This is a genomic window from Vibrio sp. MED222 (assembly GCF_000153005.1).
Lineage (GTDB): Bacteria > Pseudomonadota > Gammaproteobacteria > Enterobacterales > Vibrionaceae > Vibrio > Vibrio tasmaniensis_A.
Map to the genome: position 1 here is coordinate 1 of NZ_CH902610.1, position 57,671 is coordinate 57,671.

General features: G+C 44.9%; 41 protein-coding genes, 1 pseudogene and 1 other annotated feature (1 of these 43 running past the window's edge). Of the genes and pseudogenes, 25 read left to right on the plus strand and 17 right to left on the minus strand.

All coding sequences use genetic code 11. The features are described from left to right. From MED222_RS04405 to MED222_RS04370, 8 genes and pseudogenes are all read left to right on the plus strand, one after another. Window positions 1-222 (plus strand): annotated as a pseudogene (locus MED222_RS04405) (cell division protein FtsZ); the annotation flags it as partial. A 96-nt stretch (window positions 223-318) separates the two neighbouring features. Beyond that, the gene (gene lpxC / locus MED222_RS04400) at window positions 319-1,236 is read left to right on the plus strand and encodes a UDP-3-O-acyl-N-acetylglucosamine deacetylase (protein WP_009848388.1); all 918 of its coding nucleotides are present in this window, start codon (window positions 319-321) and stop codon (window positions 1,234-1,236) included. A 387-nt stretch (window positions 1,237-1,623) separates the two neighbouring features. Then, a complete protein-coding gene (gene secA, locus MED222_RS04395; protein ID WP_009848389.1) occupies window positions 1,624-4,350 on the plus strand; it encodes a preprotein translocase subunit SecA in 2,727 nt (908 codons plus the stop codon). A 307-nt stretch (window positions 4,351-4,657) separates the two neighbouring features. Next, complete coding sequence (gene mutT, locus MED222_RS04390) at window positions 4,658-5,056, plus strand: 8-oxo-dGTP diphosphatase MutT (protein WP_009848390.1); 399 nt, start codon at window positions 4,658-4,660, stop codon at window positions 5,054-5,056. A gap of 92 nt (window positions 5,057-5,148) precedes the next feature. After that, window positions 5,149-5,973: a 4-hydroxy-tetrahydrodipicolinate reductase gene (gene dapB, locus MED222_RS04385; RefSeq protein ID WP_020477212.1), complete on the plus strand. Its 825-nt coding sequence runs from the start codon at window positions 5,149-5,151 to the stop codon at window positions 5,971-5,973. Window positions 5,974-6,476: 503 nt separating this feature from the next. Then, a complete protein-coding gene (carA, locus tag MED222_RS04380) occupies window positions 6,477-7,649 on the plus strand; it encodes a glutamine-hydrolyzing carbamoyl-phosphate synthase small subunit (RefSeq protein ID WP_009848392.1) in 1,173 nt (390 codons plus the stop codon). A 16-nt stretch (window positions 7,650-7,665) separates the two neighbouring features. After that, complete coding sequence (gene carB / locus MED222_RS04375) at window positions 7,666-10,896, plus strand: carbamoyl-phosphate synthase large subunit (protein WP_009848393.1); 3,231 nt, start codon at window positions 7,666-7,668, stop codon at window positions 10,894-10,896. Between the two features lie 206 nt (window positions 10,897-11,102). Next, a complete protein-coding gene (locus MED222_RS04370) occupies window positions 11,103-11,882 on the plus strand; it encodes a TSUP family transporter (protein ID WP_009848394.1) in 780 nt (259 codons plus the stop codon). Here MED222_RS04370 and MED222_RS04365 read toward each other — a convergent pair. The 10 genes from MED222_RS04365 to gltB (MED222_RS04320) form a co-directional block, all read right to left on the minus strand. Then, a complete protein-coding gene (locus MED222_RS04365; RefSeq protein ID WP_009848395.1) occupies window positions 11,833-12,678 on the minus strand; it encodes a LysR family transcriptional regulator in 846 nt (281 codons plus the stop codon). The two genes, MED222_RS04370 and MED222_RS04365, sit on opposite strands and share 50 nt — an antisense overlap. Window positions 12,679-12,883: 205 nt before the next feature. Then, on the minus strand, window positions 12,884-13,501 hold the full coding sequence (locus MED222_RS04360) for a TRIC cation channel family protein (RefSeq protein ID WP_009848396.1): 618 nt from the start codon (window positions 13,499-13,501) through the stop codon (window positions 12,884-12,886). 74 nt (window positions 13,502-13,575) lie between these two features. After that, a complete protein-coding gene (btuF, locus tag MED222_RS04355) occupies window positions 13,576-14,445 on the minus strand; it encodes a vitamin B12 ABC transporter substrate-binding protein BtuF (protein ID WP_009848397.1) in 870 nt (289 codons plus the stop codon). A gap of 1 nt (window position 14,446) precedes the next feature. Beyond that, complete coding sequence (locus MED222_RS04350) at window positions 14,447-15,400, minus strand: cobalamin biosynthesis family protein (protein ID WP_009848398.1); 954 nt, start codon at window positions 15,398-15,400, stop codon at window positions 14,447-14,449. A 10-nt stretch (window positions 15,401-15,410) separates the two neighbouring features. Next, entirely contained in the window at window positions 15,411-16,106 is a 696-nt protein-coding gene (gene mtnN / locus MED222_RS04345; protein ID WP_009848399.1) for a 5'-methylthioadenosine/S-adenosylhomocysteine nucleosidase, read from the minus strand. Between the two features lie 127 nt (window positions 16,107-16,233). After that, window positions 16,234-16,662, minus strand: a complete 429-nt coding sequence (locus MED222_RS04340) for a DUF1499 domain-containing protein (RefSeq protein WP_009848400.1) — start codon at window positions 16,660-16,662, stop codon at window positions 16,234-16,236. Window positions 16,663-16,833: 171 nt separating this feature from the next. After that, the gene (locus MED222_RS04335) at window positions 16,834-18,246 is read right to left on the minus strand and encodes an FAD-dependent oxidoreductase (protein WP_009848402.1); all 1,413 of its coding nucleotides are present in this window, start codon (window positions 18,244-18,246) and stop codon (window positions 16,834-16,836) included. Window positions 18,247-18,262: 16 nt separating this feature from the next. Next, window positions 18,263-22,726, minus strand: coding sequence for a glutamate synthase large subunit (gene gltB / locus MED222_RS04330; RefSeq protein WP_009848403.1), 4,464 nt, complete (start codon window positions 22,724-22,726; stop codon window positions 18,263-18,265). 446 nt (window positions 22,727-23,172) lie between these two features. After that, a complete protein-coding gene (locus tag MED222_RS04325; RefSeq protein WP_009848404.1) occupies window positions 23,173-24,642 on the minus strand; it encodes a glutamate synthase subunit beta in 1,470 nt (489 codons plus the stop codon). Further along, window positions 24,642-29,189, minus strand: coding sequence for a glutamate synthase large subunit (gene gltB, locus MED222_RS04320; RefSeq protein WP_009848405.1), 4,548 nt, complete (start codon window positions 29,187-29,189; stop codon window positions 24,642-24,644). Before gltB (MED222_RS04320) ends, MED222_RS04325 begins: the two co-directional genes overlap by 1 nt. Before the next feature lie 529 nt (window positions 29,190-29,718). On the opposite strand from gltB (MED222_RS04320), the gene MED222_RS04315 reads away from it, so the two are divergent. The 4 genes from MED222_RS04315 (at window position 29,719) to MED222_RS04300 (ending at window position 35,585) form a co-directional block, all read left to right on the plus strand. Further along, on the plus strand, window positions 29,719-30,672 hold the full coding sequence (locus MED222_RS04315; RefSeq protein ID WP_009848406.1) for a TIGR01212 family radical SAM protein: 954 nt from the start codon (window positions 29,719-29,721) through the stop codon (window positions 30,670-30,672). 92 nt (window positions 30,673-30,764) lie between these two features. Then, complete coding sequence (locus MED222_RS04310) at window positions 30,765-32,516, plus strand: diguanylate cyclase (protein ID WP_012603234.1); 1,752 nt, start codon at window positions 30,765-30,767, stop codon at window positions 32,514-32,516. A 230-nt stretch (window positions 32,517-32,746) separates the two neighbouring features. Beyond that, window positions 32,747-35,134, plus strand: coding sequence for an aerobic respiration two-component sensor histidine kinase ArcB (gene arcB / locus MED222_RS04305; protein ID WP_009848408.1), 2,388 nt, complete (start codon window positions 32,747-32,749; stop codon window positions 35,132-35,134). 7 nt (window positions 35,135-35,141) lie between these two features. Beyond that, window positions 35,142-35,585 carry a hypothetical protein gene (locus MED222_RS04300; RefSeq protein WP_009848409.1) on the plus strand — a complete coding sequence of 148 codons (444 nt, stop codon included), beginning with the start codon at window positions 35,142-35,144 and terminating at the stop codon, window positions 35,583-35,585. A gap of 200 nt (window positions 35,586-35,785) precedes the next feature. Here the strand turns inward: MED222_RS04300 and arcA are convergent, their stop codons facing one another. Next, complete coding sequence (arcA, locus tag MED222_RS04295) at window positions 35,786-36,502, minus strand: two-component system response regulator ArcA (protein ID WP_004741534.1); 717 nt, start codon at window positions 36,500-36,502, stop codon at window positions 35,786-35,788. Between the two features lie 576 nt (window positions 36,503-37,078). Here arcA and MED222_RS04290 point away from each other — a divergent pair. Then, window positions 37,079-37,564, plus strand: coding sequence for a putative 4-hydroxy-4-methyl-2-oxoglutarate aldolase (locus tag MED222_RS04290; protein ID WP_009848410.1), 486 nt, complete (start codon window positions 37,079-37,081; stop codon window positions 37,562-37,564). A 29-nt stretch (window positions 37,565-37,593) separates the two neighbouring features. Here the strand turns inward: MED222_RS04290 and MED222_RS04285 are convergent, their stop codons facing one another. Next, window positions 37,594-38,070 (minus strand): hypothetical protein, encoded by a 477-nt coding sequence (locus MED222_RS04285; RefSeq protein ID WP_009848411.1) that lies wholly within the window; start codon window positions 38,068-38,070, stop codon window positions 37,594-37,596. Between the two features lie 317 nt (window positions 38,071-38,387). Then, window positions 38,388-38,506 (plus strand) — a sequence feature (Thr leader region). A 29-nt stretch (window positions 38,507-38,535) separates the two neighbouring features. Between MED222_RS04285 and thrA the strand changes: the two genes are divergently transcribed. The 3 genes from thrA to thrC are packed head-to-tail and all read left to right on the plus strand — an operon-like array spanning window position 38,536 to window position 43,249. Then, window positions 38,536-40,995 carry a bifunctional aspartate kinase/homoserine dehydrogenase I gene (gene thrA, locus MED222_RS04280; protein WP_009848412.1) on the plus strand — a complete coding sequence of 820 codons (2,460 nt, stop codon included), beginning with the start codon at window positions 38,536-38,538 and terminating at the stop codon, window positions 40,993-40,995. Window positions 40,996-41,012: 17 nt separating this feature from the next. After that, a complete protein-coding gene (gene thrB, locus MED222_RS04275) occupies window positions 41,013-41,969 on the plus strand; it encodes a homoserine kinase (RefSeq protein ID WP_009848413.1) in 957 nt (318 codons plus the stop codon). Continuing rightward, window positions 41,966-43,249: a threonine synthase gene (thrC, locus tag MED222_RS04270; protein ID WP_009848414.1), complete on the plus strand. Its 1,284-nt coding sequence runs from the start codon at window positions 41,966-41,968 to the stop codon at window positions 43,247-43,249. The genes thrB and thrC overlap by 4 nt, the downstream gene beginning before the upstream one ends. Window positions 43,250-43,327: 78 nt before the next feature. On the opposite strand, the gene grcA is transcribed toward thrC, so the two are convergent. Next, the gene (gene grcA / locus MED222_RS04265) at window positions 43,328-43,705 is read right to left on the minus strand and encodes an autonomous glycyl radical cofactor GrcA (protein ID WP_009848415.1); all 378 of its coding nucleotides are present in this window, start codon (window positions 43,703-43,705) and stop codon (window positions 43,328-43,330) included. Window positions 43,706-44,031: 326 nt separating this feature from the next. Between grcA and nfo the strand changes: the two genes are divergently transcribed. The 3 genes from nfo to MED222_RS04250 all read left to right on the plus strand — a co-directional run bounded on the left by nfo (window position 44,032) and on the right by MED222_RS04250 (window position 46,656). After that, window positions 44,032-44,940 carry a deoxyribonuclease IV gene (gene nfo / locus MED222_RS04260; RefSeq protein WP_009848416.1) on the plus strand — a complete coding sequence of 303 codons (909 nt, stop codon included), beginning with the start codon at window positions 44,032-44,034 and terminating at the stop codon, window positions 44,938-44,940. 397 nt (window positions 44,941-45,337) lie between these two features. After that, on the plus strand, window positions 45,338-46,018 hold the full coding sequence (gene ung, locus MED222_RS04255; protein WP_009848417.1) for a uracil-DNA glycosylase: 681 nt from the start codon (window positions 45,338-45,340) through the stop codon (window positions 46,016-46,018). A gap of 86 nt (window positions 46,019-46,104) precedes the next feature. Beyond that, on the plus strand, window positions 46,105-46,656 hold the full coding sequence (locus MED222_RS04250; RefSeq protein WP_032555322.1) for a hemerythrin domain-containing protein: 552 nt from the start codon (window positions 46,105-46,107) through the stop codon (window positions 46,654-46,656). Window positions 46,657-46,807: 151 nt separating this feature from the next. Here the strand turns inward: MED222_RS04250 and MED222_RS04245 are convergent, their stop codons facing one another. Beyond that, window positions 46,808-46,996: a DUF3545 family protein gene (locus tag MED222_RS04245; protein WP_009848419.1), complete on the minus strand. Its 189-nt coding sequence runs from the start codon at window positions 46,994-46,996 to the stop codon at window positions 46,808-46,810. Between the two features lie 711 nt (window positions 46,997-47,707). Between MED222_RS04245 and MED222_RS04240 the strand changes: the two genes are divergently transcribed. Both MED222_RS04240 and yaaA read left to right on the plus strand, forming a co-directional pair. Beyond that, window positions 47,708-49,138 (plus strand): alanine/glycine:cation symporter family protein, encoded by a 1,431-nt coding sequence (locus MED222_RS04240; RefSeq protein WP_009848420.1) that lies wholly within the window; start codon window positions 47,708-47,710, stop codon window positions 49,136-49,138. 226 nt (window positions 49,139-49,364) lie between these two features. Next, a complete protein-coding gene (gene yaaA, locus MED222_RS04235; protein ID WP_009848421.1) occupies window positions 49,365-50,141 on the plus strand; it encodes a peroxide stress protein YaaA in 777 nt (258 codons plus the stop codon). Window positions 50,142-50,321: 180 nt separating this feature from the next. Here the strand turns inward: yaaA and srmB are convergent, their stop codons facing one another. Continuing rightward, window positions 50,322-51,587, minus strand: a complete 1,266-nt coding sequence (srmB, locus tag MED222_RS04230; RefSeq protein WP_009848422.1) for an ATP-dependent RNA helicase SrmB — start codon at window positions 51,585-51,587, stop codon at window positions 50,322-50,324. A gap of 107 nt (window positions 51,588-51,694) precedes the next feature. Further along, window positions 51,695-52,423, minus strand: a complete 729-nt coding sequence (locus MED222_RS04225; RefSeq protein ID WP_009848423.1) for a tRNA1(Val) (adenine(37)-N6)-methyltransferase — start codon at window positions 52,421-52,423, stop codon at window positions 51,695-51,697. A gap of 314 nt (window positions 52,424-52,737) precedes the next feature. On the opposite strand from MED222_RS04225, the gene brnQ reads away from it, so the two are divergent. Beyond that, window positions 52,738-54,051, plus strand: a complete 1,314-nt coding sequence (gene brnQ, locus MED222_RS04220; protein ID WP_032555323.1) for a branched-chain amino acid transport system II carrier protein — start codon at window positions 52,738-52,740, stop codon at window positions 54,049-54,051. A gap of 162 nt (window positions 54,052-54,213) precedes the next feature. Here the strand turns inward: brnQ and fldB are convergent, their stop codons facing one another. Beyond that, complete coding sequence (gene fldB, locus MED222_RS04215; RefSeq protein ID WP_009848425.1) at window positions 54,214-54,735, minus strand: flavodoxin FldB; 522 nt, start codon at window positions 54,733-54,735, stop codon at window positions 54,214-54,216. 150 nt (window positions 54,736-54,885) lie between these two features. On the opposite strand from fldB, the gene xerD reads away from it, so the two are divergent. The 3 genes from xerD to recJ all read left to right on the plus strand — a co-directional run. Next, complete coding sequence (gene xerD / locus MED222_RS04210) at window positions 54,886-55,800, plus strand: site-specific tyrosine recombinase XerD (RefSeq protein ID WP_009848426.1); 915 nt, start codon at window positions 54,886-54,888, stop codon at window positions 55,798-55,800. A gap of 26 nt (window positions 55,801-55,826) precedes the next feature. Next, the gene (locus MED222_RS04205; protein ID WP_009848427.1) at window positions 55,827-56,606 is read left to right on the plus strand and encodes a thioredoxin fold domain-containing protein; all 780 of its coding nucleotides are present in this window, start codon (window positions 55,827-55,829) and stop codon (window positions 56,604-56,606) included. A gap of 79 nt (window positions 56,607-56,685) precedes the next feature. After that, window positions 56,686-57,671, plus strand: partial view of a single-stranded-DNA-specific exonuclease RecJ gene (gene recJ, locus MED222_RS04200; protein WP_009848428.1) — the 5' portion only. It continues 751 nt past the right edge of the window; the window shows 986 of its 1,737 coding nt (coding positions 1-986); the start codon lies at window positions 56,686-56,688; its stop codon lies beyond the right edge, outside the window.

Below are 57,671 nucleotides of genomic sequence, written 5' to 3' on the forward strand. Positions count from 1 at the left end.
ACTCCTCAACCACAGGTCGCGGCTCAAACTGCACCAAAAGTGGAAGATAAAGTGGCACAACCATTGCAAGAAAAAACTGAGGTAAAACCTCAAGTTAAGCCGCAGCCAACAACGTCACCTGTTTCTTCAGGTACAGGCGCTAGCCAAAGTGCAGCACCTAAAGCTGAGAAAGAGAGTGGATACTTAGATATTCCGGCATTCTTACGACGTCAGGCTGATTAACAAATACCCAAAGTTTGACTATCGTCGAATTAATGGTAAAATTCGCGGTCGGTAAATACTGACCGTGATTTGTAGCACTGATAACGAGGCAAGCAGATGATCAGACAACGTACTCTGAAAGAAATTGTGAAAACAACTGGTGTGGGTCTCCACTCTGGTCGTAAAGTCACACTTACTCTTCGCCCGGCAGCTGCAAATACAGGTATTGTTTATCGTCGTACAGATGTAAATCCACCTGTAGATTTCCCAGCTGATCCAGCGTCAGTTCGTGACACTATGTTATGTACTGCTCTTGTTAATGACGAAGGCGTACGTATCTCTACAGTGGAACACCTTAATGCAGCTCTAGCGGGTATGGGTATCGACAACATTATTGTTGAAGTCGATGCACCAGAGATCCCAATTATGGATGGTAGCGCAAGCCCATTCGTATACTTGCTACAGCAAGCGGGTGTAGAAACACTGAATGCAGCGAAACGTTTTATTCGAATCAAAAAGCCAATCCGTTTTGAAGATGGCGATAAGTGGGCAGAGTTTGTGCCATTTAACGGCTTCCGTATGGACTTCGAAATCGAATTCAACCATCCAGCAATTGAATCTGATGAACAGCACCTGTTGTTTGATTTTTCTTCACAAGGCTTTGTGAAAGAAATTTCTCGTGCTCGTACCTTCGGCTTCATGCGTGATATTGAATACCTACAATCACAAAACTTGTGTTTGGGTGGTAGCTTTGATTGCGCAATCGTACTAGACGAATACCGAATTCTTAATGAAGAAGGTCTACGTTTCGAAAACGAGTTCGTAACGCATAAAGTGCTAGATGCGATTGGTGACCTTTACATGTGTGGACACGCTATTATCGGTGAGTTCCGAGCATACAAATCAGGTCACGGCCTAAATAATCAACTACTACGCGCAGTACTTGCTGATGCAGAAGCTTGGGAATGGGCAACATTCGAAGAAGAGGTTGGCTCTCCTGTTGCGTTTGCTGAACCAGGAATGGTTCTAGCGTAATTGTTGTTTACGACAATATAAGATTTTGAAAACCAGGTCATTGACCTGGTTTTTTTGTATCTATTTTCCAGATACAGTGTCGTCAGTATTTAAAAGTTGCCTAGTATTTGGCTACAGTCTGGCTAATCCATCAACAATTAGAAAGAAAAGTACCAAGCACATCAAACAAATGGGGTTATAAATGGTCGTTGGTGTGAAAATTACTTACACTAGAGGGCATTAATTTTAACTGAAGCCTTGAAAACTCTACTCTCAAGTACAATATCAAAGATACTAGATTTATCTCAGTATCCTTGGTTAGTAACTAAAGACTAGTTTATAGCTAGTAGAGACTGACGCATTTAAAATAGATCGCGGACGATCTGAGAACGAAGAGATTCCAAGCACATGATTACTAAGCTGCTGACAAAGGTAATTGGCAGTCGCAATGACAGAACACTGCGCCGCCTTAGAAAAATTGTAAAAGAAATTAATAACTTCGAACCAACGTTTGAAGCTCTTTCAGACGATGAACTAAAAGCAAAAACGGTTGAGTTTCGTGAGCGCTTAGATAAAGGTGAATCGTTAGATCAACTTCTACCTGAAGCATTCGCTACGGTACGTGAAGCGTCGAAGCGTGTTTACGGCATGCGTCACTTTGACGTGCAAATGATTGGTGGCATGGTTCTAAATGCTGGCCAAATTGCAGAGATGCGTACTGGTGAAGGTAAGACACTTACCGCAACCCTACCAGCTTATCTAAACGCGCTACCAAGCAAAGGTGTTCACGTAATAACGGTGAACGATTACCTAGCGAAGCGTGATGCGGAAACAAACCGCCCATTATTTGAATTCCTTGGCATGACTGTTGGCGTGAATGTGGCAAACATGGCTCCGCCAGAGAAAAAAGAAGCGTACCAAGCTGACATCCTATACGGAACAAACAACGAGTTTGGTTTTGATTACCTTCGTGACAACATGGCTTTCCGTGCTGAAGACCGAGTTCAACGTGAGCGCTTCTTTGCTGTAGTCGATGAGGTTGACTCAATCTTAATTGATGAAGCTCGTACTCCGTTAATTATCTCTGGCCCCGCTGAAGATAGTTCTGACCTTTATACGCGCATTAACACTCTAATTCCTTCTCTAGAGCGTCAAGATAAAGAAGATTCAGAAGAGTACCGTGGTGAAGGTCACTACACCATGGACGAAAAATCAAAACAGGTTCACCTGACTGAAAACGGTCAAGAGTTTGTAGAAGAACTAATGGTCAAAAACGGCTTGATGGAAGAGGGTGACACACTTTACTCTCCAACCAATATCAGCCTATTGCACCATGTGAATGCTGCGCTTCGTGCACACGTATTGTTTGAGAAAAACGTCGACTACATCGTTACTGAAGAAGGCGAAGTGGTTATCGTTGATGAACATACTGGTCGTACTATGCCAGGTCGTCGTTGGTCTGAAGGTTTACACCAAGCTGTTGAAGCTAAAGAAGGTGTGAAGATTCAAAATGAAAACCAAACATTAGCATCGATCACATTCCAGAATTTCTTCCGTCTGTATGAAAAACTGTCAGGTATGACAGGTACTGCTGATACAGAAGCGTTCGAATTCCAGTCTATCTACGGCCTAGAAACGGTGGTTATCCCAACCAACAAGCCTATGGTTCGTAACGATATGCCAGATGTGGTTTATCGTACTGAAGAAGACAAGTTCAATGCGATCATTGAAGACATCAAAGACCGTGTAGCGGCTGGTCAGCCATCACTGGTTGGTACAGTTTCTATCGAGAAATCTGAACTGCTGTCTAACGCATTGAAAAAATCAAAAATTAAGCACAACGTTCTAAATGCTAAGTTTCATGAAATGGAAGCTGAGATCGTTGCACAAGCTGGTATGCCTGGTGCGGTAACTATCGCAACTAACATGGCCGGTCGTGGTACCGATATCGTGCTAGGTGGTAGCTGGCAGGCACAACTTGAGAAGATAGAGAACCCAACCAAAGAGCAGATCGAGAAGATCAAAGCTGATTGGAGAATCATTCACGATAAAGTACTTGAGTCAGGTGGTCTGCACATCATTGGTACTGAGCGTCATGAATCTCGCCGTATCGATAACCAGCTACGTGGTCGTTCTGGTCGTCAAGGTGATGCGGGTTCTTCTCGTTTCTACCTATCAATGGAAGATTCTCTACTACGTATATTTACGTCTGATCGTATGGCTGGTCTTATCCAAAGTGGTATGGACGAAGGCGAAGCGATTGAATCTAAGATGCTGTCTCGCTCAATTGAAAAAGCACAACGTAAAGTGGAAGGTCGTAACTTCGACATCCGTAAGCAGCTTCTTGAGTACGATGATGTAGCCAATGACCAACGTAAGGTTGTTTATGAGCTACGTGATGAACTGATGAGTTCAGATGACATCAGTGAAATGATCGAACACAACCGTGAAGATGTACTGGCGTCAGTTATTGATGAATACATCGCTCCTCAGTCTCTTGAAGATATGTGGGATATTGCGGGTCTGCAAGATCGTCTGAAGAATGACTTCGATCTAGACTTTGACATTCAAGGTTGGTTAGACGAAGACGACAAGCTTTATGAAGAAGCATTGCGTGAGCGCATTCTTGGTATGGCGGTTGATTCTTACAAACAGAAAGAAGAAGTGGTTGGTGCTCAAGTACTGCGTAACTTCGAGAAGTCTGTGATGCTACAAACGCTAGACGGCCTTTGGAAAGAGCACTTGGCTGCGATGGATCACCTTCGTCAAGGTATCCACTTACGTGGTTATGCTCAGAAGAACCCGAAACAAGAGTATAAGCGCGAGTCGTTTGAACTGTTTGAAGGCCTACTAGATGTACTGAAAACAGACGTTGTGACCATCCTTTCTAAAGTTCGTGTTCAGCAACAAGAAGAAGTTGAAAAGATGGAAGCTCAACGTCAAGCTCAAGCTGAACAAGCGGCGCGTCGTGCACAAGCACAACATGCAACGGCTGAAAACCAGCTAGCTGACGATGAAGCGGATGCGGCATCTCCACAAACGGTAGTACGCGATGAGCGTAAAGTGGGTCGTAACGAACCATGTCCATGTGGAAGTGGTAAGAAGTACAAACAGTGTCACGGTAAAATAGACTAAGTCTGGTGAATCGTTGCTGTAACGGATGATTGTAGTGTCGGAGGTACTCACTTACTAACGTAAGCTCCGTGCCTCCTCCTTGCACTCACCACGTCACAGCTTAGCTTCACACAAACTTATTGATAAAAAGAGTCGCTTAGGCGGCTCTTTTTGTATGTGAAAATAATAAGGTTTCGATAGCGTCATCATCGAGAGTGAGGGACGAGCGAATCGGGGATCTTTCGAACTAACAAGAGAGCAGATTCCCTATCTAATTCGTTCCTCATTGTAGGGAATGACGCTAGGGACATAGAAGGAACACCATCATATGAAAAGAATCCACATTGTAGCGGGCATCATCTTCAATCAAGATAAGTCACAGGTATTTATCACTAAGCGCCCAGACGATAAACACAAAGGCGGTTTTTGGGAATTTCCAGGTGGCAAGGTTGAAGCGGGCGAAACCATCGAACAAGCAATGACTCGTGAGCTTGATGAAGAGATTGGTATTAAGGTGACAGAACAGACTTTGTTTGAACACCTTGAGTTTGACTATACGGATAAGTCACTTAAGTTTGATTTCATCCTTGTGACCGAATTCGAGCAACAGCCTTATGGTAAAGAAGGTCAACAAGGTGAATGGGTCGATCTTGAATCATTGAGTCAATACGCCTTCCCCGAAGCAAACGTGCCAATTTTAGAGCGAGTAATAAAAGAGTTTTCGTAATTGCTAGCCTGAGTTTGAGATTGTTGTTAGTTTAAAGAGATTAATCGATTGAACGTTGCTGCAAGAGATAAGTGGCAACGGTAACCAAAACAATGGAGATATTCGCAGTGGTAAGAATTGCAATTGCAGGAGCAGCTGGCCGTATGGGTCGTAACTTGGTGAAAGCCGCTCACCATAATTCAGAAGCAAGCGTTGGTGCTGGTTCAGAACGTCCAGAATCATCTTTGGTCGGTGTTGACGTCGGCGAGTTATGCGGTGAAGGTCGTTTTGATGTGGCTCTAGTTGATGACCTTTCGAAAGCGATTGAACAGTTTGACGTGATCGTCGACTTTACCGCACCTGTAAGCACATTAGCGAATATTGAACTTTGTAAACGTCACGGTAAAAAACTGATCATCGGCACTACGGGTTTCTCTGAAGAAGAAAAGCAGGTTATCGATGCGGCTTCAAAAGAAATGGCTATCGTAATGGCACCGAACTATAGCGTTGGCGTGAACTTGGTTTTTAAGCTGTTAGAGAAGGCCGCTAAAGTGATGGGCGATTACTGTGATGTTGAAATCGTAGAGGCTCACCACCGTCATAAAGTCGATGCGCCGTCAGGTACTGCGATCGGCATGGGTGAAGCGATCGCTGGTGCGATGGGCAATGAGCTAAACGATGTCGCTGTATGGTCACGCGAAGGCATTACGGGCGAGCGTACAAAAGATGAGATTGGTTTTGCGACAATCCGTGCCGGTGACATCATTGGCGAGCATACCGCAATGTTTGCTGATATTGGTGAGCGCGTTGAAATTACCCATAAAGCCACGGATAGAATGACCTTTGCTAATGGCGCAATCAAGGCAGCTGTTTGGCTAAATGATAAGCCAGCAGGCTTTTATACCATGACAGACGTCCTTGGTTTAAACGATCTGTAAATAGATATTTATGCGCTGGCAATTGCCGGCGCTTTCTTTATTTGGTGGCTTTTCCTTAAGAATTCCTCTTCTACGATCTTCCTTCTACTTTCTTCTTATCGCCACTTTCCCTCTATTTTTATGCTATTTATGCAGGCTTTAGTGTGCTTTTTGTTTTAGAACTTTAAATTATCATGTTTTCTCTTGGTATTTATCGATTGCGTTTTGTCGCTGATATTTTTGGCACTCTATGGTTAGCTAAAATGACGGGTGAAAATTAGAAAATCGTAATATTCCTATTAATTGAGTATGAAAGTTGAACTTTTGAAGCTTTGGTAAAGGAAATTGAATTAGTTCTTACAAATGTTTAATTTCTTTTGCGTTAAATGTTGACACGTATCACGCAGATCACTAAAATACCGCCAATTTGTCTAATTTCCATAAACACGCAGTTTTTGGTGTTGCAGGAAGGTAGATTTGCAAATTAAATCAATTTTAATGCATTTTTATTTCTGGAGGTTGTCTTGAAGAAGTCAGCACTACTCGTCCTAGAAGATGGGACAGTATTTCACGGTGAAGCCATTGGCGCTGTAGGTTCTGCAGTTGGTGAAGTCGTTTTTAATACCTCGATGACGGGGTACCAAGAAATCCTCACTGATCCTTCCTATTCTCAGCAAATCGTTACCCTTACTTACCCTCACATTGGCAATACCGGAACCAATTCCGAAGATGAAGAATCTTCTTCAATCCATGCTCAAGGCCTTGTGATTCGCGATCTCCCTCTAATCGCTTCTAACTTCCGTAATGAACAATCCCTTTCTGATTACCTTAAGTCGCAAAACGTTATTGGTATCGCTGATATCGATACTCGTAAGCTGACGCGTATTCTTCGTGAAAAAGGCGCACAGAACGGTTGTATCGTAGCTGGCTCTTCAGTAAATGATGGAAATTTAGACGAAGCTTTGGCTCTAGCTAAAGCAAAAGAATTCCCTGGCCTGAAAGGTATGGACCTTGCGAAAGAAGTTACAACAAAAGAAGCGTATCAATGGAAACAAGGTTCGTGGACGCTTACGGGTGGACTTCCTGAAGCGAAAGCAGACTCTGAATTGCCATACCACGTTGTTGCTTATGACTTCGGTGCAAAACGAAACATCTTACGAATGCTTGTTGACCGCGGCTGCCGCCTAACGGTTGTTCCTGCTGAAACTTCTGCTGAAGAAGTACTTGCTCTGAACCCAGACGGTGTTTTCCTTTCAAATGGCCCTGGTGACCCAGAACCATGTACTTACGCAATTGAAGCAACAAAAGTGTTCCTAGAAAAAGGTTTACCAATCTTTGGTATCTGTCTAGGTCACCAGATTCTTGCTCTTGCGTCAGGCGCTAAGACAGTGAAAATGAAGTTTGGTCACCACGGTGCAAACCACCCGGTTAAAGATTTAGAACGTGATGTTGTGATGATTACTTCACAAAACCACGGCTTTGCTGCTGACGAAGATACGCTTCCAGAGACATTACGAGCGACTCATAAGTCTCTATTTGATGGTTCTCTACAAGGTATCCACCGTACAGACAAACCAGCATTTAGCTTCCAAGGTCACCCAGAAGCAAGTCCAGGTCCAGAAGATGCGGCGCCGCTATTCGACCACTTCATTGAATTAATTAACCAGTCTGTTGCAAACAAACAAGACAAAGCGTAATCCGGAGTAGTAGATAATGCCAAAACGTACTGACATTAAAAGTGTTCTAATTCTAGGTGCTGGTCCGATTGTTATCGGTCAAGCATGTGAGTTTGATTACTCTGGTGCTCAAGCTTGTAAAGCACTTCGCGAAGAAGGTTACCGAGTTATTCTTGTAAACTCGAACCCAGCGACAATCATGACTGACCCAGACATGGCTGATGCGACTTACATCGAACCTATCCAATGGGAAGTTGTTCGTAACATCATCGCTAAAGAGAAGCCTGATGCAGTTCTACCGACAATGGGCGGCCAAACTGCACTTAACTGTGCGTTAGATTTAGAAAAATACGGCGTACTTGAAGAGTTCGGCGTAGAGATGATTGGCGCAACTGCTGACGCTATCGATAAAGCTGAAGACCGCTCTCGTTTTGATAAAGCAATGAAAGCTATTGGTCTTGAGTGTCCAACGGCTGATACAGCGAAAACGATGGAAGAAGCTTACAAAGTTCAAGAAATGGTTGGTTTCCCTTGTATCATTCGTCCATCGTTTACGATGGGTGGTACAGGCGGTGGTATCGCTTATAACAAAGAAGAATTTGAAGAAATTTGTCGTCGTGGTCTGGATCTTTCTCCAACCAACGAACTTCTAATCGATGAGTCACTTATCGGTTGGAAAGAGTATGAGATGGAAGTGGTTCGCGACAAGAACGACAACTGCATCATCGTATGTGCGATTGAAAACTTTGACCCAATGGGTATTCACACTGGTGACTCGATCACCGTGGCTCCTGCTCAAACGCTAACAGACAAAGAATACCAACTAATGCGTAACGCTTCTCTAGCGGTACTGCGTGAGATTGGTGTTGAAACGGGTGGCTCAAACGTACAGTTTGGTATTAACCCGAAAGATGGCCGTATGGTTATTATCGAGATGAACCCACGTGTATCTCGTTCTTCTGCACTTGCTTCTAAAGCAACAGGTTTCCCAATCGCTAAGATTGCAGCGAAACTGGCTGTTGGCTTTACGCTAGACGAGCTAATGAATGACATCACTGGTGGCGCAACGCCAGCATCATTCGAACCAACAATCGATTACGTAGTAACTAAGATTCCTCGTTTTAACTTCGAGAAGTTTGCAGGTGCTAACGACCGTCTAACGACTCAAATGAAGTCGGTTGGTGAAGTTATGGCTATCGGCCGTAACCAACAAGAATCTCTACAGAAAGCACTTCGCGGTCTAGAAGTTGGCGCAACTGGTTTTGACGAAATGGTCGACCTAGATGCACCTGACGCACTAACGACGATTCGCCATGAGCTTAAAGAAGCTGGTTCTGACCGTATTTGGTACATCGCAGATGCTTTCCGTGCTGGTATGTCAGTTGATGGTGTATTCAACCTAACGCAAATTGACCGTTGGTTCCTAGTTCAAATCGAAGACATCGTAAAACTAGAGCAAGAACTCAAAGCGAAAGGCTTTGCTGGTCTGAATAAAGACGAGCTAATGAAGCTTAAGCGTAAAGGTTTTGCTGATGCTCGCCTATCTAAGATTCTAGGTGTAGCAGAAAGCGAAATCCGTCGTCTACGTGACCAATACGATATTCACCCAGTCTACAAGCGTGTAGATACTTGTGCGGCTGAGTTCTCTTCTGATACGGCTTACATGTACTCATCTTACGATGATGAATGTGAGTCGAACCCAACAGACAAAGAGAAAATCATGATCTTAGGCGGCGGTCCAAACCGTATCGGCCAAGGTATTGAATTCGATTACTGTTGTGTACATGCATCTCTAGCACTACGTGAAGATGGCTACGAAACAATCATGGTTAACTGTAACCCTGAGACAGTTTCGACAGACTATGATACGTCTGACCGTCTGTACTTTGAACCAGTAACTCTGGAAGACGTACTAGCAATCGTTCGTGTTGAGAAGCCAAAAGGCGTTATCGTTCAGTACGGTGGTCAAACACCACTGAAACTGGCTCGTGAGCTTGAAGCTGCTGGCGTACCAATCATTGGTACTAGCCCAGACGCAATCGACCGTGCAGAAGACCGTGAGCGTTTCCAAGTTGCTGTTGACCGTCTTGGTCTTCTACAACCAGAAAACGCGACAGTAACAACAATGGAGCAAGCGGTAGAGAAATCTCGCGAAATCGGCTTCCCACTGGTTGTTCGTCCTTCTTATGTTCTTGGTGGTCGAGCGATGGAAATCGTATACGACGAGCAAGACTTACGCCGCTACTTCAACGAAGCAGTTAGCGTTTCAAACGAATCTCCAGTACTACTTGATAGCTTCCTAGACGATGCTGTTGAAGTGGACGTTGATGCGATTTGTGACGGTGAGCGTGTTGTTATTGCGGGTATCATGGAGCATATCGAGCAAGCGGGTGTTCACTCAGGTGACTCAGCATGTTCTCTTCCGGCTTACACGTTAAGCCAAGAAATCCAAGACGTAATGCGTGAGCAAGTTGAAAAGCTAGCGTTCGAGTTGGGTGTTCGTGGTCTAATGAATACGCAGTTTGCTGTTAAGAACAACCAAGTGTACCTAATCGAGGTTAACCCTCGTGCAGCACGTACAGTGCCGTTCGTATCGAAAGCAACAGGCGCAGCAGTCGCTAAGATTGCAGCTCGTGTGATGGCAGGTCAATCGTTAGAGTCTCAAGGCTTTACGAAAGAAATCATCCCACCTTACTACTCAGTGAAAGAGGTTGTTCTTCCGTTCAACAAATTCCCTGGTGTTGATCCACTGTTAGGCCCAGAAATGCGCTCTACTGGTGAAGTTATGGGTGTTGGCGCAACGTTTGCTGAAGCATACTCTAAAGCTGAATTGGGTTGTGGTCACATCTACCCTGAAGGTGGTCGTGCATTGCTTTCTGTTCGCGAAGGCGACAAAGAGCGTGTTGTTGACCTAGCATCTAAGCTATCTAAGCTTGGTTACCAGCTAGACGCAACTCACGGTACAGCTGTTATCCTTGGCGAAGCGGGCATTAACCCACGTCTAGTAAACAAGGTACACGAAGGTCGTCCTCACATTCTTGACCGTATCAAGAACAACGAGTACACGTACATCGTGAACACTGCGGCTGGCCGTCAAGCGATTGAAGATTCTAAAGTTCTTCGTCGTGGCGCATTGGCTGAGAAAGTGAACTACACGACTACGCTAAACGCAGCATTCGCGACTTGTATGGCGCACACTGCAGACGCAAAAACGTCAGTAACTTCAGTTCAAGAGCTACACGCACAAGTTAAAGCTTCTCTAGCTTAATAGACTAACGCGTATCGCTGTTAAGCGGATATAAATGCTCAAAGCCCACTCTTCGGAGTGGGCTTTTTTATGTCTGTTATCTGGTGAAAATCTGGTGATGGCTAAATGATGAATATTTGGAATAGGTTACAATCTTGTGTTTCGTTATTGCTCATCTGCAGTGAGTGGTAACTTGTCGCTATACGAGAATTTAAGGCGTTGGGTATATGGAAATCACTCTAGAAATATTGGCTATCTTGTTTGTTGTTGCAACGGCGGCAGGCTTTATTGATGCAATGGCTGGCGGCGGTGGATTGTTGACTCTACCTGCATTGCTAGCGGCCGGAGTGCCACCAACGCAAGCACTGGCAACCAATAAACTTCAAAGCTCATTTGGTAGTTTTTCTGCCAGTTGGTATTTCGTGCGCAACGGCATCGTTAGTATTAAAGAGATGCGCCTCGCGATCTTTTGTACTTTTATTGGCTCTGCAATTGGTGCCGAGTTAGTCCAGCACATTGATGCGAGTTTACTGACTAGCGTGATACCGCTGCTGCTTATCGCTATCTCTCTCTATTTCCTGTTAGCACCCCAAACTAGAGCGTCTGAAGGAAAGCAGAAGATCTCTGAGGCGATGTTTGCTTTGTGTATTGGTGGCGGAGTTGGCTTCTACGATGGCTTTTTTGGCCCAGGAACAGGTTCAATTTTCACGGTATGTTTTGTCGCTATCGGTCACTTCTCTTTAGTGGATGCAACGGCACGCACCAAGATACTTAACTTCACATCGAATATAGCCGCATTGATCTTCTTTATTTTAGCTGGCTTGCCAATTTGGGAATTAGGATTAGTGATGGCAGTTGGTGGTTTTATGGGCGCTCAACTTGGCGCTAAAGTAGTGGTAACAAAAGGGCAGAAATGGATTCGCCCTCTTGTGATCGTGATGTCGATGTTAATGGCGTCTAAACTGCTTTGGGAACAGCATCAACAATGGATTCTATCAGTATTTTAACTCGCGGAGATTGATAGCTGTTTGGTCTCACACAGATATGAATCGGTCTAATCAATCCTTGCAATTCGGGAAAGCTAAACAGGTATTGAGGCTTAATGTTGAGTGTTTTTACGATAGAAAGCGGGATCAAAGCCGGCCCCGTTCCTCCTAGCGCTAGCTGGGCTGCTGTGGTATAGGCATCCATCTCCATCAAGGGTTTAATACCAAACTTTTCTAACACTGAGAGCTGATAAGAGTTGGCAGGGTTGGTCATATCGTTGGTAATCACCAATGGAGGAAGCTCCGTTAGCGGCGACTTACTCACTATGTAAAACGGCTCATCAAATAGATGGAAGGTCATCAATCCATGATGCGGCGGCAGTAAGCCAGCACACAACCCCAAGGTCGCCTTACCAGACTGCACTCGCTCGATAATTCTTGGTGTATGGTTAGTGGTGATGGTGATGTATTTATCTTGCTGGATAAATTGGCCCATCATCTCACCTAAATAACCCGCTATCAGAGACTTAGAGCTATCTAAAGTAATGAGAGTGGTATCTTCCAACTCTTGCTGTTCATAAATAAGCCCTCTAAGTTCATTGAATGTAGGGCCTATGCTCTCGATTAATGCAATCGCATCCGGCGTCAGTTTTATCTGTCGGCCACTCGGCTCGATGAGCTTTTTACCTAGCTTCTTTTCTAAATTCGCAATCCGTTTGCTGACCGCTGATTGGCTGATATAAAGCAAACTGCCTGTGCGGCTCATGGTTTTTGCTTTACTCAGCACCAATAGAGTTTCGATTCCTTCGAGTAACATTGAGTGATATTCATGAAAGTTGGGAATGATTGTTTCAACTTACCTCAAACAACATTCATTCTCTAGATTTGAAACTAAAGGTTTGAACTCAGTTAGGTATTTTAAATTGTGAACGCAAAGTGTCACGAGAGCATTAGAATGGATTGCAGAACGAGCTGGATTAAAAAAGACTCCTTTGCGGAGCCTTTCACTTTGTAACGATAGCTTATTTGATAGCAAAGGTTGGCAGTGATAAGTGCCAACGAATAGCGCCAAGCCTAATCAATAGTGTCGTGAAGACGCCGGCCAAAAAGGCGGTTTCTGAGTCGTGTCCCATGTTGAGCGCCATGGTATGGAAAGTACCACCAATGATACAAGCGGTCGCATAGACTTCACTTCTTAGAATCATTGGCACTTCGCGTGCAAGCACGTCACGGATAATACCGCCACCACAGCCTGTGATAACACCCATGATAATGGCCACTAATGCCGAGTCTTGATAAATCAGTGCTTTTTCTACACCAATACCAACAAACACCGCTAAGCCGATCGCATCACATACCGGCAATATCCACCAAGCCAGACGCTTTGGACGTCTTACTATAATCATGGTCAGCAAACAGGTGGTGATGATAACCCAAAGGTAGGTGGTATCGGTGATCCAAAACACGGGAGTTGCTCCTAGTGCCATGTCACGAATAGTACCGCCGCCAATCGCGGTTACACTGCCTAGAACGGCTACGCCAAAGGGATCCATCTTAAGACGGCCAGCGACAAATACGCCTGAGACGGCAAAGATGGCGGTGCCAAATAAATCGATAATATAAAGCAGCATGGAGTCCATGATACTGGTGCTCTTATAGTTAAAATTGTAGGGACAGGTCGGTGGCGAATTGTACGAAAAAACGCTGCAAATAGTTAGTGATTTTGCCTAGCTCTATCGAAGAAATCGCACACTTGTTGGATTGCTTTCAAAGTTCTTGTTGTCGGGCGATTAATCCAGTCAGAATTAAGTGACCAAATCTGATTTTGAGCAACTGCCGGGATCTCATCTTCCCAAGTTTGCCACATGGTTCCATTCTCAATTGCGTGCTGAGAAGTGAAGATCACTTGCGGCTTCCTTAACACAACTTGTTCAATGCCAACTTGCGGGTAAGGGGAAGCACTGTCTTCGAAAATATTGTGGCCACCACAAAACTCAAACACCTCACTTGGCCAGTGTCCTTGAGCAACAGTGATGATCGGCTTCTCACTGAGTTGGTAGAAGTAGTTTACTGGCTCGGCATCTTTGTATTTTAGTCTCAACGCGTTGAGCTGCTCTCTGTATTGTTGAGCGTTATTTTCGCCAATACTTGGATCGCTTGCGAATTGGCTAAGTTGCTCAATATTGGTCGCGATGTTATCTAGGCTCTTGGTTTTTGAGTAATAAATATTAAAACCAAATTGCTCCAGTTTCGCGAGTTCTCTGGGCGGGTTTCCAGCTGGCCATGCGAGAATGAGATCCGGTTGCAGGGCGATGATCTTCTCAACCTTGATGCCTTGGTAATTCGCCACTTTCTCTAGCTTGTCAGCTTGTAGTGGATAATCACTTCGCTCACTCACCGCAACAAGCTTATCACCTAAACCAGCGCTGTATGCGAGTTCAGTGGCATGAGGAGCAAGGCTAACCACACGTTGAGCAGGTTGAACTTTTTCTGAAATCAGTAGTGCTTCTTCTGCAAATGATAAAGGCAGCCATAAGCTGGAAGACAAAATAGTAAGGCTTGTAACAAGTGCTGATGGTTTCACTCTAAATCCCTTGGTGAACAAATAGTAAGATTAGGCTTTGTAAAAATATCCAGATAGCGATGCGACCAAACAGCAGTTTTTGAACTTGAGACAAGTGCAGGGCTGAAGGGGCGATTCTGCCGCCTAATTTTGCTCGAATAGCTTTGGTGTTGTCGTAAATCGCAGGGCCGCCCAGTGACAGCTCAAGCTTGTTGCCGACAGCAGTAATCAACCATGCTGGGCCGGGCAATGGCCAAGATCGACTCTGAACGAGCATCATCTTGAATGTGTGAGACGCTTTATCACCACATACAATCATTAAGGCAAACAATCGCATCGGTATAAATTCTAAGATAGCGACGATCTTGATTGCCGTTGATCCAAATGGAGAGAACTGCTTACGGCTTGGTGACCACGCTCGCGCTAATTCGACAATCAGGCGATACATTAAAGCTGCAATTCCACCACCAATGGCGTACCAGAATAAAACACAAACCACATTACGAGCGTAACCCATGATGATAGTTTCAGCAGCGGCTTTGCCAAGCCCAAGTGATGACAGTGATTCAGTTTGACGATTAACAATCGGCGCCAATAACTGACGAGCCGTGGCTTTATCTTCTCGGCCAAGAGCTTTGATCAACTGATTAGCCAGCTTTTCATTGTTACGCCAATCAATAGCGAGTAACAACAGCGCTAATTCAAACAGTTGTGATTGCCAAACCAGTGGCTGCAGTGCCAATAGAATAACCAGAGCCGGTAAAACCATTAACCCCCAAGCTAAAGTGCCTGAGATTAAGCTTTGGGAATAATTTTGATTGTTATTAACCTTGGTTGCTAAAAGTTCAGCAAACTTATGCCATAAGGTCGTGGGATGTGCGGCATGGGGGATAGGTAAAATTAAATGAAAAAGCAGTGCTCCCCACATTACAAGGAGCACGCCATTTGCAAATACCTGATCAAACAGTGTTTGCATGTCTAGTCGCTTACTTTAGTAGGGCAACCATCTTGATAACCATCTCAGAAGAGCTTTGCGCTGCAAGTGGCAGGAACTCTTCGAAGCTCATTGGTGATTCTTTGTCTGCAACGTCAGAGATTGCACGAACAACCACGAATGGTACTTGGAATTGGTGACAAGCTTGAGCGATAGCCGATGCTTCCATCTCTACAGCAACCACTGATGGGAAGTGCTTGCGGATGAACGCTTGACGTTCTGCTGTGCAAACAAATGCGTCGCCAGTACAGATAAGACCGCGAACGGCGTGCTTATCTTCCATTTGTGCTAGAGCTTGTTCAGCAACAGCCATCAGTTTGTCGTCAGCTTTGAACGCTGCTGGTTGACCTGCCATTTGACCAATTTCGTAACCGAAAGCTGTAACGTCAGCATCGTGGTGACGAACTTCAGTAGAGATAACCACATCGCCAAGGTTCAGTGTTGAATCAAAACCGCCAGCAGAGCCAGTGTTTAGAACGACATCTGGTTGGTATTCACTTAGCAGGATTGAAGTACCAACAGCGGCTGCTACTTTACCAATGCCTGATTGAAGCAAAACAACGTCAACACCATTTAGCTGACCAGAGAAAAAGGTACAACCGCCTTTATTAATTTCAGTAATGTCTGAAATTGCTGCTTTTAGGATCGCAACTTCTTGCTCCATTGCGCCAATGATGCCGATTTTCATGTGTAGTCTCTTAATAAATAATATTTAAACAGTAGAGCGAAATTGTAGCATGGAAGAGAAGTGTCGAGCGACTGCCCAGAAGCACTTCTCATCCGAATACAGACGATTTATCTGTGTATTCTTTTATCTATTTGATGAAGCCTTCGTTTTTCAAGCTAGCACGAAGTTGATCCGCTCGTTTTCGGTTTACGCCAAAATCAGAATGGCCAGTGCGAGACTCTGAACGCACGATCAGTTTGCCATCAGTGATCTTAAGCTCTAAATCATCGACAAAGCGCATGATGCGAGAAGTACATTCAACACGTAGGTAGTCTTCGGTTTTGTTGGCTGTTTTCGCTCCTGGTAAGGTCAGCGCAACCTGCTCAATCGCATCTAAGTTTGCTGAACCTGATAACTCAAACGCGGCCAATGTATACTGTTCACGGTCATCTTGAGTTGATACGCAGTTTGGTTTGTCTCCACAAGGTGATGAAGTTCTGTCTTTCATGTCCGTGATTCCTTGGCTACAAGCGGTTAAAGTCAAAAGAGATAGAGAAAGGAGAGCGGCTTTTTTCATAGTGTGTCCTATGGCGTTGTTTTTAATTCTAATTGTAGTTATCGGTATTGGCTTATTTGTAATTGTTTTACGTATTTTCGTGATGCTTGTGATAAACGAATCTAATTCAAAAAAGGATCCATCATTGGATCCTTTTTTATAGTAACGAACTGAGTAATAAAGGAAACCCAATCACACTTCTAGGTAATCCAAGATCCCTTCTGCGGCTTTACGGCCTTCATCGATAGCGGTTACCACTAAGTCAGAGCCTCGAACGGCATCGCCACCAGCGAATATCTTGCTGTTGGTGGTTTGGTATTGAAACTCTTGTTTGCCGGGAGCCTTGATGCGACCCCATTGGTCGAGCTCTACACCAAATGGTTCTAGCCATTCCATTGCATGAGGTTGGAAACCAAATGCCATGATCACGGCATCAGCCTCAAGAACATGCTCACTGCCTTCAACCGGTTCAGGACGACGGCGGCCTGCCTCATCTGGTTCACCCAAGGCTGTTTTCACCACTTTAACGCCAGTCACATGACCGGATGAATCGGTTTCCAGTGCTAATGGTTGAAGGTTGAACATGAACTTCACGCCCTCCTCTTTTGCATTTTTCACCTCACGGCGAGAGCCCGGCATGTTTGCTTCATCTCGGCGATAAGCACAAACAACATTAGCAGCGTGTTGACGAATCGACGTTCGGACACAGTCCATCGCGGTATCACCACCACCAAGCACAACCACTTTTTTGCCTTTCATGTCGATGAATGGCGTTGGGTTATCCAGCTCCATGACCTTGTAGGTGTTGGAAACAAGAAATGGTAGGGCATCATAAACGCCCGGTGCTTCTTCGTTGTCTAACCCAGCACGCATATTTTTATAGGTGCCGACACCCAAGAAAACAGCATCATAGTCATCGACCAGTTGTTGCAGTTGAACATCTTTACCGACTTCGGTATTCATCTTAAATTCAACGCCCATTCCACTAAAGATACGGCGACGGTTTTCCATGATGCCTTTCTCAAGCTTGAACGATGGTATACCAAACGTCAGCAGGCCACCGATCTCGGGGTAGCGGTCAAATACCACGGCCTTCACACCGTTTCGAACTAAGATATCAGCGGCAGCAAGACCGGCAGGGCCAGCCCCGATGATCGCGACCTTTTTGTCGGTCCATTCAACGTGAGACATGTCTGGTTTCCAGCCCATCTCAAACGCTTTGTCATTGATGTATTTTTCAATGTTGCCGATGGTTACTGCGCCGAAATCATCATTGAGGGTACAAGATCCTTCGCACAGTCGATCCTGAGGACAAACTCGTCCACACACCTCAGGTAAGCTGTTGGTTTGGTGAGACAGTTCAGCGGCTTCGATAATGCGCCCTTCATTGGCAAGCTTAAGCCACTGAGGGATGTAGTTATGAACTGGACATTTCCATTCACAGTAAGGGTTACCACAGTCTAAACAACGGTCAGCTTGCGCTTTGGCTTGTTGCTTAGTGAAAGGTTCGTAGATCTCTACAAACTCAATTTTACGTATCTTGATTGGCTTCTTCGCTGGGTCTACGCGATTCACATCAATAAATTGGTATACATTCTGGCTCATTATTGGCTCCTTCCAATTATTGCGCTTGAACACGAAGTTCAGCAGAGCTACGGCTTTGGTGACCGAGCAAGGTGTTAAGATCCGCCGTCTTTGGCTTCACTAGGTAGAACTTCGGAATCCATTCATCAAAGTTCGCCAGAATAGCTTCAGCGTGTACTGAGCCAGTCTCTTCTAAGTGCTCTGCAATCAGGCCGCGTAGATGTTCTTGGTGGATAAATAGATCAGACAGAGAAAGAGCTTCGACTGATTCGTTGTTCACACGACCTTGGAAGTCTTCGTTCTTATCCATCACATAAGCAAAACCACCTGTCATACCGGCGCCGAAGTTGACGCCAGTTGCGCCAAGAATAGCAACAATACCGCCAGTCATGTATTCACAGGCGTTGTCACCCGCACCTTCAATCACAGCAACGGTACCTGAGTTACGCACGCCAAATCGCTCGCCCGCAGTACCTGCGGCAAATAGCTTGCCTCCGGTTGCGCCATACAGACAAGTGTTGCCTATGATGGTCGCTTCGTTACAAGTAAAGGCTGTGCCTTGGTGAGGTTTGATCACTACTTTGCCGCCAGCCATGCCTTTGCCGACATAGTCATTGGCATCACCCGTCAGATACAGCTCTACGCCGCCAGCGTTCCAAACCGCAAAGGATTGGCCTGCCGTGCCATCGAGATACAACTTAATTGGTGAACCGGCCATGCCTTGGTTACCGTAACGTTTGGCAATTTCACCAGAGATACGAGCACCAATCGAGCGATCGGTGTTGATCACGTTGTAGTAAAGGCTGGTGGATTGACGTTTCTCAATCGCATCGATTGCGTCATCAAGGATCTGTTGGTTGAGCTGAGCCTTATCAAACGGTGCGTTTGGCTCTGTCCAAAACAGTGGGTGACCTTCTGGAGATACCGGAGCTTCCAATATCGAAGAGAGATCGAGCTTGCTTTGTTTCGCCGTGAGGCCTTGAACGGCTTCAAGCAAATCAGTACGACCAATCAGATCAGTAAGTTTCTCTACGCCAAGTTCTGCAAGGTACTGGCGAACTTCATCGGCTAGGCCGGTAAAGTAGTTCACCACCATGTCTGGTAGGCCTTTGAAGTATTCGCGGCGTAGGGTTTCATCTTGAGTCGCCACACCTGTCGCACAGTTATTTAGGTGACAAATTCTTAAGAACTTACAACCCATTGCGACCATTGGTGCAGTACCAAAACCAAAGCTTTCAGCGCCTAGAATCGCGCCTTTAATGACGTCGAGGCCGGTTTTCAGACCACCATCGACTTGCAGGCGGATCTTATGACGAAGCCCGTTGGCGACGAGTGCTTGTTGAGTTTCGGCTAAGCCAAGCTCCCAAGGACAACCTGCGTATTTCACTGAAGTCAGCGGGCTTGCTGCAGTACCACCGTCGTAACCGGAGATCGTAATCAAGTCGGCATAAGCTTTCGCTACACCTGTGGCAATGGTGCCTACACCCGGTTCAGAGACTAACTTCACTGAAACCAAGGCTTTAGGGTTAACTTGCTTAAGGTCGAAAATCAGCTGCGCCAGATCTTCGATAGAATAAATATCGTGATGTGGAGGAGGAGAGATCAGAGTCACGCCTTGAACTGAGTATCTCAGCTTAGCGATTTCTGCCGTGACTTTATGACCCGGTAGTTGACCGCCTTCTCCTGGTTTCGCACCTTGTGCGACTTTGATTTGTAGAACATCCGCATTGGTTAAGTAATGTGGCGTCACACCAAAACGACCGGATGCTATCTGTTTGATACGCGAGTTACGATCTGTCCCAAAGCGTCGTGGATCTTCACCGCCTTCACCAGAGTTAGAATAACCACCTAAGCGGTTCATCGCCATTGCTAATGCTTCATGAGCTTCTGGGCTCAAGGCACCAATCGACATTGCCGCAGAGTCGAAGCGCTTAAAGAGATCGCTACTTGGCTCGACTTGTTCTAGAGGTAGAGGTTGATCGGCTTTTTTGAGGCTCATTAAGTCGCGCAGCATAGCAGCAGGACGAGCATTAACTTGCTTCGCAAAAGATTGATAATCCGATGTTTCACCTGTCTTTACTGCGGTTTGTAAGGTGCTGACTACGTCTGGGTTGTACGCGTGGTATTCGCCGCCATGTACGTATTTGAGTAAGCCACCATGTTCCAGTGGTTTACGCTTAGTCCATGCTTTGCGAGATAGATTATAGATATCTTGTTGGAAGTCGCTAAAGCTAGCGCCTTGGATACGAGTCGTTACGCCACGGAAACACAAATCAACGACATCGGTATGCAAACCGACCGCCTCAAATAACTGCGAGCAGCGATACGAAGCAATCGTCGAGATACCCATCTTCGACATGATCTTATACAGGCCTTTGTTGATGCCGTTTTGGTAATTTTGTAATGCAGTGCGATAGTCTTTATCTAATGAATCATCGTCCAACATTTTGCCCAGAGCTTCATAAGCGAGATACGGGTAAACCGCGGTTGCGCCGAAGCCAAGCAGTACGGCAAATTGATGTGGGTCGCGTGCAGTTGCTGTTTCAACCACGATGTTAGCATCACAACGTAGGTTGGTGTCTGCGAGTCGAGTTTGCACCGCACCGACAGCCATAGCTGCTGGAACGGGTAGCTTACCTTTCTCTAAACCTTTGTCTGAAAGCACAACCAAAACGGCGCCGTCACGTACATCTTGAACCGCACGATCACACAAGTCATTGATGGCTTGTTCGAGCTCTTTTTCTGCTGGGTCATAGTGCATGCTAAGAATCGTATGGCCATAATGCTTTTGATTTAATTGCAGAAGTTGCTGCATATCAGAATAAAGCAGAACGGGTGAATCAAACGTCACACGGTAAGCATGCCCATCGGTTTCACAGAACACATTCATCTCTTGGCCGATACTGGTTGCCAGAGACATAACGTGTTTTTCACGCAAAGGATCAATCGGTGGGTTGGTGACTTGAGCAAACTTCTGACGGAAATAGTCGGTAATGAGGCGCTCTTTCGAAGACAGTACTGCCATTGGCGTATCGTCGCCCATGGAGCCGACCGCTTCTTGTCCCATGTCACCGAGTACGCGCAGTACTTGGTCTGACTCTTCGTTGCTCATTGCAAACTGTTTTTGATAGGTCTTTAGGGTGTCATCATCAAAATTACGCTTACCAACTTGGTCATCTTCTAGTGCGGAAAACGGTGTTAATTTGTGAACGTTTTTATCCATCCACTCTTTGTATGGGTGACGGCCTTTAAGATCATTGTCGATCTCGTTCGATTGCCATAGCTTACCGCGACGAGTATCAATAACGAGTAATTCACCAGGGGCAACACGTCCTTTCTCTGCCACTTCGTCTGGCGCATAATTCCAGATACCGACTTCAGAAGCCAAGGTGATTAGGTTGTCTTTTGTGATCACATAGCGAGCAGGGCGTAATCCGTTTCTGTCGAGGTTGCATGCAGCATAACGGCCGTCAGACAGTACGATACCCGCAGGACCATCCCACGGTTCCATGTGCTTGGAGTTGAAATCGTAAAAGGCACGAAGCTCAGGATCCATGTCTGGGTGGTTTTGCCAAGCGGGCGGCACAAGCATACGCATCGCTCGGAACACATCCATACCACCGGCAAGGAATAGATCGAGCATGTTGTCTAAGCTTGAGGAGTCTGATCCTGTCTCATTCACAAAAGGTGCGGCCGTTTGTAAATCGGGCAGCAGCGGTGAAGAGAATTTATAGGCACGAGCCTTGGCCCATTGGCGGTTACCCTCAATGGTATTGATCTCACCATTGTGCGCCAAATAACGGAATGGTTGAGCCAATGGCCAACGCGGTTGTGTGTTAGTTGAGAAACGCTGGTGGAACAGACATATTGCTGATTCCATACGTAAGTCAGCAAGATCGAGGTAAAATCGCGGAAGATCGGCGGGCATACACAAGCCTTTGTAGACCATGACTTGAGTCGACAGGCTACAAATATAGAAATCTTTGTCTTCGGTAATCTGCTTTTCAATTCGACGACGAGCGATGTATAGGCGTCGTTCGATATCGCGTTCACGCCAACCCGCAGGGGCCGAGATAAACACTTGCTGAATATTGGGAACAGAATCTTTGGCGATTGGGCCTAATACGTCGGTGTTGGTTGGCACGATACGCCAGCCCGCTACGGTTAAAGTCTCTTGAGCGAGCTCTTTATTGACGATGTCTTGCGCCGATTGCGCTTTGATTGGGTCTTGGCTGAAAAAAATCATGCCGACAGCGTATTGCTTGCCGAGCTTGAAGTTATTCTCTTCAGCAATAATTCTGAGATAAGAGTCGGGCTTCTGTAGCAATAAGCCACAGCCATCTCCGGTTTTACCATCCGCAGCGATACCACCACGGTGTGTCATGCGATCGAGGGCTGAAATAGCAGTTCGTACCAACTTATGACTCGGTTGGCCTTCCATTTGCGCTATTAAACCAAATCCACAGTTGTCTTTTTCAAGACTAGGATCATATAGAGCCATTGCAATTCTCCCTTTTGCTTCGCTGTCATCCAGACAGTAAATGACTAACTATTCATGTACTTGTTATTTTTTATGAACTTGTTCTTATATAAACTGATAGTTTGTTTTTAGCTAGCTAAAACGTTATTGGTTGTGTTAACAAAACCGATTGGTTTTATTTTCATCAGCTTTACAACGTATAGCTAATTGTGTTTAAGGTCAAGTTCATGGTTAATTATCATGTGTAAACGCGATTAGCCACGTAATAATCTAAAATAGTCGATGAAGATCAATGAGATATAAAAGCTAGATGTTAACGGGATTTAACATGCACTGCTGGAGTGATTGAGAAAGAGTGGAAGGCCAGATAGAAAAAAGGCTAGCATCGAGTGCTAGCCAAATATAAAAGTTAGGAAGGGTGTTGCTTTTTCCCTAGGCTAACGTCAACGACATTAGCCCGAGAAATATTATGCGGAAAGCATGAGTGAATCAGCTTTCGCTTCTAAGTTTGAGTTACCCATTAAGAAGTCATCAATGGCAATTGCACATTCACGACCTTCATTAATACAACGTACAACCAGAGACTGGCCAGTACGCATATCACCAGCAGCGAAAACGCCTTTTTGGTTGGTCGCATAACCTTCAGAGGCCACGTTGCCGCGTTCATCCAGTTTAATGTCTAGCTGAGCCAGTACACCTGTTGGTTCTGGGTGTAAGAAGCCCATCGCTAGAAATGCCATATCACAACGGATAACACGTTCAGAGTTTGCTACTTCATCAAAACTTGGACGTTCACCTGGTTTCGCATCTTGCCAAACGATGTCAGCAATGCGAAGTCCGGTTACATTACCGTTATCGTCAGAGATGAACTCTTTAGTCAGGATGTTCCAATGACGTTCACAACCCTCTTCGTGAGAAGTGGTGGTCTTCATGATCATTGGGTATTGAGGCCAAGGCATATTAGCAGGGCGCTTCTCTGGTGGGATCGGCATGATCTCAACCTGAGTAATGCTTGCTGCTTTATGACGGTTTGATGTACCCACACAGTCAGAACCCGTATCACCACCACCGATAACCACAATGTGCTTATCTTTAGCGTGAAGCTCTTCTGTTTTTAGGTCTAAGTCGTTGGCACGGCGGTTGTTTTGACCAAGGAATTCCATGGCAAAGTGAACGCCTTTCAGCTCACGACCTGGGATTGGCAAGTCACGTGGAACCGTAGAACCACCCGTTAGCAATACCACATCAAACTCTTGGCGTAGCTGTTGAGCATTAACATCAACACCGATGTGTTGGTTCACTTTAAACTCAACGCCAGCTTCAGCCATTAGGTTGATCTTACGATCAATCACATCCATACCCAGTTTGAAATCTGGGATACCGAAACGCAGTAGGCCACCGACTTTCTCGTCACGTTCAAATACCGTCACAGAGTGACCGGCACTGTTTAGTTGCTCAGCTGCGGCTAAGCCTGCAGGACCTGAACCGATAACCGCAACTGTTTTACCCGTACGTGAGCGTGGTGTCTTAGGTTTTGCGTACCCTTCACGGTACGCAGTTTCTACAATTGTTTTCTCGATATTACAGATAGTGATTGGGTCTTGGTTGATACCAAGAACACAAGCGCTTTCACAAGGAGCAGGGCACACACGACCTGTAAATTCAGGGAAGTTATTGGTAGAGCTTAGAATGTTCCAAGCTTCTTCCCAGCTGTCACGGTAAACCGCATCATTGAATTCTGGGATGATGTTACCAATCGGACAACCGCTGTGACAGAAAGGTACGCCACAGTCCATACAACGAGAGGCTTGAGTATTGATCTTTTCACCAAACTCTTCGTTAAGTACGAACTCTTTGTTGTCTTCAATTCGAACTGACGGATCGAGCTTTTTTGGAAGCTCACGACCGTGTTCTAAAAATCCAGTAGGCTTACCCATTATACTGCCTCCACTTCTTCCGTTTGTGCCTGTTGTGCTTCAGCTTTACGCTTCTCAAGAACTGCTTTGTAGTCGCGTGGCATTACTTTAACTAGTGATGCGACACTTACTTCAAAGTTGTCTAGGAAAGACTGAGCAACTTCACTTCCTGTGAATTCAACATGCTTCGTTAGCATATCTAGTAGAAGATCTTTATCTTCTTGTTCAATTGGATCTAGGTCTACCAGTTCTGCGTTGAGCTTGGTTTCGAAGTCGCCTGCTTTATCCCAAACATAAGCGACACCGCCACTCATACCTGCAGCAAAGTTACGACCCGTTGAGCCAAGGATAATTGCCGCGCCACCTGTCATGTATTCACAACCGTGGTCACCAACACCTTCAACTACAACCTTCGCACCTGAGTTACGAACACAGAAACGTTCGCCAGCCATACCGCGAATGAAAGATTCACCTGAGGTTGCACCGTAGAAACATACGTTACCCACCACGATATTATCTTCCGCAACGATAGAAGATTTCGCATCTGGGTACAGTACCAACGTACCGCCAGACAGACCTTTACCCCAGTAATCGTTCGCGTCGCCTTCTACTTCGAATTTTACGCCTTTCGCAAGGAACGCTCCGAAAGATTGGCCAGCACTACCGTAGAACTTAACGTTCATTGGTTGTGGTAAACCTTGGTCTTTGTAAACTTTCGAGATTTCGTTCGACAGCATCGTGCCTGCTGAACGGTCCGTGTTGATGATAGGGAACTGAGCGGTAACCGCTTCACCTTTCTCAAGCGCTGGGATTGCAGCCTGAATCAACTTACGGTCTAGAACGTCTTCAAGATTATGATTCTGTGTTGTCTGGTTGTAGATACCATCTTCTGCACGAGCCTGCTCAATATGCAGTACTGGTGTTAGATCTAGGTTCTTGTACTTCCAGTGACCGATGTCATCACGAACTTTAAGTTTGTGCGATTGACCAACCATCTCATCAATAGAGCGGAAGCCCAGTTCAGCCATTACTTCACGCAGACCTTCTGCCATGTATTGGAAGAACGTTACTACGTCTTCTACGCGGCCGTCGAAACGCTCACGCAGGGTCTTGTTTTGTGTTGCGATACCAACAGGACATGTATTCTTGTGACACTTACGCATCATGATACAGCCTTCAACAACAAGTGCTGCTGTTGCTACGCCCCATTCTTCAGCGCCAAGCAGTGTTGCAACTGCAAGGTCACGAGGTGTTTTCATCTGACCATCAGACTGAACAACGATACGGTTACGTAGGCCGTTTTTCAGTAGTGTTTGGTGCGTTTCCGCTAGACCCAGTTCCCAAGGCAGACCTGTGTGACGGATAGAAGACATAGGAGATGCACCCGTACCACCATCAAAACCTGCGATAAGTACTACGTCAGCTTTCGCTTTTGCTACACCTGATGCAATCGTACCTACACCTGCTTCCGAAACTAGCTTCACGTTTACACGGCCGTTACGGTTCGCGTTTTTCAGATCGTAGATCAGCTGAGCCAAATCTTCGATTGAGTAGATATCGTGGTGTGGCGGTGGAGAAATAAGACCTACGCCCGGAGTCGAGTGACGTGTTGCACCGATCCAATCATCAACCTTATCACCAGGTAGTTGACCACCTTCGCCAGGTTTCGCACCTTGAGCCATCTTGATTTGCAGCTCATCAGCGTTAGATAGGTAGTAAGACGTTACACCAAAGCGACCAGAAGCCACCTGTTTGATTGCTGAACGCTCCCAGTCACCGTTTTCTTTACGTTCGAAACGAGCTGGATCTTCACCACCTTCACCTGAGTTTGACTTCGCGCCAATGCGGTTCATTGCAACAGCCAGTGTTGAGTGAGCCTCATGTGAGATTGAACCAAAGCTCATTGCGCCGGTTGCGAAACGCTTAAGGATGTTCTCGATGGGTTCTACTTCCGCTAGAGGAATAGAGCCTGCAGGGTTCTTGATGAAATCCAGTTGACTACGTAGCGTTGCTGCGTTGTCGCCTTGGTCATCGACTGCTTTTGCGTACTTCTTGAATTGACCGTAATCTTTGTTACGCGTCGACTCTTGAAGTAGAGAAATGGTTTCAGGGTTGAATAGGTGCTTCTCACCACGTTGTTTCCACTGGTAAACACCGCCAACATCAAGGATCTGAGCTGGGATTTCACGAGCTGGGTAACCAACACGGTGACGAACTAGCACTTCTCGTGCGATATCATCGATCGTTAGACCTTGGATACGAGAAACAGTACCAGTGAAGTATTTTTCAACCACTGACTTGCTTACACCAAGTGCTTCAAAGATTTGTGCACCGTGGTAAGACTGTAGCGTAGAGATCCCCATCTTAGAGAAGATCTTCAGTAGACCGCCGTTGACACCTTTACGGTAGTTATCGAATAACTCACGCGGGTGTGCGTTTGGATCTAGCTTCTTCGTACGTTGCAGTTCAACAATCGTTTCAATAACTAGGTATGGGTTAACTGCGTTCGCACCGTAGCCGATAAGCGTTGCAAAGTGGTGTGTCTCACGAGCATCGCCCGTTTCAACAACAATGTCACACTTAGCTCTTAGACCTTTACGGATAAGATGGTGGTGAACCGCGCCAACTGCCAGCATTGCTGGAATAGCGGCGTGGGTAGAGTTAACCGCACGGTCTGTCAGTAGGATGATAGAGTAGCCATCAATCACAGCGTCTTCTGCGTATTGGCAGATACGCTTAAGTGCGCGCTCTAACTTACCGTTGTCTCCGTTTGCTTGGAATACGATATCCAGCGTCTTCGCTTGAAGGTGCTCGTTATCGATTGCACGTAGCTTCTCTAACTCAGAGTTAGACAGAACTGGAGATTCAAGTTCTACTTTTTGACAGTGTTCAGGCGTTTCAGCAAGTAGGTTCTGATCCTTACCTAGGTAAGTGTTCAGAGACATAACCATACGCTCACGAATCGGATCGATTGGCGGGTTTGTTACTTGTGCAAATAATTGCTTGAAGTAGTTTGAAAGGTGCTGCGATTGATGAGAAAGAATCGCTAGCGGCCAGTCAGCGCCCATTGCAGAAAGTGGCTCGTAGCCTGTTTTCGCAAGAGGTAGTATGATTTCGTTTACTTCTTCAGAGCTCACACCAAACGATTGTTGTTTATGAAGCAATTTTTCTGGAGAAGGTTGGTTAAATTCGTTGTTCGCATCCGGTAGCTTTTTCAAGCTCAGAAGGTTCTCTTCAACCCATTTTTCGTAGGGTTGTGCTTTAGCAATACCGTCTTTCACTTCTTCGTCAGAAATGATGCGGCCTTGCTCAAGGTCAGCAACGAAGATACGACCAGGCTGTAGACGACCACGGTATTCAACGTTTTCTGGTGCGATTTCAACTACGCCAGATTCAGACGCCATTACTAGGAAGTCGTCTTTTGTCACTGTGTAGCGAGAAGGGCGCAGACCATTACGGTCAAGCGTTGCACCGACTTGAACACCATCGGTGAAACATACTGATGCCGGGCCATCCCATGGTTCCATTACGTTCGCGTGGTACTGGTAGAACGCACGACGAGTTGGATCCATGTTTTTGTTTTCTTGCCATGCTTCAGGGATCATCATCATTAATGCGTGTGGCAGAGTACGACCTGAAAGAACAAGTAGCTCAAGTGCCATATCGAAGTTTGATGAATCCGAGCTGCCTTCCTGACAGATAGGAAGCAGCATGTCGATTTCAGCTTGTGTAAACAGATCCGACTCTAGGATTGCTTCACGTGCTTTCATCCAGTTTAGATTGCCGCGAACCGTATTGATTTCGCCATTATGCGCGATGTAACGGAAAGGCTGAGCCAGACGCCAACGAGGGAATGTATTGGTAGAGAAGCGAGAGTGTACCAGTGCTAGAGCTGTCACCATGGTTGGGTTTTGCAGGTCTAGGAAGTACTGAGGAACTTGTTCTGTTGTTAGCTGACCTTTGTACACCAATGTCTTGTAAGACATAGAGTTGATGTAGAAGTCGTCACCGATGTTTGACACGCTTTCTAGGCATACACGAACAGTGTAGTTACGTAGAACATACAGTTTACGCTCAAGCTCTTCTGGTGTGATACCAGGGCCGCCAGAAATAAATACGTGTTCAAATTGAGGTTCAGTGCTTAGTGGGTCAGCACCAATCATTGAATTGTCAGTTGGAAGTTCACGGTAACCGATAACTTCTAACTCAAGGCGCTGTGCATTGCGTTCTAGAATGTCACGACACTGTGCACGTTTGTATTCATCCTTAGGGAAAAGTACAACACCAACACCATATTTTTCAAAAGATGGCAGTTTAATTCCAAGCTTTACGGCTTCTTCTAGTAAGAATTCGTGTGGCTTCTGTAGCAGGATACCTGCACCATCACCAGAACACGGATCACAGCCTTGGCCGCCACGGTGTTCCATACGTGCAAGCATATCGAGTGCTTGAGTTACTACATCATGAGATTTGCGATTCTTAAGATGAGCAACAAAACCGATACCACAAGCGTCATGCTCCAATTCAGGAGTATACAGACCCTGTGAGTTCTGCTCTTGATCTACCATAGATACATCCTTCCAGTTAAATCTAGGCGCAACTTCTTTGTATAAAGTTAGCCTTGTCCTTTTATATTTATGGGTCTAAACCTGCCTATGCTGGCGGTTTGAATCCTTTCCGTATCTCGCAGGAAAAGTATTGCGAGAAAAACAATCCTTAGTGATATCCGTTTGTTTTTGACCACAAACTAGTGGTTTATATAGGTGGGGTATGGACATCACCGACTTATTGGCAAGTTTTCGATGTAAGTAAACACTCAGAAATAGCCAATATGTGTAAGTATCCTACAATTTTGTCTAGGCGAATTGCAATGAAAGTTAACCGATGTAGACCATTTTTTTCGTTTTGTTTTGAATTTAATGCCTAACAAATGTGCAACATTAGGCAAATAGAGCTTATTTTTTGCATGTTTATTGATATTTGATAGGTTGCTCGCAAAAATCCTTGCGTAAACTAATTGGTCGAATTTTGCAGGGATGTAATTTTTTTTCAAAAAAGACTGATATTCATTCTTATTTACTTGAGTGCTTTGAAAATATGCAATTACACGAGTTAGTTAATACTATCGGCCAAGATCTCCAACGTCGTTATGGCGAGAAGGTTCACAAGCTGACACTTCACGGTGGGTTTAGTTGCCCAAACCGAGACGGGACAATTGGCCGTGGCGGTTGTACCTTCTGCAACGTAGCTTCTTTTGCCGATGAACAAACTCAAGTTCAAAGTATTGCTGATCAATTAACAGATCGTGCGGGTGAAATCGCTCGTGCCAAGAAGTATCTTGCTTATTTTCAGGCGTACACCAGTACTTACGCTGAGGTGCAGGTACTCAAGAATATGTATGAAGAGGCTCTAAAAGCACCTGGAGCAGAGATTGTTGGCCTTTGTGTTGGCACGAGACCAGACTGTGTGCCGGATGCGGTACTCGATCTGCTCGCGGAGTACGTTAAGCAAGGTTACGAAATTTGGCTAGAGCTCGGCCTGCAAACAGCCAATGACAAAACCCTCAAGCGAATTAACCGCGGACACGATTTCACTGTGTATGAAACGATCACCCAGCGCGCACGTGCTTTAGGAATCAAGGTATGTACTCACCTTATTGTCGGCCTGCCCAAAGAAACCAAAGCGGATAACCTTGAAACTCTAGATAAGGTATTAGCGGCTGGCACTGATGGTATCAAGCTTCACGGGCTTCATATTGTTGAAGGCAGTACCATGGCTAAAGCCTGGAAGGCAGGAAAGCTAGAAGCACCAAGCCTTGAGGAGTACATTGATATCGCGAGTGAGATCATTCAACGCACACCAGCGGACGTGGTTTATCATCGTGTATCTTCTGCGGCGAGACGCCCGACACTACTCTCCCCTTTATGGTGTGAGAACCGCTGGTTGGCGATGACTGAGATTGGTCGTTCGCTTGATAAAACCGGCGCACAAGGCATTAAAACAGGCTTTGCATTCGAGTACACGCAACCTGTTTTAAACGCGACCAATTGATAGGAATGGGTGACTGTAGGTAACAGCAGATAAAACCAACAAATAGTGGTAACATTTCCCTCACAGAATTTATAAGCATAGATTGAGAGCAGATGGAACTGGTAATGACTTGGTTATGGGATAGGGCGTATGGCTACGGTATATATATCGTTGTTCTATTGCTGATAGGTCTCATCTGCTGGCATATTTATTTACGTTACCAGTCATATATTGAACAGCTTCTTCTCGCTACGCCTTCACCTCTTTATTTTGTTGACATCCGAAGTGGCGAGATCTTGTACGCCAATCGCCAAGCCATGCAGCTGCTTGGTATCCGCCAAATCGGTACTCACTTTCGTTTTCCAACAGTGGAAGCTGAGAATAGTTTTCGTCATTACCTCACTGATCACATCAACTCTCGAACGTTTGAGTATCTCTCGTCCTGGGTTCTTTCTGAATTTGAATCTTTTAAGATCAACTTGGTGGGTCGTAAGATCCACTTTAGAAGTAGAAAGGCTTGGATGATACATGCTTCCCCTTATAAAAGTACCAACGAAGAGATTTCCCAAGAGGTTCGTGATCTCAATGTTGCTCGTACCGCTTTGGATTCTTTATCTGAGTTGGTCTATGTCATCGATCAAAAGGGTGAATTGGTCGCGAGTAATCGTGCGTTTAAAAAGTTTTGGCATGGTCGCCCTGAAGAGGGCACTTTAAGTGTGTCTAGTGGTGCCTTAAAAGGTCGTGTCAGTGAGCGCTCATGGACCACAGACCAAGATGGTAAGGGGTGTCTCCTTGAAACCTATCAAAGTGTCTTGCTCTCGCAAAGTGGGGAAACCATAGGTACGCTCTCGATAAGTCACGATGTGACGGATTGGCATGACATGCAGCAACAACTGCGTGGGGAAATGGAAAAGCGTAAAGATACTGAAGTTGCACTTGCACAACGTGACACCATTTTACAAAACATCTTGGAAGCGAGCCCTGACTCGATTGGTATCTTCAACGAAAATATGGTTTACCAGGCGTGTAATAAGCCATTTGTGGCAGCGTTGGGTATTTCTGAAGTCAGTGACTTAGTGGGTAAACGTCTACAAGACGTAGTACCAAATAGCATTTATATGCGCGTATCAGAGAGTGATCACCAAGTACTTCATCAAGGTAACTCGTTGCGTTACATCGACAAACTGGTTTCAAGTGATGGAGAGTTTACTTGGTATGATGTAGTGAAGTCGCCTTTTAGAGACCCTGCATCGAGTACCAATGGTGTACTGATCATGGCACGTGATATCACAGAACGTTACCTCGCCGAGCAGAAACTTGAAGAAGCCAATTTAGAGCTTGAGCGCCTCAGTTTTATGGATAGTTTAACTCAGGTATCCAATCGACGTCGCTTCGATGAGCAGCTGTCTACATTGTGGCATCATCATGTGCGTGAGAAGTTGCCGTTGACGATCATGCTGTGTGATATCGACTTCTTTAAAGGCTATAACGATTTCTATGGACACCAACAAGGAGACGATGCTTTGATTCAGGTTTCACAAGCCTTTAAGCAGGTGTTGAATCGCTCTTCGGATTGCGTGGCTCGGTACGGTGGTGAAGAGTTTGGCTTTATTCTCCCAAACACAACCACAGAAGGTGCGCTTATGGTCGCTCGTCGAATTCATGATGAAGTGCAAAAACTAGGACTCGCTCATGAGAAGTCTACAGTGTCTGACTCCATCACGGTGAGTATTGGTATTGTCTCTTATATACCAACACCTGATGACGAAATGGAGTCTGCTGTTGCCTTGGCTGACAGTGCGTTGTATCAAGCGAAATCTGATGGTCGAAATCGTTCGATAGTGCATCCATACTCTATTCACTAACTTTATAGAATGGGTAACTTAGTGACTCCGTCTTTTTCTTGTTTAGCATTTATATTACTTGGCTAATATTTATGTGGCTTGGCTAGTATTGATATTGCTTGGTTAGTATTAATATTGGTTGATTAACCTTCGATATTACCGCTAATCTCTTGCTGCGTGTGATGTAGCTAGCTTACCTACTTTCTTCAAACAAGGTAGAATGTTGCTAGTCTTATCGCGTGGAGCGCTAAATGAAACCCATGAAAAATCTTGCCCAGTATTACGTGGATCTGCTCGTAAAATTGGGGATTGTCCGCTTTTCTATCTTACTCGCCCTAGCGCTTGTTGCCCTTGCTGTTGTTGTACAAGTCGGTATCACCCTCGCACTCAAAGGTAATGTTGATGATATCGACATTGTCCGTTCGGTTTTCTTCGGTTTAGTGATCACACCTTGGGCGGTCTATTTTCTCTCAGTCGTGGTCGATCAACTGGAAGAGTCTCGCCAAAGGTTGGCTAAATTGGTCTCTAAGCTGGGTGACATGCGAGAGCGAGATCAAGAACTCAACAATAAACTGCAACTCAATATCGAAAAGCTCAACCAAGAAATTGAAGATCGTGAAAAAGCCGAAGAAGCGCGTGCAGAAGCAATGCATGATCTTGAGAACGAAGTGTTTCAGCGTGAGCGAACTCAGCTTGAATTAGCAGAACGTACGGCGCTGTTGCGTTCGTTTATCGATGCCTCGCCTGACCTCATTTATTATCGCAATGAAGATGGTGTGTTTTCAGGTTGCAACCGAGCGGTTGAAGAACTCACGGGCAAAACAGAAAAAGAGCTAGTTGGTTTGACGCCTTGGGATGTCTACAGCAAAGAGGTAGCCCAGCAAGTTGTTGAAACCGATAAGAAAGTCTTTGCTGACAACCAAGCTTTGACCTATGACCAATGGCTTGAATACCCCGATGGACGTAAGAGTTACTTCGAGCTGCGTAAGGTGCCTTTCTACAGTAAAGATGGTCGCCACCTTGGCTTGGTTGGTTTTGGTCGTGATATTACCGAGCGTAAAGAGCACCAAGAATCACTAGAGAAAGCCAGTCGCGATAAGACCACCTTTATCTCAACCATTAGCCACGAGTTAAGAACACCGCTCAATGGCATCATCGGCTTGAGCCGCATGTTATTGGATAGCCAGCTGACGACCGAGCAGCGTAAGCAGATGCAAACCATCAAGGTGAGTGCGGTGACACTGGGTAATATCTTTAACGATATTATCGACATGGATAAGTTCGACCGCCGTAAGCTTGAGCTATTCCCAACCCCTATCAATTTTGAAGATTTCGTTGTTGAGATCGAAAGCATTTCTGCGTTAATGGCAGAGCAGAAAGGGTTGAGGTTTGATCTAGAAAGATTGTCCGATCTCCCATCTGCAGTTGAGGTGGATGGTACTCGTCTTAGACAGGTATTGTGGAACCTTGTAAGCAACGCGATGAAGTTCACCAAAGATGGTGGTGTCGTGATGACGGTCAGCGCTGAAATTGATGGCGACTTTGCCAACATCACGATGGAAGTAGAAGATACCGGGATTGGTATCCCTGAAAGCGAAATCGAGAAGATCTTCGCGATGTACTATCAGGTAAAGTCGGGAACAGACAATTTACACGCTGTCGGTACCGGAATTGGTCTTGCTGTATCTCAACAGCTGATCAATATGATGGATGGTCACATTGAAGTCACCAGTGAAGAGGGGTTTGGTAGTACCTTTACGATTTCGATTCGAGTTCCAGTTAATCACGATACTCAGGCTTTGATCAAAACGCCAAGAAAGCAGTCCAACCTTAAGATTTTCATGGTCGAAGACATTGAGCTCAATATCACAGTAGCTCGTTCTTTACTTGAAAGCCTAGGGCATGAAGTGACAGTCGTAATGACGGGTAAAGAGGCACAAATCGTTTTCAACCCGAAAGATTATGACTTGGTATTACTGGATATCCAGTTACCAGATATGACTGGTTTCGACATTGCCCAATACTACCGCGAGAAATATAGCCAATTGCCGCCTTTGGTGGCATTAACCGCGAATGTATTAAACAATAAGCAAGAGTATTTCCAGAAAGGCATGGATGAAGCGATCAGTAAACCACTGTCGGTTCGTGCAATCCAGGATGTCATCAGCGAGTTGATTGAGGATGCCCCAGAGGTTATTGAGAAAGCCGAGGGCATTGATACAGTAAAGGATGTTGAAAAAGTAGCAGGTGTTGAGAAAGTAACAGCGAGTAAGCCGGCTCTTTCAACGATTGATACCACTTTGCTTGATATTGATATGCTAGAGTCTTATGTTGACATTGTCGGGTCGAAACCTGTTTTGGATAGTATCGTGATGTTTGAAGATATGATGCCGGAATATATGGAAATATTGAATTCCAATATGGTTGCGAAAGATCAAGACAGTATCGTTTCTGAGGCACACAAGATTAAAGGTGCAGCAGGTTCCATTGGCCTGAAACGCATACAGCAAGTTGCTCAGAAAGCTCAATCTCCAGATATGCCTGCGTGGTGGGAGAACATTTCAGATTGGGTTGATGAAATAAATAACGAATACCAAAATGATATTGAAGTCTTAAAGAGTTGGTTAAATCAAAGGTAGAAGAATGATGAAAAAATTAGCATTTACCGCATGTGTAGTAGCATTAGCGGGTTGTTCTGCGCCACAAGTAGAATGGCAGCAAGATAATCAAGTCGAAGTATCTGCAGCGACAGTCACAATGAAAAGCAACCTGTGGCACAACAAAATGCCTACGATTGGGGAGGCTCAAGATAAGACTTTGCATGGTGCTATCTACCTAGAGTCTGACTCACAATTACCAGCAACACTTGCGGTTGAGAGTGTGACGGTTAAACAGGGTGCAGATACCTTGTTGGTAACTGCTGACGATCTAGATTTAAGAACACATAGTGAAACGCAGTGGGAAGTCGCTTTTGTATGGCAGTTAGAGATCGACAGTGATAAGCCTGTTGATGTTGCGATTGAACTCAAAGATGGCGAAACCGTGAAGTGGTTAGTCGAGAAAGACGTGAAGGTAGATACGGTTTACTAAAACCTTAGCGAACAATGAACAATGAACAATGAACAATAAAAAAGGGAGAATGCGTTGGCATTCTCCCTTTTTAATAACGATTGTTCACGCTTCGATTGCTAGAAGTACTAACTGTTTATAAGTACTAACTGGTTAGAGTGCTATCGGTTTAGAAGTGCTAATCGACGGCAAGAACTAAACGGCCAGAAGCGCGAATCGAATTAGTCTTCTAGGTCACCACAAAAGCGGTAGCCTTCACCGTGAATCGTCGCGATGATTTCTGGTGTACCAGAAACAGATTCAAAGTGCTTACGAATACGACGGATTGTTACGTCTACAGTACGATCGTGTGGCTTAAGCTCACGGCCAGTCATCTTCTTAAGAAGGTCTGCACGTGTTTGGATCTTACCTGGGTTCTCACAGAAGTGAAGTAGAGCACGGAACTCTGAACGAGGTAGCTTGTAGCCTTCGCCATCTGGGCTAACCAGAGAACGACTGTTGATATCTAGTACCCAACCATTGAACTCGTACTTCTCAACGCTACGCTTTTCTTCTTGAACAGAGCTTGTGCTCATTGAACGGTTAAGAAGGTTACGTGCACGGATAGTCAGCTCACGAGGGTTGAAAGGCTTAGTGATGTAGTCATCAGCGCCGATTTCTAGGCCAAGGATCTTATCAACTTCATTATCACGACCAGTTAAGAACATAAGCGCTACATTTGCTTGCTCACGTAGTTCACGCGCAAGTAGTAGGCCATTCTTACCTGGAAGGTTGATGTCCATAATTACAAGGTTAACTTGGTTATCAGATAGCACTTGGTGCATCTCTTCACCGTCGCTAGCCTCAAAAACAGCATATCCCTCTGCTTCAAAAATACTCTTTAGAGTGTTACGAGTTACTTGCTCATCTTCAACGATAAGAATCTGCGGGGTTTGCATTTGGCGGTACCTAAATTTGTGACGAAACTGTGCTAATAGAATAAATTCTAGGCAAAACATAACATACAGGTAATGTATTTTTGATGATAACTTAAAGTTTTCAAAAAAACACTTACTTCCAGCTATCTGCCTTCCTTGAAGTATTGCCCAATAACGTAGATCCAGTACGCCTTTCAATCATTCTTTTAGTGATTTAAGAGGATTCTATAATGTTAACAGCATGCTAACAACGCGAGAATGTTAATTCCATTCACTTTGTTGATTTACATCAATTGCCGTATCGCAACAAACTTTAATAGTATGGCTACAACTTAACCAATGTTATGGTGACTATTTAGCACCAAAATAAGAATGATTATTCGAGATATTTCGCACATCTTGCTTGCTAAAGACCGGACTATGAACCAAGGAAGCTGAAAGCTATCCTTAGAGTCTAGTAGATAAATATGCTCAATCAACTTTTATTTCGTATTAAATTGGGCATAGAGCAATGAAAACAAAGGATTAATTTTAATAATATATAAAAGCATAGAGGCTCACCTGACTTAATAGGTTTGCCTTACTCACGGAGGATATATGCACGATATAACACCTGACTTATGTGATGAGTTTGAAAGCAAAGTCACGCTACTGAATATGCCATTACAGTACTTCGGCCAGCGTGGTGCGTTCTGGGGAAAAATTGTAACAGTTCGTTGTTATCACGATAATTCCAAGGTTCGTGAGGTTTTAGAGACCGATGGCTGCGGCAAAGTACTCGTTGTAGACGGTAATGGCTCGTGTCAAAAAGCGTTACTTGGCGACCAATTGGCTATTCTAGCCATCGAAAATGGTTGGGAAGGCGTCATTGTGAATGGTGCGGTGCGTGATGTTGCGATGATGGCGCAGATGGATCTTGGTATTCAAGCTCTCGGAGCCTCTCCATTTAAAACCGAGAAGCACGGTGTTGGGCAAGTGAATGTGACGCTCTCTATACACAATCAACTGATTCAGCCCGGTGATTACATTTATGCCGATTGGAATGGTGTGTTAATTTCAACGGAATTGTTGATTGAATCTTAACGGGCTCATCAATAAAGAAGTGGGATAGATTAGAAGCGAAACCCTAATCCTACCTCAACACCTTGTTGCCACTCTTCATAATCAAGGGTGGCATGCATATCTAGATTGTCGGTTAGCTGCACGCGGCTGGAAAGCTCTGCGGCTACCGATTTATCACTGTCTTCTGTTTCATTGTTATAGGTGTGTAGAGAGCTGTTGAAAGAGACTCTTTCGGAAAACTGATAACTAACACCACTCAAGAATCCACTCTCATATTTCAGTGCAGCAGTGTTGATTCGTGTACCGACATAAAGATCCACATCAGAAAACAAGCTATAAGAATAACCACTGTCTACTGTCCAAGTATCAAAGCTTTCACTCGATGCACTTTGCGTGGAGATAAAAAACTTATGGGCAGAGCTATCGATTTGACTGGGGAGCAAAGGCAAACTGCTCAGTAGCGGTAAACTGTTCGCTGAACAAACGACAGGCATAGCAAAGACTAAAAGAATAAGTAATCTCTTCATTTCCCACTCCTGATGTCATTATTATTGTTTTTCGAACGTTATTGTTTAATTAAAGCACAGGACTTGTATGTTCGCTGTACTATCGATAGAGCATTTTGTTATGACTATATATGCAACTGATTACTTCTGTTTGTTTGATGAGTTAATCCAGTCTCTGAATGGCAGGTTGATGCAGGGTGTTTTATCTCTTAAATGAAGGTTTGCTCTGAAAAACGGTGTGAATGTAAAAAAAACGCAACTTTTCATTGACGCATAGTAGTAAAAATTGATACACGTAGAGTAAAGCACAAGCAGAGAATTTGATATGCAGCATGTAAGCCACCTAGTAATGACCACCACCATTATTATTACCGACATTCACATTGTTGGGGCAGGCTGCTAAGTAACGGATTTTAAAAAAAAGGCCTGTATCCAACAAGATACAGGCCTTTTTTTGTACCATTTTTATGACTTATGGAGAAAGGGATGCGCGTTTTAAAGTTTGGAGGTTCATCATTAGCTGATGCAGATCGTTTTTTACGAGCGGCTGATATCATCGCTAATAATGCCCAGCAAGAAGAGCTAGCCGTTGTACTATCGGCTCCAGGAAAAACAACCAATAAGCTGGTTGCTGTTATTGAAGCAGCACTAAAAAATGGTGAAGCAGACGTACAGATCACCGAGATCGAATCATCATTCGCTGCATTGTTTGCAGAGATTCAAGCGGTATTGCCGTCAGTAGATGGCTCTGCGTTTCAAGAGCAAGTCGATACCTCTCTTGCTCAACTTAAGCAGTTCGTGAATGGTATTAACCTACTGGGCATGTGCCCGAATCACGTAAATGCTCGTATCATTAGTAAAGGTGAGCGAGTTTCAATCCAGCTAATGAAAGCGGTGCTGGAAGCGAAAGGCCAACCAGCAAGCCTGATTGACCCTGTGGAATACCTCTATGCTCAAGGTGATCATCTTGAAGCTATGGTGGATGTGGATGTTTCAACTCAGAACTTCCGCCAATCACCGCTTCCTAAAGGTCACGTAAATATCATGCCGGGCTTTACTGCTGGTAATGAAAAAGGCGAGCTAGTAACGCTTGGCCGTAACGGCTCTGACTACTCAGCTGCAGTTCTAGCGGCATGTCTACGTGCTGATTGCTGTGAGATTTGGACTGACGTCGATGGTGTTTACAACTGTGACCCACGCTTAGTAGATGATGCCCGTCTTCTTAAATCACTTAGCTACCAAGAAGCGATGGAGCTTTCTTACTTCGGTGCTTCAGTTCTACACCCGAAAACTATCGCACCTATCGCACAATTCCATATTCCATGTCTGATCAAAAACAGCTTCAACCCACAGGGAGCAGGCACTTTGATTGGCCAAGACACTGGCGAAGATAACCTGGCGATCAAAGGTATCACTACGCTAAGTGACCTAACGATGGTTAACGTATCAGGCCCAGGTATGAAGGGCATGGTAGGCATGGCGAGTCGTGTATTCGGCGCGATGTCTTCTGCAGGCGTTTCTATTGTCCTTATTACTCAATCTTCTTCTGAGTACAGCATCAGCTTCTGTATTGAATCGGCTGACAAAGTGAAAGCGAAGCAAGTGTTATCAGATGCGTTTGAACTCGAACTTAAAGATGGCCTATTAGAGCCAGTTGAGTTCATGGATGATGTTGCGATTGTGACGCTGGTGGGTGACGGTATGCGTACTTCACGTGGTGTCGCTTCTCAGTTCTTCTCTTCTTTAGCGGAAGTGAACGTTAACATCGTCGCTATTGCTCAAGGCTCTTCAGAGCGCGCTATCTCTGCGGTTATCCCGGAAGATAAAATCTCAGAAGCAATCAAAGCGTGTCACGAAAACCTATTTAACTCTAAGCACTTCCTTGACGTCTTCGTTGTCGGTGTTGGCGGTGTTGGTGGTGAGCTTGTTGACCAGATCCAACGTCAACAAGGCAAACTGGCTGAAAAAGGCATCGTGATTCGCGTATGTGGTTTAGCAAACAGCAAAGGCTTGCTGCTAGACAGCGATGGTCTACCGCTAGAACAGTGGCGTGATCGTATGTCGAGTGCGACAGAAGAGTTTAGCCTAGCGCGTTTAGCTGCACTTGTTCAACGTAACCACATCATCAACCCTGTGTTGGTTGATTGTACGTCTAGCGAAGGTATTGCGGGGCAATACGCTGATTTTCTAGCGGCTGGTTTCCATGTTGTAACACCAAACAAAAAAGCCAACACGGCAAGCATGGCTTACTACCATCAGCTTCGTGAAGTGGCACGTAACTCTCGTCGTAAGTTGATGTACGAGACAACAGTAGGCGCAGGTCTACCGGTAATCGAAAACCTACAGAACCTAATTTCTGCGGGTGATGAGCTTGAGAAGTTCAACGGCATTCTTTCTGGTTCACTGTCTTACATCTTCGGTAAGCTTGATGAGGGTATGACACTCAGCCAAGCAACCAACATTGCTAAAGATAACGGCTTCACTGAGCCGGATCCTCGTGATGATCTGTCTGGTATGGACGTTGCGCGTAAGCTGCTTATTCTTGCTCGTGAAGCGGGTATGGCACTTGAGCTTGAAGATGTTGAAGTTGACCAAGCATTGCCACCGGGTTTTGATGACTCAGGTACAGTTGACGAGTTCATGGCTCGCTTGCCAGAAGCGGATGCATACTTCAAAGAGCAGTCAGCTATCGCAGCAGAAGAAGGCAAAGTACTTCGTTATGTGGGTGAGATCGCTGAAGGTAAATGTAAGGTTCGTATCGCAGCTGTTGATGGCGATGACCCAATGTTTAAGATTAAAGATGGCGAGAACGCTCTGGCATTCTACAGCCGTTACTACCAGCCAATCCCACTCGTTCTGCGTGGCTACGGTGCAGGTACTGAAGTTACAGCAGCAGGCGTATTCTCTGATGTGATGCGTACTCTTGGTTGGAAATTAGGAGTTTAGGAATGAGTTCAAGTGATATGGATGTTGTTGTTTATGCTCCTGCATCAATCGGCAATGTCAGTGTAGGGTTTGATGTGCTGGGGGCCGCTGTGTCTCCAGTGGATGGCACATTGCTTGGTGACCGAGTAATGGTTAAAGCCGGTGATGAACCATTCTCGCTAAAAACAGCAGGCAGCTTTGTTTCTAAGCTGCCAACTGAAACCAAAGAAAATATTGTCTATGACTGCTGGGTTGTGTTCTCTCGCGAGTTAGATAAGAAAGGTATCTCAGTTAAGTCTTTAGAGATGACACTAGAGAAGAACATGCCTATCGGTTCTGGTTTAGGGTCGAGTGCATGTTCAATTGTCGCAGCACTAGATGCTTTGAACCGTTTTCATGGTCAACCGTTGAATGAAACTGAACTGCTTGCTCTTATGGGTGAAATGGAAGGTAAGATTTCAGGTGGCATACATTACGATAACGTAGCGCCATGTTACCTTGGTGGTGTGCAATTAATGTTGGAAGAGCTTGGCATTATTAGCCAAGAGGTTCCATGTTTTGACGATTGGTATTGGGTAATGGCGTACCCGGGCATCAAGGTTTCAACGGCTGAAGCGCGAGAGATCTTGCCTTCTCAGTATCGCCGTCAAGATGTGATTGCCCATGGTCGTCATTTAGCGGGCTTTATTCATGCTTGTCACTCTGGTCAGCCGGAGCTAGCCGCTAAGATGATCAAAGACGTGATTGCTGAACCATATCGTGAGAAACTGCTTCCAGGGTTTGCTGATGCACGCAAATATGCAACGTCAGCAGGAGCATTAGCTACTGGAATTTCTGGTAGTGGCCCTACGCTATTTAGCATTTGCAAAGAACAAGATGTCGCCGAGCGTGTTGCACGCTGGTTAGAACAAAACTACGTACAAAATGAAGAAGGATTCGTCCACGTTTGTCGCTTAGATAAACAAGGTTCGATCGTTACAGGAAGTGAGTTATGAAGCTGTACAACATCAAAGAAAACGATGAGCAAGTCTCTTTTGGCCAAGCCGTTCGTCAAGGTCTAGGTCGTAATCAAGGTCTATTTTTCCCATCAGAGCTGCCTAAGTTCGATGACATCGATGCACTACTTGCAGAGGACTTTGTCCCTCGTAGTTCAAAGATTCTTTCTGCTCTAATTGGTGATGAGTTACCAAAAGAACAGATTGATCAACTAGTGGATGCGGCATTCCAATTCCCAGCACCGATCAACCAAGTGAAAGACGGTGTTTACGCACTTGAACTGTTTCACGGTCCAACGTTAGCATTTAAAGATTTCGGTGGCCGTTTTATGGCTCAATCTTTGGCTGCGGTTTCTGATGGCGGTCAAATCACAATCTTAACGGCAACATCGGGTGATACTGGCGCTGCGGTTGCACACGCATTCTACGGCATGGAAAACATCAATGTTGTTATCCTGTACCCGAAAGGCAAGATCAGCCCACTGCAAGAAAAGCTATTCTGTACGTTAGGTAAGAACATCCATACTGTCGCGATTGATGGCGATTTTGATGCGTGTCAGGCATTAGTAAAAGACGCGTTTGACGACGCTGAATTGCGTAAAGAAATTGGCTTAAACTCAGCAAACTCAATCAACATCAGCCGTTTGATGGCTCAGATCTGTTACTACTTTGAGGCGGCTTCTCAGCTAACCAAAGAGCAACGTGAAAATCTGGTTATCTCTGTACCAAGTGGTAACTTTGGTAACCTAACTGCGGGTCTATTAGCGAAAGCGCTAGGCTTACCGGTTAAACGCTTCATTGCAGCAACCAACGAAAACGACACGGTTCCCCGTTACCTAGAAACAGGTCAATGGGATCCAAAACCAACGGTTGCGACAACATCGAACGCGATGGACGTGAGCCAACCAAACAACTGGCCACGTATCGAAGAGCTTTGCCAACTGAAAGGTTGGGGACTGGATACTTTGGGTAAAGGTAAAGTATCTGATGAGCAGAGTGCTGAATCAGTACGTGATCTAAAAGCTCAAGGTTACCTGTGTGAACCTCATGGTGCGATTGCTTACCGTCTATTGGAAGAGCAACTGCAAGAGAGCGAGACAGGCCTTTTCTTATGTACGGCACACCCTGCGAAATTCAAAGAAGTGGTTGATGACATCTTAGGTACTGACATTGAACTTCCTGGTCCGCTAGCAAAACACGCGGTGATGGAGTTGTTGTCTGAAGATCTAGATAACGATTTTGAAGTGCTAAAAGCAGTGCTTCGTCGAGTTCAACCGTAACCTATATCGGTATTGTTGAACAAATAAAAACGGCGCTCAATGAGCGCCGTTTTTGTATTCTAATTCAAGCTCTAAAAATTATAGAGACTCAGTGAACGTACGTGCGATAACGTCACGTTGCTGTTCAGTAGTTAGAGAGTTGAAACGTACAGCGTAACCCGATACACGGATAGTTAGCTGTGGGTAGTTCTCTGGGTGAGCAACAGCATCTTCTAGCGTTTCACGCTTAAGAACGTTAACGTTTAGGTGTTGACCACCTTCGATGCGTGGTGCTGCTTCGATAGCAACTTCACGGCTTTCGTACTCGCCTAGGTCTGCAGCTGAGATAACTTGGTCAGCTTCGAAACCTGAAGTAGCAACAACACAACGAGCTTCATTCTTCTCGCTATCTAGTAGCCAGATTGAGTTTAGTAGGTCATCGTTTGCTGCTTTAGTAATTTGAATACCTTGGATCATAACTATCTCCTAGTCCACTTTATGTGGTTTGATTATGGTGTTAACTTTCGAATTTTATTGAGCTGAGTAATGTATACCTAGTTTGTGGTAGTTTAATATTGATTTAAGTCAAAAAACAACCAAAAACCTCATTTTTTTCAAGGTGATTACTTTGAGTTAAATCAATAAAACCTTTGAAAACAAAGTAATTACAAAATATTTTAAAGTATAAAAAATATTTAACAGTGGCATTTGTTGTAAATTTACTACATTTGTTGTGTTTTTATTGACCTGTAAGTGATACGACCCTTTAATTATTAAGCATCCTGAAAGTGTAAAGTGATTTAATGACAAACAATAATTCATCTTCAAAACCTGAAACTAATATTAAGTTTATTGGTGCGCATGTGTCTGCTGCGGGCGGTGTTGATCAGGCGCCAATGCGCGCAAGAGAGATTGGCGCCAATGCTTTTGCACTGTTCACCAAAAACCAAAGACAGTGGGCAGCAAAGCCGCTAGAAGCCAAAACCATCAGCGCCTTTAAAGCCAACTGTAAAATGTTAGGTTTTAGCGCTGAGCACATCCTTCCTCATGACTCCTACCTTATTAACCTAGGAGCACCAGAAGAAGAGAAGCTAGAGAAATCACGTGCGGCTTTTATTGATGAAATGGAGCGTTGTAACCAACTAGGACTCACGCTTTTGAATTTTCATCCTGGGAGTCATTTGAAGAAAATCTCAGAAAGCGAATGTTTGGCCAAGATCGCCGAGTCTATCAATTTGGCTCATCAAGCGGTGCCTGATGTGATTGCGGTGATTGAGAATACCTCAGGGCAGGGGACGAACCTTGGCTGGAAGTTTGAGCAACTAGCAGAGATCATCGACCAAGTAGAAGATAAATCACGCGTTGGTGTGTGTTTAGACACTTGCCATACTTTTACAGCCGGTTATGACCTACGAACAAAAGAAGCATGTGATCATACTTTTGCTGAGTTCGACCGCATCGTGGGTATGCACTATCTAAGAGCAATGCACATCAATGATTCAAAAGCTGAGTTTGCAAGCCGTGTAGATCGACACCATTCTTTAGGAAAAGGCGAAATAGGCTGGGATTGTTTTGAGTATATAGCCTCTGATTCTCGCTTTAATGGTATCCCTCTCATTTTAGAAACCATTGATTCGACTATCTGGAAAGAGGAAATTCAACAACTTAGGATGTTCCATCGCTCAGCAACGCTAGCGAGCGAAGACGCGTAATAATAGAGGGAATAATTAATTTCCTTCTACTCCTAAAAATTGGCACCTTTCTTTCATAGTATTAAAGTGAATATGTAGTTCACGATGTCTTAGAGGAGGTGCCTTTATGTATTCAATCACCCAAACTTCAACTGTTGCTGTCGCACGCCGTTTACCAACACCAAACCGTCACGTGCATAACCACGGGCACCACCGTACACAGCAGAAAAGTGGCTAATCGAGATAAACACAACTTGAACTGATTATTATGATTCATCAACAAGTGAACCCTACACATCATGTTTATTGATAGCTGTATGAGGTATAACTAGAGCCTTATTTAGGACAGTTAGCCGATACAGCTATTTTTTTGTCTGGCGAAAGCCGCTAGAAACCTTGATGATTGGGAAGTAAAACGATGAGCGCACCAAAGACTTGGGAATCCATTATTAATGATGAACGTGACAAAGAGTACTTTCAGAGTGTCCTCGCGTTTGTTGAACAGCAACGAAATAGTGGGAAAACCGTCTACCCTCCTCAAGAGCTGGTGTTCAGTGCCTTCGATATGACGCCTTTCGAGTCCGTACGCGTGGTTATCCTAGGGCAAGATCCTTATCACGGCGCTAACCAAGCTCATGGCTTAGCTTTTTCTGTACTGCCAGGTGTAAAAATCCCTCCTTCTCTACGTAATATGTACAAAGAGCTTGCGCAAGATATAGAGGGCTTTGAGATCCCGAGTCATGGCTACCTCGACACTTGGGCATCTCAAGGGGTGTTAATGTTGAATACGGTACTGACAGTAGAAGAGGCAAAAGCACACTCACATGCTAAGTGTGGTTGGGAAACCTTTACCGATGCCATTATTGCAGAGCTCAATCAGCGCTCTGAACCGATCATCTTCTTGTTGTGGGGCGCACACGCCCAGAAGAAAGGCCAAGCGATTGATGCAGACAAGCACCATGTGTTGGTTGCACCTCATCCATCACCATTATCAGCACGCCGTGGTTTCTTCGGTTGTCAGCATTTTTCGATGACCAACGAGCTACTCTCTTCTATTAATCAACAGCCTATCGATTGGACATTACCACTGGCACTGTAGATTGATGGTTTTCTGAGCAGGGTCAAACCACAAATTGCTATCTTCATATACACTTGTAAATAGTAGGTGTAATGGAGTGCAATACTATGATGATTGAAAGGATAAGACGAGAGCATGGCTATATGGCTCGTTTGCTCGCGATACTCAACAATAAGTTAGAGCTTCTAAAACAAGAGCGAGAAATAAACTATAGCCTGATCGCAGAGGTGGTTCATTATCTGATGAACCATTCAGACAAGGTGCATCACCCGAAAGAAGATGTTATTTATCGTTACTACCTAAAGCAATATGGCAGTGATCAAGTCATTGAAGACTTGGAACTGGAGCATCAATTGCTTTCCGAGAAAACGGCGGACTTTTTAGGTGTGGTCGATATGATCCTTCAAGATGCGGTCGTTCCTCAACAAGTATTTATTGAGCAGCTTGAAGCTTTTGTTAAAGCTCAACGAAAACACATGGAATATGAAGAGAAGCATGTGTTACCAATGATTGTTGAGTCGTTCACAGTTAAAGATTGGCAAGAGGTGGAGTCTCAATGGCTTCAACCTGAAGACGACCCTGTCTTTGGAGAGACAATTGCTGATGAGTACCGCCAACTCGCGGCTCGTGTTCGACAAAATGAACAAGAGTGCGTTTAGCCAGTTGTCATGTTGAAGCGTGACTATTTTAGATGCTCTCTATTTTAGAGGGCTAGTTCCCAAATGACGCTTTGAGCGGATTAAATACCTCGTAAAATAAAAAAGGCACCTATACAGGTGCTTTTTGCTATCTGATTTCTTATCGTGCTGATTAAAGCTTTATATCGTCAAGGCTAAAATCGAGACCTAGGTTCATCTCTCTAAGCTCTTTCTCAAGCTGTCTACGATCATTGATTGCCTCAATTTCACGCCATTTACGTTTGAGTGGTTTAGAGCGTGTTTTTTGAGTGGTACGAGGCATTTCTAGTTCTGATAATTCATCGAATTGAAAGCTATCCATAAGCATATCTCCTTCCGTGGGATTCGTTCTTACGAACCATTAAATATCATATTTAAGTTCACAATAACCTTGATTTGTTTCTCATTCGTTTCAAATATATGAAGTTTTTGTTCTGTTTTATTATGCATGCTCACACATTTCGGGGATTTTTGTGTACAAAAAATAAGCAAACAAACTTAAGTAAACGATTAAATTAGGGGGGATTGAATGTTAATTCATTGTGCAAATGGAATAGCATTTTGACTACAGTGCATTTAAGTGCGCATTGTGCCGTGTAGTATAGGGATCTCATTACCCTAGAAAAAAACACAGATCTTCACTATACCTTGTAAAACCTAGGCTGACGTCATTTTTACGGGATGGTGTTTTTGTTTTTATAGTGCCTTAGTTTTTGTTGATATTATGTCCTGACAATGTGACTTTTATTAGGCGCTATTGTTGAAAGTTGTGTTAACAAAAGGTGTATTATTAGTGAAATGTCATTTTAATATGTGTTTATTTTCATATTGATTTTTAGGCCGTCTCGCTGCATTATCCGCCCGTCAAAAAATACACCGATACGTAAAATGGATGCATGAAGCGACATTTACAATCTAGATCGCAACAAATAAATATAAATCTAATGCCGACACAACTATTGACACTGGCATAGGTGATCTAGAGGAAGGCTAGGAAGCAAGATCGGTGCTTAAACTCAATTACGAGGTTCACGTGACAGACTTAATCAATTTGATGAACGATCTCCTTTGGGGATCTATCTTAGTTTACTTACTCGTTGGTGTGGGTATCTACTTCACTGTACGACTAGGTTTCATTCAATTCCGCCATTTCGGCCACATGTTTTCTGTTCTTAGAAACAGCCGTAAAGCAGACAGTGCAGGTATCTCCTCTTTCCAAGCACTTTGTACTAGTCTAGCAGCACGTGTCGGTACGGGTAACATGGCTGGTGTTGCTGTAGCACTAACCGCTGGTGGCCCTGGCGCTATCTTCTGGATGTGGCTAATTGCCATGCTAGGTATGGCAACATCGTTTGCAGAAAGCACACTGGCACAGCTATACAAAACGCGTGATAACGACGGTAACTACCGCGGTGGCCCTGCATACTACATGGAGAAAGGCCTAGGTATGCGTTGGATGGGGGTTCTATTCTCTATCTTCCTAATCATTGCATTCGGTCTTGTATTCAACGCGGTTCAAGCGAACGCGATTGCAAGCGCAATGAACACGGCATTCGACTTTGAGCGCAGCTACGTTGGTGTTGGTATCGTAATTATCTCTGCATTCGTTATCTTCGGTGGTATCCGTAAGATTGCTCGCACTGCAGAAATCATTGTTCCAATTATGGCACTGGCTTACTTAGCTATCGCTATCTACGTAATGCTAATGAACATTGAGAAAGTGCCTGAAGTTCTGGCTCTTATCTTCAAGAGTGCATTCGGTCTGCAAGAAGCAGCAGCGGGTGGCCTAGGTTACGCAATCGCACAAGCGATGATTAACGGCATCAAACGTGGTTTGTTCTCGAACGAAGCGGGTATGGGTTCTGCGCCAAACGCAGCAGCTTCTGCTACGCCTTACCCACCACACCCAGCATCACAAGGTTATGTGCAAATGCTAGGTGTGTTCATGGACACAATTGTTATCTGTTCTGCAACAGTAGCAATCATCTTGATGTCTGGTGAATATGTACCACACGGTGAAGTAACGGGTATCGAACTCACGCAACGTGCACTAACAGCACAAGTCGGCGAATGGGGTGGTATCTTTGTAGCGGTAGCGATTTTCTTCTTCGCTTTCACTTCAATCATTGCAAACTACTCGTACGCAGAAACAAACCTTATCTTCTTAGAGCACAACAACAAGAAGGGCCTAGTGCTGTTCCGTATCGTTGTACTGGGTATGGTTATGTTCGGTTCTCTCGCGACACTGCCAACGGTATGGGCATTAGCTGACGTATCGATGGGCCTAATGGCGATTGTGAACTTGGTAGCGATCATCTTGCTGTCGGGTATCGTGATTAAGCTAGCGAAAGACTACAACCGTCAATTAGACGCGGGTAAAGTACCCACGTTCGATGCGGATGATTTCCCAGAGCTTAAGGCTCAATTGGAAGATGGTATTTGGGTTAACAACAAGAAGAAGTAATCTTGTTGGAGTGATTCATCACTCATCCTAAAATCATTAGAAAGGCTAAGGTTTCGACCTTAGCCTTTTTCTTTGCCTGCGATATTTTCTTTATTATCGATTCTTCTTTGTAAGCGACTTACAGCTAGATCTGTCTATCAAAGTAATAGGAAGAGTCATAAAGACAAGTTGATGTTTTTTCTATACTCTAGCTGCATCCAGTTAGATAACCGATTAGGGTAAAGTTATGTTAGTTGTCGTTTCTCCAGCCAAGACATTAGATTACGAATCACCATTAGCGACTGAGCGCTTCAGCCAGCCAGAGTTTGTTGAGCACTCTGCAGAGCTTATTGAAGTGTGTCGTAAGCTGACACCTGCTGATGTATCAGCATTGATGAAGGTAAGCGATAAGATTGCTGGGCTGAACGTAGCGCGCTTTGAGCAATGGAGTGAGACCTTTACCCAAGAGAATGCTCGCCAAGCTATTTTGGCGTTCAAAGGTGACGTCTACACAGGCTTAGATGCTGAAACATTGTCGGACGATGATTTTGACTACGCACAGAATCACCTGCGCATGCTTTCTGGGTTATATGGCTTGCTTAAGCCGTTAGATCTGATGCAGCCATACCGCCTAGAGATGGGTACACGTTTGGCCAATGCTCGTGGTACTAACTTGTACCAGTTCTGGGGTAACATCATCACAGATAAGCTGAATGAAGCGCTGAATGCTCAAGGCGACAATGTGTTGATTAACCTAGCATCGAACGAATACTTTAAAGCGGTGAAGCCGAAGAGCCTTGATGGTCAAATCATCACGCCAGTTTTTAAAGACTGCAAGAATGGCCAGTACAAGGTGATCAGTTTTTACGCCAAGAAAGCGCGTGGCATGATGGCTCGCTACATCATTGAGAACAAAATCGATTCAGTGGAAGCACTGACCAAGTTTGATACGGCGGGTTACTACTTCGTTGAAGAAGAGTCGAACGTGAAAGAGTTAGTCTTCAAGCGTGAAGAGCAAAACTAATAGCTCTTGGTTAATTAGTCACTCTTGGTTAACGAGTTACTTCGGCTTTAGCCTGTAATTAAAATTAGAGACGAGTTATTTAGCCTGATAACAGGCCAGACAATAATAAGCCAGACAAAGAAAAGCCCCATGCAGATAACTGCATGGGGCTTTTTATTGAATCATTGAAAGGCGGTTCGATTACTTGTTCTTAACGGCTTTCTTTTTCTTAGCGATTTTCTTTTTCTTAGCAATTTTTTGCTTAGCCACCGCTTTCTTGTCTTCTTTCTTCGGTTTTTTCTTCTTTGTTACCGCGGCTTTCTTATGCGTTGGGCGCATGCCTTCGATGAAGCGCTCTTTGATCGCATCTTCAGTGTAACGAGCCACACGTTCAATCATTAGTTGATCGTGCGCTTCAATGATAGAAACCGCGTTACCTTTCTTACCTGCACGAGCCGTACGGCCGATGCGGTGTAGGTATACATCTGCTGTACGCGGCATGTCGTAGTTAATAACGTGGCTTACATCTGGAAGGTCGATACCACGAGCTGCGACGTCAGTTGCCAGCAGTACGTTGATAGAACCATCGCGGAAACGAGAAATCGCGTTGTTACGACGATCTTGAGGCATTTCACCTTGGATCCATACACACGGGATCTGTGCACTTTCTAATTGAGCTCGTAGGTCACCTAGGCGGTCACGAGTCTTCAAGAAGATGATGCTGCGTTCAGCTTGCTCTGTGATGATATGTTTTAGGATATCAAGCTTGTGCTTAGCTGAATCGGCACGGTGATACCATTGAGTGATCTTCTTACGTTCACGCAATGACGATTTTGCATCGATCTCTGCTGGGTTTTTCAGAAGGTCTTCAGTGAAACCTTCAATACCTTTACCTTCTAGCGTTGCTGAGAAAAGTAAAGTTTGTTTACGCCAGCGACACTCTGCAGACAGACGGTCAACAACAGGACCAAAGCCCATGTCTAGCATACGGTCAGCTTCATCGAGAACCAGCCATTCAATCGCACGGCAGTCAAAACGCTCGCCTTCAATGTATTCCATCAGACGACCAGGTGTTGCGACTACGATATCTTGAGTCGTGCTTAAGATATCTGCGTGCTCTTGGTACATCACACCGCCCGTGATCGTAAAGATATTTAGGCTGGTGTATTTAGCAAGTTCACGTGCTTGTTCGGTGATCTGCATTGCTAGCTCACGCGTTGGCGTCAGGATAAGCATACGTGCAGGGCCAGATTTCTTACGTGGGAAATCCAGTAGGTATTGCAGTGCTGGCAATACAAATGATGCTGTTTTACCAGTACCTGTTGGCGCAGAAGCCAAAACGTCTCTTCCATCTAACGCTTGTGGGATTGCTTCAGCTTGTATCTGTGTTGGGCGTTCGTAGCCCATTTCGTCAATTGCTTTAAGCAGCTCTTGGTTTAGATCGAGTTCTGCAAAGGTTCTGATCACTGTTGTTTCTCCACAAGCAATAAATGTTTCTGCCTCAAAAAGCAGACGATAAAAAAGAGTAGTCGGACATTATAGAAGCATTAGTGATTAGGATCACATGGTATTTGCTACATCTTGAGATAAAAATCTTTAGTAAGGGCAATAAATGCCTCGCTATAACCGCCATCGTGATGGATCGTAAGCGATTCACGCTGCAAATCTTGCTCGCTAACAGGATCTTTAGATAGTTCAAACAGGATTCTGCTTGGCGGTTTTTTGTCGGTTGTTTTCACATCAAGGCGCTTTGCTAGGTACCAACCACATTGCTCGGCAAGTTTGATGAAGCCTTCTCCTTCGGGCGTCGGCAGTATAAAACTGGCGGTGGCGGCATCAGTTGTTATCTCGAAACAACACTGGGCAAGTTGAAGGTGATCCAAGCTGTCGGTGTGTCTAGCGGTGGCTCTTTGACTTTGCTGTGCCTGTTCACCAGAGTTGAAGTAGGGCGGATTACAAATTATGGCATCAAATTGTTGCGAGAAATCCGTGGTTAACACGCTGTCGTGATGAAGGGAGATACGATCTTGCCAAGGCGACTGCTCAATATTGACTGTGGCAGCATCAATGGCGTGCTGATCAATATCGATCGCAGAGATTGAAGCATCCTCAAAACGCTGCGCAGCCATCAAGGCCAACAGACCTGTTCCTGTCCCTATATCGAGTACTAATGATTCAGGGGCAAGGTTAATCCATGATCCGAGCAGTACTCCATCGGTGCTAACAGGCATGCCGCTCTGTCCTCCGTAAATAGAGAACCTCTTAAAATTGAAGCTTTTAGTATTTGTCGTTTTGTCTTTCATGAATATTCTGATTATCGAGATATTTTAAGTGATTAGCTCTAATGTTAACTATTTGTGTAAATTAATATTCTAATTGCTTATCTATTGTTGCTAACAATGATCGGTTGATAATTATGTTAATCTGCATATATTTAGTTTAATTCACTACTTTTTGTTTATATATGCAAATTTATATGGTGTTTTTTTATGGTGACTTGCAGCTAGCCGAGTGTTTCGTCATTATGCGCGACTATTTTAAAGATTGATTGGCAGCTTCTCGCTGTAACATTCATGTAAGCACAACATAAACTCATAAATATAATTAAGGATTATCTGTGAAACAGAGTCTAAAACTAACAGATATAATGGCATTGGGCTTTATGCTTTTTGCGTTTTTCTTAGGTGCGGGTAACATCATCTTCCCACCTCTAGCTGGCCAATTAGCTGGTGATCACTTTCTTCCAGCGATGTCTGGTTTTCTGCTGACTGCCGTTGGTCTGCCGTTAATCACTATCGTCGCGGTTGCAGTGGCTGGTGGCTCTTGGGGTCACTTAACTAAAGATCTTCCTAAGAAAGCTGCAACCATCATGGCTGTGCTGATCTTTATCATTATCGGTCCTGCATTTGCTGCACCGCGTACTGGCCTTGTTGCATATGAGATGGCGGTGAAGCCGTTCTTCATTGATGCGACTCAAGTTCATCTAACTCTCTTTTCGATTGCATTTTTTGTGGTAGCGATGTTCTTCTCATGGTCACAAGGTAAGCTTATTGACGTTATTGGCAAGGTACTTACGCCTGCACTATTCGTTGGTTTGGTTGTACTGGCAGTTGCTGTGTTCATTAACCCACAAGGTGATGTCCTTGCGGCTCACGGTGAGTACATCACTCAGCCACTGACCAAAGGTTTCCTTGAAGGCTACAACACCATGGATACTTTTGCTGCTTTGATGTTTGGCATGCTGATTGTTGACGCAATTCGCAGTAAAGGCGTGACTGACCGCGCAGCAACAACTAAGTACCTAATCAGTGCGGGCTGTATTGCCGCTGCGGGTCTAGCATTTGTTTACATCTCTCTGTTCTTCCTGGGCGCAACAAGCGCAACAGTTGCAGCAGGTGCAGATAATGGCGGCGCTATCTTAAGCCTATACGTCCAATCTTTGTTTGGCCCTTCAGGTCAACTCGTGCTTTCTGTGATCGTACTATTGGCTTGTCTAACGACGGCGATTGGCCTTGTATCAGCATGTTCTGATTACTTCAGCTCGCTAACACCTCTGTCTTACAAGACCTGGGTAATCATCAACGGTGTAGCTTGTGCAACCGTAGCGAACGTTGGCCTTTCTCAGTTAATTTCTCTGTCTGTTCCAGTTCTGTTTGCACTTTATCCAGTAGCAATCGCATTGGTCGCACTGACATTCTTGCGCAGCCGCTTTCCTAATCCAAAAGCGGCTTACCGCGTAGTGGTATTAGTGTCTCTACTGTTTGCTCTTATCGATGGTGCTAAAGTTGCAGGTATAGATGTATCTGCAATGAACATGCTGCCGTTGTTCGAAATCGGTATGGGTTGGTTGCTTCCAACAACTGCCGCAATCATCTGTATGTTCTTCGTTGGTAAATCAACAGAGCAAGAGATGGCTGAAGAGACTGTTTAATCTTCCGTTGAGATGACATTGTCCTTCGACATGAAATAGAAAAGGCCTCATTACTTCGCAGTAATGAGGCCTTTTTGTATTCTGTGATCTTTTAATATTCTGCTACTTCGCTACTTCGCTACTTCGCTACTGAGTTACTTAGCTGAGTGTACTTCTGTTTGGTTATAGCTTTTCGCTGTACTCAACCAGTACTTGTTCAACCCAGCTAGCGATACGGTCGTCGCTCAGTTCGTATTGTGAATCTTCATCAAGCGCCAAACCAACGAATTGAGATTGGTCTTCAGTGAGAGCTTTAGACGCTTCGAACTCGTAGCTGTCATCGTTTGGCCAGAAACCGACAAACTCAGCGCCAGCGATTTTCAGCTCATCATGTAATAGACCCATCGCATCTAAGAACCACTCGCCGTAGCCTTCTTGGTCACCTAAACCAAACAGCGCTACAACCTTGCCTTTCATTGGCGTGGTTGCAATGTCTTCCCACAGTTCATTCCAATCTTCTTGGATTTCACCGAAGTCCCAAGTTGAGATACCGAGCAGTAAAAGATCGTAGTCCGCCATCAATGAAAGAGGGGTTTCTTTCACGTTATGGATATCAACTAGGTCTTCACCAATAATGCCGCGAATTTTCTCTGCTGCCATTTCTGTGTAGCAGGTGGTTGAGCCGTAAAATAATCCAATTTTCATAGCAAACGTTCAATTTTAATTTCAGATGGCGAATTCTAACCATAAATCGACTTCGATTGCAGCGATTATCCGCTCAAGTCGTAATTTTTATGGCATTCATATTTGCTCTGGCATACTCTCAAAACAGTTTCCAATATTGTGAGTAACACTATGCAGTCGCCTCAAGGGCAGAGCGCAGACCACGGTCTAGTAGAACAGTTTTTAGATGCTATGTGGATGGAGCGAGGATTATCGGAGAATACGCTTGTCTCGTACCGTACCGACCTGTCTAAGCTTCTAACGTGGATGGAAAAGAACAATTACCGCCTCGATTTTATTAGTCTTTCAGGACTACAGGATTATCAAGGTTGGTTAGCCGATGCTGACTTTAAGCAGACTTCTCGCGCTCGTATGTTGTCGGCTATTCGTCGCTTGTTTCAATATCTACACCGCGAGAAAGTAAGAGCCGACGACCCTAGTGCATTGTTGATCAGTCCCAAACTGCCGAAGCGCTTGCCAAAAGATTTGAGTGAAGAACAAGTGGATTCGCTGCTTGAAGCGCCAGATCCAAACGACCCTATTGAGCTTCGCGATAAGGCGATGCTTGAGTTACTCTATGCAACTGGTTTGCGTGTTACGGAACTCGTCAGTTTGACGATGGAAAACATCAGCCTAAGACAGGGCGTGGTGCGTGTTATTGGTAAGGGCGGTAAAGAACGCTTGGTGCCAATGGGCGAAAACGCCGTCGATTGGATAGAGACTTTTATTGAACAAGGTCGTCCACAATTACTCGGTGATAACAGCTCGGATGTGGTTTTTCCGAGTAAACGCGCGAAGCAAATGACTCGTCAAACGTTCTGGTACCGTATTAAGCATTATTCGGTTATTGCTGGTATCGATACGGATCTATTGTCACCACACGTATTGAGACATGCTTTTGCCACTCATTTACTGAACTATGGTGCCGATCTCAGGGTCGTACAGATGTTGCTTGGACATAGTGACTTATCGACCACCCAAATTTATACTCACGTGGCGACTGAAAGGCTGAAGCAAATTCACGCTCAGCATCACCCACGTGCTTAAATCCATTTATTTTTAAGGTGAACCTAATGAGCGTATTACGCCGTCTTCCTCTACTAGCGCTTCCTCTCATGATTACTGCATGTAATGCATCAGAAGCGAAAGTAGAAACAACATCAACAGCCGTAGAAGCTGCTCCAGCTCAAGCTATTGATACAGCTGCGTTAACTAAGCGTTTTGAAAAAATCGGTATTAAGGTCGATAAGATTGTTCCTTCGGATATCGATGGTCTTTTAGAAGTTCAAACCAACAGCGGTATTATCTTTTCTTCTCCAGAGGGCGATCACTTTCTAGCCGGTACACTTTACTCTTTGGATGAAAACGGTAAGTTCAGTGATGTTTTGGCTGAGCGTCAAGCTCCACTGAATGCTGAAAAAGTCGCAGCGATGTCGGATACGGTTATCGAATACAAAGCAGATAACGAAAAGTACGTTGTGACAGTATTTACTGACATTACGTGTGGCTACTGTGTTCGTCTGCACAGCCAAATGCAAGGCTACAACGATCTGGGTATCACCGTTCGTTACATGGCTTACCCACGCCAAGGTGCGACAGGGCAAGTTGCCGATCAAATGGCGGCAATCTGGGCGTCTGATGATCCAAAAACAGCTATGCATGATGCTAAAGTCAATCGTCAAATGCCAGCGTCTGGTAAAGACCTAGCAGAGCAAAAGCAGATCATTGCTAAACAATACCAACTCGGTCGTGAGCTTGGCATCAATGGCACTCCGGCTATCGTGCTAGCAAGTGGTGAGTTGGTGAGTGGTTACTTACCTCCGGCGCAACTTATTCAGCGTTTAGAGCAGTAATCTTCATTTTTTATTACCTATTATTCCCCCCTGTTTTTGATTTAAGGAGTGGCCTGATTGATATCAGGCCCATTTTTATATGATAGAGATCCAACGCCGTCCTGAGGTCGACATTTCAGTCTTACCTGCTCATTTACCTGACTTGTTAAAGCGCATTTATGTGAGTCGCGGAATCGACAGTGCTGACCAGCTAGAGACAGCTGCGAAAGGTTTGCACTCTTATCAAAAACTGGGCGGCATTGATGCTGCAGTTGAATTGTTGTTCAAAGCCATTCAGCAGCAAAAGCGCATCATCATTGTTGGTGACTTTGATGCCGATGGCGCGACAAGCTCCGCGTTGTCTGTGCTTGCTCTGCGAATGTTGGGTAGCTCTAATGTTGATTATCTGGTACCCAACCGTTTTGAAGATGGTTATGGCTTGAGCCCTGAGGTTGTCGAACAGGCGATCGAACTTGGTGCTGAAGTGATCATGACAGTCGACAACGGTGTATCTTCAATTGACGGTGTTCGCTTTGCTAAAGAGAAAGGCCTTGATGTACTGGTTACTGATCATCACTTGCCTGGTTCTGAATTACCGATTGCAGATGCAATGGTCAATCCCAACCTAGAAAGCTGCGCATTTCCTTCAAAATCGCTAGCCGGTGTGGGTGTCGCCTTTTACCTGATGATGGCATTGTGTGTTCATATGCGTAAGTTGGGCTGGTTTGCTCAACACGGCATGACAGAACCCAAGTTGATGGAACTGATTGACCTAGTGGCTCTGGGTACTGTTGCAGATGTGGTACCACTTGATGAAAACAACCGAATCTTGGTACACCAAGGGCTACAACGCATTCGTGCGGGTAAAGCTCGTCCGGGTATTCAAGCCTTGATTGAAATTGCTAAGCGAGATGCTAAGCGTTTAGTTGCCTCCGATTTTGGTTTTGCGCTTGGTCCACGTATCAATGCGGCTGGCCGATTGGATGACATGTCCTTTGGTGTTGAGCTGCTAATGAGTAATAACATCCATGCCGCGCGTCGAATGGCGAGCGAGTTAGATGGCTTGAACCAAACACGTAAAGAGAT

Coding starts and splice junctions, on each gene's coding strand:
- lpxC (WP_009848388.1), top strand. CDS start 319: ATGATCAGACAACGTACTCTGAAAGAAATTGTGAAAACAACTGGTGTG.
- secA (WP_009848389.1), top strand. CDS start 1,624: ATGATTACTAAGCTGCTGACAAAGGTAATTGGCAGTCGCAATGACAGA.
- mutT (WP_009848390.1), top strand. CDS start 4,658: ATGAAAAGAATCCACATTGTAGCGGGCATCATCTTCAATCAAGATAAG.
- dapB (WP_020477212.1), top strand. CDS start 5,149: ATGGAGATATTCGCAGTGGTAAGAATTGCAATTGCAGGAGCAGCTGGC.
- carB (WP_009848393.1), top strand. CDS start 7,666: ATGCCAAAACGTACTGACATTAAAAGTGTTCTAATTCTAGGTGCTGGT.
- MED222_RS04370 (WP_009848394.1), top strand. CDS start 11,103: ATGGAAATCACTCTAGAAATATTGGCTATCTTGTTTGTTGTTGCAACG.
- MED222_RS04365 (WP_009848395.1), bottom strand. CDS start 12,678: ATGTTACTCGAAGGAATCGAAACTCTATTGGTGCTGAGTAAAGCAAAA.
- MED222_RS04360 (WP_009848396.1), bottom strand. CDS start 13,501: ATGGACTCCATGCTGCTTTATATTATCGATTTATTTGGCACCGCCATC.
- MED222_RS04350 (WP_009848398.1), bottom strand. CDS start 15,400: ATGCAAACACTGTTTGATCAGGTATTTGCAAATGGCGTGCTCCTTGTA.
- mtnN (WP_009848399.1), bottom strand. CDS start 16,106: ATGAAAATCGGCATCATTGGCGCAATGGAGCAAGAAGTTGCGATCCTA.
- MED222_RS04340 (WP_009848400.1), bottom strand. CDS start 16,662: ATGAAAAAAGCCGCTCTCCTTTCTCTATCTCTTTTGACTTTAACCGCT.
- MED222_RS04335 (WP_009848402.1), bottom strand. CDS start 18,246: ATGAGCCAGAATGTATACCAATTTATTGATGTGAATCGCGTAGACCCA.
- gltB (WP_009848403.1), bottom strand. CDS start 22,726: ATGGCTCTATATGATCCTAGTCTTGAAAAAGACAACTGTGGATTTGGT.
- MED222_RS04325 (WP_009848404.1), bottom strand. CDS start 24,642: ATGGGTAAGCCTACTGGATTTTTAGAACACGGTCGTGAGCTTCCAAAA.
- gltB (WP_009848405.1), bottom strand. CDS start 29,189: ATGGTAGATCAAGAGCAGAACTCACAGGGTCTGTATACTCCTGAATTG.
- MED222_RS04315 (WP_009848406.1), top strand. CDS start 29,719: ATGCAATTACACGAGTTAGTTAATACTATCGGCCAAGATCTCCAACGT.
- MED222_RS04310 (WP_012603234.1), top strand. CDS start 30,765: ATGGAACTGGTAATGACTTGGTTATGGGATAGGGCGTATGGCTACGGT.
- arcB (WP_009848408.1), top strand. CDS start 32,747: ATGAAACCCATGAAAAATCTTGCCCAGTATTACGTGGATCTGCTCGTA.
- MED222_RS04300 (WP_009848409.1), top strand. CDS start 35,142: ATGAAAAAATTAGCATTTACCGCATGTGTAGTAGCATTAGCGGGTTGT.
- arcA (WP_004741534.1), bottom strand. CDS start 36,502: ATGCAAACCCCGCAGATTCTTATCGTTGAAGATGAGCAAGTAACTCGT.
- MED222_RS04290 (WP_009848410.1), top strand. CDS start 37,079: ATGCACGATATAACACCTGACTTATGTGATGAGTTTGAAAGCAAAGTC.
- MED222_RS04285 (WP_009848411.1), bottom strand. CDS start 38,070: ATGAAGAGATTACTTATTCTTTTAGTCTTTGCTATGCCTGTCGTTTGT.
- thrA (WP_009848412.1), top strand. CDS start 38,536: ATGCGCGTTTTAAAGTTTGGAGGTTCATCATTAGCTGATGCAGATCGT.
- thrB (WP_009848413.1), top strand. CDS start 41,013: ATGGATGTTGTTGTTTATGCTCCTGCATCAATCGGCAATGTCAGTGTA.
- thrC (WP_009848414.1), top strand. CDS start 41,966: ATGAAGCTGTACAACATCAAAGAAAACGATGAGCAAGTCTCTTTTGGC.
- grcA (WP_009848415.1), bottom strand. CDS start 43,705: ATGATCCAAGGTATTCAAATTACTAAAGCAGCAAACGATGACCTACTA.
- nfo (WP_009848416.1), top strand. CDS start 44,032: ATGACAAACAATAATTCATCTTCAAAACCTGAAACTAATATTAAGTTT.
- ung (WP_009848417.1), top strand. CDS start 45,338: ATGAGCGCACCAAAGACTTGGGAATCCATTATTAATGATGAACGTGAC.
- MED222_RS04250 (WP_032555322.1), top strand. CDS start 46,105: ATGATGATTGAAAGGATAAGACGAGAGCATGGCTATATGGCTCGTTTG.
- MED222_RS04245 (WP_009848419.1), bottom strand. CDS start 46,996: ATGGATAGCTTTCAATTCGATGAATTATCAGAACTAGAAATGCCTCGT.
- yaaA (WP_009848421.1), top strand. CDS start 49,365: ATGTTAGTTGTCGTTTCTCCAGCCAAGACATTAGATTACGAATCACCA.
- MED222_RS04225 (WP_009848423.1), bottom strand. CDS start 52,423: ATGAAAGACAAAACGACAAATACTAAAAGCTTCAATTTTAAGAGGTTC.
- fldB (WP_009848425.1), bottom strand. CDS start 54,735: ATGAAAATTGGATTATTTTACGGCTCAACCACCTGCTACACAGAAATG.
- xerD (WP_009848426.1), top strand. CDS start 54,886: ATGCAGTCGCCTCAAGGGCAGAGCGCAGACCACGGTCTAGTAGAACAG.
- MED222_RS04205 (WP_009848427.1), top strand. CDS start 55,827: ATGAGCGTATTACGCCGTCTTCCTCTACTAGCGCTTCCTCTCATGATT.